At 67.8% G+C, this 56600-nt stretch carries 51 protein-coding genes (1 of these 51 running past the window's edge); 26 read left to right on the top strand and 25 right to left on the bottom strand.

Annotated features, from left to right (window positions below; translation table 11 throughout):
- Positions 1–159: the 3' end of a glucose-1-phosphate cytidylyltransferase gene (gene rfbF, locus HV742_RS25500; protein ID WP_068953008.1), read on the top strand. 612 nt of this gene lie to the left of the window's left edge; 159 of the gene's 771 nt are visible here — the last part of the coding sequence; its start codon lies off the left edge, out of view; its stop codon occupies positions 157–159.
- Positions 160–178: 19 nt separating this feature from the next.
- On the opposite strand, the gene HV742_RS25495 is transcribed toward rfbF, so the two are convergent.
- Positions 179–928 (bottom strand): class I SAM-dependent methyltransferase, encoded by a 750-nt coding sequence (locus tag HV742_RS25495; protein ID WP_175146682.1) that lies wholly within the window; start codon positions 926–928, stop codon positions 179–181.
- 253 nt (positions 929–1181) lie between these two features.
- Here HV742_RS25495 and rfbG point away from each other — a divergent pair, with 253 nt between their 5' ends.
- From rfbG to HV742_RS25445, 10 genes are all read left to right on the top strand, one after another.
- A complete protein-coding gene (gene rfbG / locus HV742_RS25490) occupies positions 1182–2252 on the top strand; it encodes a CDP-glucose 4,6-dehydratase (protein ID WP_175146681.1) in 1071 nt (356 codons plus the stop codon).
- Positions 2249–2806 carry a dTDP-4-dehydrorhamnose 3,5-epimerase family protein gene (locus HV742_RS25485; protein WP_175146680.1) on the top strand — a complete coding sequence of 186 codons (558 nt, stop codon included), beginning with the start codon at positions 2249–2251 and terminating at the stop codon, positions 2804–2806. Before rfbG ends, HV742_RS25485 begins: the two co-directional genes overlap by 4 nt.
- On the top strand, positions 2803–4047 hold the full coding sequence (locus HV742_RS25480; RefSeq protein WP_068953016.1) for a class I SAM-dependent methyltransferase: 1245 nt from the start codon (positions 2803–2805) through the stop codon (positions 4045–4047). Before HV742_RS25485 ends, HV742_RS25480 begins: the two co-directional genes overlap by 4 nt.
- Entirely contained in the window at positions 4044–4868 is an 825-nt protein-coding gene (locus HV742_RS25475; protein WP_175146679.1) for an NAD-dependent epimerase/dehydratase family protein, read from the top strand. The genes HV742_RS25480 and HV742_RS25475 overlap by 4 nt, the downstream gene beginning before the upstream one ends.
- Positions 4869–5624, top strand: coding sequence for a cephalosporin hydroxylase family protein (locus HV742_RS25470; protein ID WP_054431990.1), 756 nt, complete (start codon positions 4869–4871; stop codon positions 5622–5624).
- Positions 5625–5643: 19 nt separating this feature from the next.
- Entirely contained in the window at positions 5644–6144 is a 501-nt protein-coding gene (locus tag HV742_RS25465; RefSeq protein ID WP_068953020.1) for an acyltransferase, read from the top strand.
- A 61-nt stretch (positions 6145–6205) separates the two neighbouring features.
- Positions 6206–7006, top strand: coding sequence for a phytanoyl-CoA dioxygenase family protein (locus HV742_RS25460; RefSeq protein WP_175146678.1), 801 nt, complete (start codon positions 6206–6208; stop codon positions 7004–7006).
- The gene (locus HV742_RS25455; RefSeq protein ID WP_081330489.1) at positions 7003–7779 is read left to right on the top strand and encodes a TylF/MycF/NovP-related O-methyltransferase; all 777 of its coding nucleotides are present in this window, start codon (positions 7003–7005) and stop codon (positions 7777–7779) included. The genes HV742_RS25460 and HV742_RS25455 overlap by 4 nt, the downstream gene beginning before the upstream one ends.
- Positions 7780–7916: 137 nt before the next feature.
- Positions 7917–8783, top strand: coding sequence for a hypothetical protein (locus HV742_RS25450; RefSeq protein ID WP_175146677.1), 867 nt, complete (start codon positions 7917–7919; stop codon positions 8781–8783).
- 113 nt (positions 8784–8896) lie between these two features.
- Positions 8897–9091, top strand: a complete 195-nt coding sequence (locus HV742_RS25445) for a putative motility protein (RefSeq protein ID WP_006387491.1) — start codon at positions 8897–8899, stop codon at positions 9089–9091.
- A gap of 129 nt (positions 9092–9220) precedes the next feature.
- On the opposite strand, the gene HV742_RS25440 is transcribed toward HV742_RS25445, so the two are convergent.
- From HV742_RS25440 to aceE, 5 genes are all read right to left on the bottom strand, one after another.
- Positions 9221–10129, bottom strand: a complete 909-nt coding sequence (locus HV742_RS25440; RefSeq protein WP_175146676.1) for a LysR family transcriptional regulator — start codon at positions 10127–10129, stop codon at positions 9221–9223.
- A gap of 170 nt (positions 10130–10299) precedes the next feature.
- On the bottom strand, positions 10300–11073 hold the full coding sequence (locus HV742_RS25435) for an SDR family oxidoreductase (protein WP_175146675.1): 774 nt from the start codon (positions 11071–11073) through the stop codon (positions 10300–10302).
- A gap of 265 nt (positions 11074–11338) precedes the next feature.
- Positions 11339–13111, bottom strand: coding sequence for a dihydrolipoyl dehydrogenase (lpdA, locus tag HV742_RS25430; RefSeq protein ID WP_175146674.1), 1773 nt, complete (start codon positions 13109–13111; stop codon positions 11339–11341).
- 12 nt (positions 13112–13123) lie between these two features.
- Positions 13124–14782, bottom strand: a complete 1659-nt coding sequence (gene aceF / locus HV742_RS25425; protein WP_175146673.1) for a dihydrolipoyllysine-residue acetyltransferase — start codon at positions 14780–14782, stop codon at positions 13124–13126.
- A gap of 12 nt (positions 14783–14794) precedes the next feature.
- Entirely contained in the window at positions 14795–17503 is a 2709-nt protein-coding gene (gene aceE, locus HV742_RS25420) for a pyruvate dehydrogenase (acetyl-transferring), homodimeric type (RefSeq protein ID WP_054504143.1), read from the bottom strand.
- Between the two features lie 433 nt (positions 17504–17936).
- Between aceE and HV742_RS25415 the strand changes: the two genes are divergently transcribed.
- The 4 genes from HV742_RS25415 (at position 17937) to HV742_RS25400 (ending at position 23505) form a co-directional block, all read left to right on the top strand.
- On the top strand, positions 17937–19691 hold the full coding sequence (locus tag HV742_RS25415) for a PAS domain-containing sensor histidine kinase (RefSeq protein WP_020927319.1): 1755 nt from the start codon (positions 17937–17939) through the stop codon (positions 19689–19691).
- Positions 19688–20314: a response regulator transcription factor gene (locus HV742_RS25410; RefSeq protein ID WP_020927318.1), complete on the top strand. Its 627-nt coding sequence runs from the start codon at positions 19688–19690 to the stop codon at positions 20312–20314. Before HV742_RS25415 ends, HV742_RS25410 begins: the two co-directional genes overlap by 4 nt.
- 55 nt (positions 20315–20369) lie before the next feature.
- Positions 20370–21221 carry a bifunctional methylenetetrahydrofolate dehydrogenase/methenyltetrahydrofolate cyclohydrolase FolD gene (folD, locus tag HV742_RS25405; protein WP_020927317.1) on the top strand — a complete coding sequence of 284 codons (852 nt, stop codon included), beginning with the start codon at positions 20370–20372 and terminating at the stop codon, positions 21219–21221.
- A gap of 217 nt (positions 21222–21438) precedes the next feature.
- The gene (locus HV742_RS25400; RefSeq protein WP_063583434.1) at positions 21439–23505 is read left to right on the top strand and encodes a M3 family metallopeptidase; all 2067 of its coding nucleotides are present in this window, start codon (positions 21439–21441) and stop codon (positions 23503–23505) included.
- Between the two features lie 135 nt (positions 23506–23640).
- Here HV742_RS25400 and HV742_RS25395 read toward each other — a convergent pair whose 3' ends face one another.
- Entirely contained in the window at positions 23641–24375 is a 735-nt protein-coding gene (locus tag HV742_RS25395) for a class I SAM-dependent methyltransferase (RefSeq protein WP_175146672.1), read from the bottom strand.
- A 244-nt stretch (positions 24376–24619) separates the two neighbouring features.
- On the opposite strand from HV742_RS25395, the gene HV742_RS25390 reads away from it, so the two are divergent.
- Positions 24620–25234, top strand: a complete 615-nt coding sequence (locus HV742_RS25390) for an SCO family protein (RefSeq protein ID WP_020927313.1) — start codon at positions 24620–24622, stop codon at positions 25232–25234.
- A gap of 141 nt (positions 25235–25375) precedes the next feature.
- Positions 25376–25627 (top strand): GlsB/YeaQ/YmgE family stress response membrane protein, encoded by a 252-nt coding sequence (locus HV742_RS25385; RefSeq protein ID WP_049074432.1) that lies wholly within the window; start codon positions 25376–25378, stop codon positions 25625–25627.
- Positions 25628–25707: 80 nt separating this feature from the next.
- On the opposite strand, the gene adeC is transcribed toward HV742_RS25385, so the two are convergent.
- Genes adeC through HV742_RS25370 form a run of 3 tightly spaced genes read right to left on the bottom strand, consistent with a single transcriptional unit; the run spans position 25708 to position 31585 of the window.
- Positions 25708–27198 (bottom strand): AdeC/AdeK/OprM family multidrug efflux complex outer membrane factor, encoded by a 1491-nt coding sequence (gene adeC / locus HV742_RS25380; RefSeq protein ID WP_175146671.1) that lies wholly within the window; start codon positions 27196–27198, stop codon positions 25708–25710.
- On the bottom strand, positions 27195–30377 hold the full coding sequence (locus HV742_RS25375) for an efflux RND transporter permease subunit (protein ID WP_054504140.1): 3183 nt from the start codon (positions 30375–30377) through the stop codon (positions 27195–27197). Before HV742_RS25375 ends, adeC begins: the two co-directional genes overlap by 4 nt.
- A gap of 14 nt (positions 30378–30391) precedes the next feature.
- A complete protein-coding gene (locus HV742_RS25370) occupies positions 30392–31585 on the bottom strand; it encodes an efflux RND transporter periplasmic adaptor subunit (protein ID WP_049074437.1) in 1194 nt (397 codons plus the stop codon).
- 336 nt (positions 31586–31921) lie between these two features.
- Here HV742_RS25370 and HV742_RS25365 point away from each other — a divergent pair, with 336 nt between their 5' ends.
- Positions 31922–32827 (top strand): LysR family transcriptional regulator, encoded by a 906-nt coding sequence (locus HV742_RS25365; protein ID WP_006394388.1) that lies wholly within the window; start codon positions 31922–31924, stop codon positions 32825–32827.
- A gap of 86 nt (positions 32828–32913) precedes the next feature.
- Here the strand turns inward: HV742_RS25365 and HV742_RS25360 are convergent, their stop codons facing one another.
- Complete coding sequence (locus HV742_RS25360; RefSeq protein WP_049074441.1) at positions 32914–33645, bottom strand: pseudouridine synthase; 732 nt, start codon at positions 33643–33645, stop codon at positions 32914–32916.
- A 126-nt stretch (positions 33646–33771) separates the two neighbouring features.
- Between HV742_RS25360 and HV742_RS25355 the strand changes: the two genes are divergently transcribed.
- Positions 33772–34392, top strand: a complete 621-nt coding sequence (locus tag HV742_RS25355) for a chorismate--pyruvate lyase family protein (RefSeq protein WP_049077900.1) — start codon at positions 33772–33774, stop codon at positions 34390–34392.
- 76 nt (positions 34393–34468) lie between these two features.
- Here HV742_RS25355 and HV742_RS25350 read toward each other — a convergent pair whose 3' ends face one another.
- From HV742_RS25350 to ggt, 10 genes are all read right to left on the bottom strand, one after another.
- Positions 34469–35887 (bottom strand): DHA2 family efflux MFS transporter permease subunit, encoded by a 1419-nt coding sequence (locus HV742_RS25350; protein ID WP_054504138.1) that lies wholly within the window; start codon positions 35885–35887, stop codon positions 34469–34471.
- 56 nt (positions 35888–35943) lie between these two features.
- Entirely contained in the window at positions 35944–36642 is a 699-nt protein-coding gene (locus HV742_RS25345; protein WP_175146670.1) for an SDR family oxidoreductase, read from the bottom strand.
- Between the two features lie 124 nt (positions 36643–36766).
- Positions 36767–37366, bottom strand: coding sequence for a TetR/AcrR family transcriptional regulator (locus HV742_RS25340; RefSeq protein WP_049074448.1), 600 nt, complete (start codon positions 37364–37366; stop codon positions 36767–36769).
- Between the two features lie 121 nt (positions 37367–37487).
- Complete coding sequence (locus HV742_RS25335) at positions 37488–38069, bottom strand: hypothetical protein (protein WP_175146669.1); 582 nt, start codon at positions 38067–38069, stop codon at positions 37488–37490.
- 31 nt (positions 38070–38100) lie between these two features.
- Positions 38101–38637 (bottom strand): YaeQ family protein, encoded by a 537-nt coding sequence (locus HV742_RS25330; RefSeq protein ID WP_049074453.1) that lies wholly within the window; start codon positions 38635–38637, stop codon positions 38101–38103.
- A 125-nt stretch (positions 38638–38762) separates the two neighbouring features.
- On the bottom strand, positions 38763–40622 hold the full coding sequence (locus HV742_RS25325; protein ID WP_104010920.1) for a dipeptide ABC transporter ATP-binding protein: 1860 nt from the start codon (positions 40620–40622) through the stop codon (positions 38763–38765).
- A 14-nt stretch (positions 40623–40636) separates the two neighbouring features.
- Positions 40637–41515 (bottom strand): nickel transporter permease, encoded by an 879-nt coding sequence (gene nikC / locus HV742_RS25320; protein WP_049074457.1) that lies wholly within the window; start codon positions 41513–41515, stop codon positions 40637–40639.
- Complete coding sequence (locus HV742_RS25315) at positions 41512–42456, bottom strand: ABC transporter permease (RefSeq protein WP_049074460.1); 945 nt, start codon at positions 42454–42456, stop codon at positions 41512–41514. Before HV742_RS25315 ends, nikC begins: the two co-directional genes overlap by 4 nt.
- A gap of 129 nt (positions 42457–42585) precedes the next feature.
- On the bottom strand, positions 42586–44100 hold the full coding sequence (locus HV742_RS25310) for an ABC transporter substrate-binding protein (protein WP_063583428.1): 1515 nt from the start codon (positions 44098–44100) through the stop codon (positions 42586–42588).
- Positions 44101–44160: 60 nt separating this feature from the next.
- On the bottom strand, positions 44161–45789 hold the full coding sequence (gene ggt, locus HV742_RS25305; RefSeq protein ID WP_049074464.1) for a gamma-glutamyltransferase: 1629 nt from the start codon (positions 45787–45789) through the stop codon (positions 44161–44163).
- Positions 45790–45896: 107 nt separating this feature from the next.
- Here ggt and HV742_RS25300 point away from each other — a divergent pair, with 107 nt between their 5' ends.
- A complete protein-coding gene (locus tag HV742_RS25300) occupies positions 45897–46799 on the top strand; it encodes a LysR family transcriptional regulator (RefSeq protein WP_068951979.1) in 903 nt (300 codons plus the stop codon).
- 104 nt (positions 46800–46903) lie between these two features.
- Here HV742_RS25300 and HV742_RS25295 read toward each other — a convergent pair whose 3' ends face one another.
- From HV742_RS25295 to HV742_RS25280, 4 genes are all read right to left on the bottom strand, one after another.
- A complete protein-coding gene (locus tag HV742_RS25295) occupies positions 46904–49081 on the bottom strand; it encodes a phosphocholine-specific phospholipase C (protein ID WP_175146668.1) in 2178 nt (725 codons plus the stop codon).
- Positions 49082–49117: 36 nt separating this feature from the next.
- Entirely contained in the window at positions 49118–49297 is a 180-nt protein-coding gene (locus HV742_RS25290) for a hypothetical protein (RefSeq protein WP_049074472.1), read from the bottom strand.
- Positions 49298–49317: 20 nt separating this feature from the next.
- Positions 49318–51315 (bottom strand): alkaline phosphatase family protein, encoded by a 1998-nt coding sequence (locus HV742_RS25285; RefSeq protein WP_156430311.1) that lies wholly within the window; start codon positions 51313–51315, stop codon positions 49318–49320.
- Between the two features lie 192 nt (positions 51316–51507).
- Positions 51508–53466, bottom strand: a complete 1959-nt coding sequence (locus HV742_RS25280) for a PhoX family protein (protein ID WP_175146667.1) — start codon at positions 53464–53466, stop codon at positions 51508–51510.
- A gap of 198 nt (positions 53467–53664) precedes the next feature.
- Between HV742_RS25280 and HV742_RS25275 the strand changes: the two genes are divergently transcribed.
- From HV742_RS25275 to gspK, 6 genes are all read left to right on the top strand, one after another.
- The gene (locus tag HV742_RS25275) at positions 53665–54111 is read left to right on the top strand and encodes a hypothetical protein (RefSeq protein WP_059270035.1); all 447 of its coding nucleotides are present in this window, start codon (positions 53665–53667) and stop codon (positions 54109–54111) included.
- Between the two features lie 75 nt (positions 54112–54186).
- Complete coding sequence (gene gspG / locus HV742_RS25270; protein ID WP_020927290.1) at positions 54187–54615, top strand: type II secretion system major pseudopilin GspG; 429 nt, start codon at positions 54187–54189, stop codon at positions 54613–54615.
- Positions 54587–55075 (top strand): type II secretion system minor pseudopilin GspH, encoded by a 489-nt coding sequence (gspH, locus tag HV742_RS25265; RefSeq protein WP_175146666.1) that lies wholly within the window; start codon positions 54587–54589, stop codon positions 55073–55075. The genes gspG and gspH overlap by 29 nt, the downstream gene beginning before the upstream one ends.
- Positions 55062–55466: a type II secretion system minor pseudopilin GspI gene (gene gspI, locus HV742_RS25260; RefSeq protein WP_049074482.1), complete on the top strand. Its 405-nt coding sequence runs from the start codon at positions 55062–55064 to the stop codon at positions 55464–55466. Before gspH ends, gspI begins: the two co-directional genes overlap by 14 nt.
- The gene (locus HV742_RS25255) at positions 55463–56077 is read left to right on the top strand and encodes a type II secretion system protein GspJ (protein WP_175146665.1); all 615 of its coding nucleotides are present in this window, start codon (positions 55463–55465) and stop codon (positions 56075–56077) included. Before gspI ends, HV742_RS25255 begins: the two co-directional genes overlap by 4 nt.
- Positions 56078–56087: 10 nt before the next feature.
- A partial coding sequence (gene gspK / locus HV742_RS25250; protein ID WP_175146664.1) for a type II secretion system minor pseudopilin GspK occupies positions 56088–56600 on the top strand: 513 nt, incomplete at its 3' end.

Raw genomic sequence — 56600 nt, 5'->3', positions numbered from 1 at the left:
ACCAGCTGGGAAGCGGCGCCGCTCGAAGCCCTGAGCCGCGACGGCCAGTTGCACGCCTACGAACACCTGGGCTTCTGGCAGCCGATGGACACGCTGCGCGAAAAGAACCTGCTGGAATCGCTGTGGAGCACGGGCAAGGCGCCCTGGAAGGTCTGGTGAAAAGGCGGATTCCCGCCTTTTACTTGATCACCATGCCCTGCCCGGTGGGCAGTTCCAACACCCGGTAACCGCGCCGCGCAAACCAGGGGTCCTCGGCGTCCTTCTGCGCCCGGTAGTACAGCCAGCCATAGTCGTCCAGGATCAGGACCGCCCCCGGGACCATGCGGTCGAACAGCATGTCCAGCGCGCCGATTTCGGCCTCGGCATTGTTCAAGTCCAGATGCATGAAGGCGATCTGCCGGGGGGCCGCCTCGTGCAGCACTTGCGGGACCTTGCCCTGGCTGACCGTGACGTTGGGCAGATCCGAAAACCGCTGCCGCACCCAGCCATACAACTGCTTGCTGTGCTCGGGCATGGCGTGATGCGGCAGGGACGGATCGTGATCGAACAGGTCGTAGAGGTAATAGCGCCGATCGGCCTGGGCCCCGAAATCGACCGCGTCGCAGACTATCCGCGCCGTCGTCCCCTTGTAGCAGGCGCATTCGACGAAATCTCCGGCCAGGCGCAGGCCGTTGCGCACGCCCCAGAGCACGACGGCGATCCGCCACAGCACCGCCTGTTCGACGTCGGTGGCCGCGTGGCGGCGGAACGCCTGCATCAGGGCCTCGTCCTCCAGGAACCCGAGGTTGCGATGGTAGGTAAAGATATTGTCCCCGGCATAGGCGCCCGCGCCCGACCCGATGGCATCCAGCGCCGACTGGATCCCCCGGTAAAACAATGGCTGGTCCCTCAGCCCGAAGAAAACCGATTTGATGTGATTGTTGGCCATGACGGAAATGTTCAAAGTGAGTCATTGATGCTGATATCCAACCTTACGAAGAATTGCATGGTCCCGCGCCTGAAAGTGCCCCGACTCATGTGGCAACTGGCCCATCGCGAAACTGGAAGTAAAACTAAGGGGCGATTTCTCGCCTGATCTTTCTATTGCTGCGCGCACACGTCTCTAGAATGGACAGCATCCCGAAAAACGCCTCTGGCCCCCATCGTCACCGCTACCGGCATTTGATCTTCCATTGGTATCCATGAGCGGCTCTGCCCTGCCTTCACCCGCCTTTTGGCGCCAAAAGCGCGTCCTCCTGACCGGCCACACCGGCTTCAAGGGCGGCTGGCTGGCGCTGTGGCTGCAGCGCCTGGGCGCCCAGGTCACCGGCGTGTCGTTGCCGCCGGCCACCTCCCCCAGCCTGTTCGAGGCCGCCCGTCTCAAGCTGGCGGTCGACCATCATGAAATCGACATCCGCGACGCCGCCACGCTGCGGGCCCGGGTGCGCGATGCGCGACCTGAAATCGTGCTGCACCTGGCGGCCCAGGCGCTGGTGCGGCCCAGCTACGCCGCACCGGTGGACACGTTCGCCACCAACGTGATGGGCACTGCGCACCTGCTGGACGCGCTGCGATCCGCGCCGGACGCCAGGGTGGCCGTCATGGTCACCACCGACAAGGTGTACCGCAACAACGAATGGCCCTACCCGTACCGCGAACACGACACGCTGGGCGGCCACGATCCCTATAGCGCCAGCAAGGCGGCCAGCGAACTGGTCATCGCCTCGTACCGCGACGCCTTCCTGAAACAACAAGGCCTGGCAGTCGCCAGCGCGCGCGCCGGCAACGTGATCGGCGGCGGCGACTGGTCGGTCGACCGCCTGCTGCCCGACGCCGTGCGCGCCTGGCGCGATGGCGGCGAGCTGCTGGTGCGTCGGCCCCAATCGGTGCGGCCGTGGCAACACGTGCTGGAACCCTTGGCCGGCTACCTGACCCTGGCGGAGACGCTATGGCGGGATCCGGCGCTGGCCGACGCCTACAACTTCGGACCGGATGCCGCCGAGGCCGCGCCGGTGCGCACGGTCATCGACCTGGCGCAGGCCGCCTATGGCCGCGGCCGCACGGTCTATGCCGAGCATCCGCAGGGTCCGCACGAAGCCGGCCTGCTGACGCTGGATACCTCGAAGGCCCGCGCCGTGCTTGGCGTGGCGCCGCGCTGGCCGCTGGCCACGGCGGTGACGCGCAGCATGGACTGGTACCGCCGCTTCGACGCGGGCGAGGACGCGCTGGCGCTGTGCCAGGCCGACATCGACCGCTACGCGGGGCCGCGATGAGCCTGGAGATCCACGACACGCCGCTGGCCGGCCTGAAGCGCGTGCGGCGCCACCCGCGCGGCGATACGCGCGGCTTCCTGGCGCGCCTGTTCGATGCCGAGGCCCTGCGGGCCGCCGGCTGGAACGGCGCCATCGCGCAGGTCAACCATACCCATACCGCCCAGGCCGGCACGGTGCGCGGCATGCACTACCAGTTGCCGCCGCATGCCGAGATGAAGCTGGTCAGTTGCATCCGCGGCGAAGTCTGGGACGTGGCGGTGGATCTGCGCCGCGGCTCGCCCACCTTCCTGCAATGGCACGCCGAACGCCTGTCCGCCGACAACGGCTGCGCGCTGCTGATCCCGCAGGGCTTCGCCCATGGCTTCCAGACGCTCGGCGATGACGTCGAAATGCTGTATTGCCATTCCGCGGCCTACGCCCCGCAGGCCGAGGCCGGCCTGCATTTCCAGGATGCCCGCCTGGGCATTGCCTGGCCCCTGCCCCCTACCCTGGTGTCCGACCGCGACCTGAATCATCCGCGCCTGGATGCCGCTTTCCCGGGAGTCGCACTGTGAAGTGCCGCCACTGCCAGGCCGAACTGAGCCTGCCCTTTCTCGACCTGGGCCACGCGCCGCCGTCCAATGCCTATCTGAGCGCCGATGCGCTGCGCGGCCCGGAAACCTGGTTTCCGCTGCGCCTGCTGGTGTGCGAATCGTGCTGGCTGGTCCAGACCGAGGACCACGCCGGCCGTGAGGCCCTGTTTACCGACGACTACGCCTACTTCAGCTCGTTCTCGTCGTCCTGGCTGGCGCATTCGCGCCGCTACGTCGACGCCATGGCCAGCCGCTTCGGGCTGGGCCCGCAGAGCATGGTGTGCGAGATCGCCGCCAATGACGGGTACCTGCTGCAGTACGTCAAGGCCGCCGGCATCCCCTGCTATGGCGTCGAACCCACCGCCAGCACGGCGCTGGCCGCGCGCGAACGCGGTATCGACATCGTGCAGCGCTTCTTCGGCGTCGAACTGGGCGACGAACTGGCCAGCACCGGCCGCGCGGCCGACCTGATCGCCGCCAACAACGTGCTGGCGCACGTGCCGGACATCAACGATTTCGTCTCGGGCTTCGCCGCGCTGCTCAAGCCCCAGGGCGTGGCCACCTTCGAATTCCCGCACCTGCTGCGCATGGTGCGCGAGAACCAGTTCGACACGGCCTATCACGAACACTATTCCTACCTGTCGCTGACCGCGGTCGCGCGCATCTTCCGCGCCAACGGCCTGGCGGTGTTCGACGTCGAGCACCTGCCCACCCACGGCGGCAGCCTGCGCGTGTATGCCCAGCGGCTCGACACCGGCAAGCACGAGGTGACCGTGGAGGTGGCGCGCACGCTGGACGAGGAGCAACAGGCCGGCATGACCGGCGCGGCCTTCTACGAGCGCTTCCAAGAGCAGGCCGAGCGCATCAAGAACGACCTGCTGGCGCTGCTGGTGGAGCTGCGCCGCAATGGCAAACGGGTGGCCGCCTATGGCGCCGCCGCCAAGGGCAACACGCTGCTGAACTTTGCCGGGGTGCGGCCCGACCTGCTGCCCTACGTGGTGGACCTGAACCCGGCCAAGCAGGGCAAGTACCTGCCGGGCAGCCATATCCCCATCGTCGCCGAGGAAACCCTGCGGCAGGACCAGCCTGAGTACATCGTGGTGCTGCCCTGGAACCTGAAGACGGAAGTCTCGCAGCAGCTGGCCTACGCGCGCGAGGGCTGGCACGCCAAGCTGGTCACGGCCGTGCCCGGCCTGGCAATCGACGGCGGCCACGACGCATGAATACCGCGCCGGTCACCGTCCTGGGGGCAACGGGCTTCATCGGCCGCCACCTGCTGGCGCGCCTGCGCGCGGACGGCGTCGCCTGCGAGGCGCCGGCGCGAAATGATGCCGGCCTGTTCGACCGCCCCCTGGGCCACGTGATCTACGCCATCGGCCTGACGTCGGATTTCCGCAGCCGGCCGCTGGACACGGTGCAAGCCCACGTCTGCCTGCTGCGTCGCCTGATCGAAGCAGACAACTTCGACAGCCTGACCTACCTTTCCAGCACCCGCGTATATGCCGGCGCCAGCGACACCCGCGAGCAGGCCGCGCTGACGGTCAATCCGAACCACGCCAGCGATCTCTACAACCTGTCCAAGCTGATGGGCGAATCCCTGTGCCTGCACGGCGGCCATCCGCGGGCCCGGGTGGCGCGCCTGTCCAATATCGTGGGCCTGCGCGACGCGCCCGACAGTTTCATCGACCAGCTGCTCGAGGAAGGCGCGCGCGACGGCCGGATCACGTTGCACACCACCCTGTCCTCGCGCAAGGACTACCTGTACATCGACGACGCCGTGGCCCAGATCCTCGCGCTGGCGCAATCGGACGCCGCCGGTATTTTCAACGTCGCCCACGGCCAGGGCGTCGACAACCGCGCCATCGCCGAGTGCCTTGAAGCCGCGCTGGGCTACCGCGTCACTGAAGCGGCCGACGCGCAGCCCTGGGCCTTCGCCGATATCGACACCCAACGCATGCGCACCCGCTTCGGCCTCGCGCCGCGCGCGTTCGCCGACTATTTCCCGCATTTTCTGGCGCAGTACCGCCAACGCAAAGGAATCTGAATGTCCTACCTTGAAACCACGCCCGACGCGCATCCCGAATACCGCCAGGAAAAAGCCGCCCGCATCGGCTCGTTCGCGACCGACCAGGAATTCCGAGAGCTGTCGATCGCCTGGCGCCAGATGGCGCTGGAGCGCAAGTACATGAACAATTTCTCCTGGGCTGGCCGGCCGCTGATCCAACTGCCCATGGACGCCATGGCCATGCAGGAACTGATCTGGGCGGTCAAGCCGGACCTCATCATCGAGACCGGCATCGCCCACGGCGGCTCGCTGATGCTGTCGGCCTCGATGCTGCAGTTGCTGGGCGCCGGCGAGGTGGTGGGCGTGGACATCGAGATCCGCGAGCACAACCGCCGCGCCATCGAGGCCCACCCGCTGGCCGGCCGCATCCACCTGATCGAGGGCTCCAGTATCGACCCCGCCACCATCGCCCAGGTGCGCGCGCACGCCGAAGGCAAGAAGAACATCATGGTGTGCCTGGATTCGAACCATACGCACGACCACGTGCTGGCCGAACTGAATGCCTATGCCGACCTGGTCAGCGTGGGCAGCTACTGCGTGGTGTTCGACACCTTCGTCGAGGACATGCCGGCCGACTACGAATGGCCGGGCCGCCATTGGGGCAAGGGCAACAACCCCAAGACCGCCGTCTGGGAATGGATCAAGAGTCACCCGGAATTCGAGATCGACCGCTCGGTCGAGGATCGGCTACTGGTAACCTCGGCGCCCGACGGCTTCCTGCGCCGCAAGGCCTGATCACGCCGCGCGCAGCACCATGATCGAAATCGCCCCAAGCGCCCGCGTTTCTCCGCTGGCCGACATCGAGGACTCCACCCGTGGCACGCGGATCGTGATCGGCCCCGGCGTCGTGGTGGACTCGTTCGTCAAGATCAAGCCGGCGGGCGGGGCCGGCGACGTCATCATCGGCCCCGACTGCGTCATCAATTCTGGTTGCGTGCTCTATACCGGCAACGGTATCCGGATGGGCGCGCGCGTGGCGGTCGCGGCCAATTGCACCTTCGCGCCCGCCAACCACGAGTTCCGCCGCCGGGACCTGCCGATTCGCCAGCAGGGCTTCCGCCCCAGCAAAGGCGGCATCCTCATCGAAGACGACGTCTGGATCGGCGCCAACTGCGTGTTGTTGGACGGCGCCGTCCTGCGGGAAGGCTGCGTCATCGCCGCGGGCAGCGTCGTGCGCGGCGAGGTGGCCGCGTTCTCGATACAGGGTGGTCACCCCATGCGCGTGCTGGGTTGGCGCGAAGACACTGGCGTCTGACATAAGCCGACCCTAGGCAATTCCTTCGTACACACTGCAATAAAAAAAGCAACGGACTCATATGCGCGAGAAATTTGAAGCCGACGGCTATCTGGTCCTGAAGGACTTCTGGAAGCATGGAGAACTGGACGAACTGGAAGCGCAGTTAAGCGAACTCGGACGGCGCATCGTCGGCCCCCAGTTCGATGTCCATGATCTCAGCCGCTACGAGCTAGAGCCCGCCACGCAGTCGCTGCTGTACGATCGGCTGAAGTATCTGCCGGCGCTGTCGCGCATGTCGGGCAGCGCGGCCGTCGATCGGCTATGCCGTGATCTTGGCCTGGCTCATCCCGGTTTGATGGGCTGCTGCAACATGCGCCTGGACAAGCCTGCCGATGCCCGCCACCTGTTCGCCTGGCACCAGGACACCCTGTACCTGCTCGGTTCTGAAAACGCGGTGACGCTGTGGATACCGTTCCAGGACGTCAACCTCGAAGCCGGCACCATCCAGGTCATTCCCGGCAGCCATAAAAAGGGCTTGTATCCGTTCAAACGCATCAGCGACAAGGTCATCGCACCGTATGTGCCGTTCCTGCAACGAGACCTGAGCCTGGACTACGACGTCGATGAGACCCCGACGACGATCACCGCCGAGCGTGGCGATGTGGTCGTGTTCAAGCAATTGCTGTTGCATCGCAGCACCCCAAACCTGGGCACGCAGATCCGCTGGACCACGCAATTGCGCGTCACCGATCTGGCGGACCCCGAATACCGACGCCAGCGCTATCCCACAGGGGATCGCAGCAACATTTTCTATGTCGACTATCCAGGCCACAACGCCCAACGCCGCCGTGAACAGGAAGCCGCAAGGACCGCAACATGAATGACACCATTGATCCCTCCCGCTTCCGCCAGGACGGTCGTAGCACCACGCGCGAAGTCGGCTACCGCGCCGAACTGGGCGAGTTCTTCGACACCGCCGGCGGCAGCACGGTGGAGAAACTGGAGAACTTCGCCAATTTCGTGCCGCGGCAAAGCCTGGCGCGCTTCCTGTGCCTGACCGAACTCTTCAAGATGGCATTGCATGTGCAGGGCGACATCATGGAATGCGGGGTCAACTGGGGAGGCGGCCTGATGACCTTCGCCCAACTCAGCGCCACATTGGAACCCGTGAACCTGCAACGCCGCATCGTCGGCTTCGACACGTTTTCGGGCTTCACTGGAATCGCCGAACAGGATCGCCACGCGGTGATCCAGACGTCCGAGCGCCGCGCGCACGGTTACGAGGCCGACAGCTACGCCGACCTGCAGCGCGCCATCGGGTTGTTCGATGCCAACCGCTTCATTGGCCACATTCAAAAAGTCGAACTGGTGAAGGGCGACGTGGCCCAAAGCGTGCCCGAGTATCTGGCGCGCGAGCCCCAGACTGTCGTATCGCTCCTGCACCTGGACCTGGATCTGTACGAACCCACGCGGATCTGCCTGGAGCACTTTCTCCCGCGCATGCCCAAAGGCGGAGTCATTGTCTTCGACGAACTGAACAACCGCACCTGGCCGGGCGAAACGCTTGCAGTGATGGAAAAGCTTGGCTTGAACAAGCTGAGAATCCAGCGCTTCACCTACGAACCCCACATCAGCTATGCAACTCTCGAATAGCCGCTCCAACGCAAGCTCCGCCTCGCCATCCTGATTGACTGGAAGCCGGCCTTTTTGCCGGCTTATTCCTTTTTTGGCTGGTCAGGTGGACGGTCATAATTGCGTTCGTACGCTTTTGTATCTATATTTTTCGCAACATGACCACCAAGCCTCCCGATCCACTCGCTACGCGGCATGACGGCACCACGGATCAAGATGACCAGGCGCCGGTGGATCCCCACACCCAGCGCCTGCGCGAAGAGAACCGCGCCTTGCGCGAACTGCTGGCCGCGCAGGTCCAGGCGTCGATTCCGCGCCCTCCCGGCCCGCTCAAGCGGCTGGGCTGGTGGCTGATCAGCGCGCCCGGCGCCGCGCTGGTCGGCTGGCGCAGCCTGCTGGGGCGCGAACACGCCGCGCCGATCACCGGCAAGCGGGTGGGTTACGCCACCTTGACCGTGCTCTATACCCTGGCGATCTATGGCGCCCTGGTGCTGCTGGTGGTGTCATGCAGCACGCCCAACGCGGGACGGTCGGGCGCATCCGCCGCCGGCCCGATGCGCGTGCCGCTGGCGCCGCTCGACGCGGGTCCGGCTCCCCTGCGGCAACCCGGCGCTACCACGCGGCCCGACGCCGCGCCGCCGCCCCCCGCCCCCACGCCGACCGTGCAAGAACATGCGTCCGGGCCCGCCTCGACACCGCAGGACGCCTCGACACCGCGGGATGACACGCCGGCGCCGGGCCGCACGGACGCCCCCAGCCCGGCGGCGACAACGCCCTCCGCCTCGGCTCGCGAAGCCGCGACGCCGCATGCGACCGCCCCGGCCTTACCCAAACCCACGTTGCGCATCACCGAAATCCCCGCCGAAAATCCACACGCATGGGTCGACAGCCTGAAGGCCGAACTGGCGCGCTGCGCCACGCTGGGCTTTTTCGAGCGGCCCGACTGCGCCTGGGCCGCCCGCAAGCAATACTGCGGCCCGAACCAGGGCTGGGGCGCCGTCAAGGAATGCCCGGCCCAACCCTGACGCCGCACAATTCTCGTCCGAGAATTCCACCGCGATGCGGTGAAGTACGCGATAATCACGCATAATCCGTTTGTTCCGGACACCGTCCGGCAAGCCTCACAGGACTCCCCGCCATGGATCTTTCCGTCAGCAACACCGTGAATACCGGCCTGGCCATGCGCGACGCGCAACTGATGCAGGAAGTCCAGGCGCGCGTCACCAAGAAGGCCATCAACGCCCAGGCCGACACCGTCGCCACGCTGATGCAGTCACTGCCGGTGGTCGCCATCGACGGCAAGATCGGCACCCGCATCAATACCCAGGCGTAAACCGCGCCGGCGCGCGCGGCAACGATTGCCGCGCCCAGCCCTCCTCGGCCCGCTTCTTCGGCCCGCTTCCTCGGCCCGCTTCTTCGCCCCGCCCTCTTCACGACTCCCTGCCCGCCCGGGCTCGCGCCGTCAGGCCTCCAGGTGCCTGCGCATCAGTTCCTCGAACCACTCCAGAAAAACCGCCAGCCGGCGTGAGCGTTGCCGCCGGTGCGGATACAGCAGCGCCACCGGCATGGAGGCGGCGCGGTGCGCTGGCATGACTTCCACCAGTTCGCCGGCGTCCAGCAGGTGCTGCACGTCGAAGCGCGGAATCTGGATCAATCCCAGGCCCGCCAGGCAGCAGGCGATATAGCTTTCGGCATTGTTGACCACCACCCGGCTGGGCACCGTGATGGCCTGGCGGTCGCCGTCGCCGGCCGCCACCTCCCAGGGCAATTCGCGGCCGGTGGTCGGCGAAGCGTATCCCACCATCCAGTGATCCGTCGGCAGCGCGTCCGGCGCCCGCGGCTCGCCCTGCTCGCGCAGGTAGGCGGGGCTGGCGCAGTTGACCAGGGCGATGTTGCCCAATGGCCGTGACACCAGGCTGCTGTCATGCAGCGCGCCGATGCGCACCGCGCAATCGACGCCTTCCTGGATCAGGTCGATGGCGCGGTCGCTGGACCCCAATGCCAGTTGCAGCCGGGGATGACGCCGCAGCAGGCCGGGCAACGCAGGCGCCACCAGGCGGCGCGCAATGCGGCTGGGCACGTCGACGTTGAGCCGCCCGGAAACCTGGCGCTGGCTCTGCTGGAACAGGTGGTCAATGTCCTCGACCTCGGCCAGCAACGGCCGGACCCGTTCCAGCAATTGGGCGCCGTCGGCGGTCAGGCGCACCTGGCGCGTGGTCCGGTGCAGCAGCCGCGCGCCCAACTGGGCCTCGAGCTGCTGCACGGCGGCCGAGACCGAGGCGCGCGGCAGCTCCAGCGCGTTGGCCGCCTTGATGAAGCTGCCCATCTCCGCCACCTGCGCGAAGACGCGGTACTGTTCGAATCTGTCCATGCTCCCCCGGGGGTCCCCCAGCGCCAGCGGCACGACGCCGCCCGTGACAGCATAGCCGGTTCGCGGGACATCGCAGGCACGGGAAATGGCGCCCCCGCCAGGCAGGCCGGGCCAGACCCACGCGACCTCGAATCGCGGGGGCCAGGCGGCCCCCCGGGCGGTCTGGCCGGTTACTTGGTGGTGTAGCCGCCGTTGATCAGGATGGTCTGGCCGGTGATCCACCAGCCATCGCTGACCAGGTGGCGGATGAACGGCACCACGTCCTCGATGTCGGTCAGGCCGGTCTTGGAGAACGGCGACAGCGCGGCGGCGGTCTTGTGGTACGCCACGGCATCGGCGCCTTCGGCCGGATAGAAGAACGGCGTGTCCATCGGGCCGGGGCCGACGGCCGTCACCGAGATGCCGCGCGCGCCGAATTCCTTGGCGGCCGCGCGCGTGTAGTGCTCGACCGGCGCCTTGGAGCCGGCATAGGCGGCGTAGAACGGCGTGAATGCGCCCAGCAGCGAGGTCACCAGGGTGCAGACCTTGCCATTGTCGTTGACGTGGCGGCCGGCCTCTTTCAGGAAGAAGAACGCCGACTTGGCGTTGACCGCGCTCATCTCGTCGTATTCGGCTTCGCTGATTTCGGTCAGCGGCTTCTTGAGCACCTTGCCGACGGTGTTGATGGCGATGTCGGGCCGGCCCACCGCCGCGACCGCGTCGGCGAACAGTTTCTCGACGGCGCCGGCCGTGGCCAGGTCGGCCTGGAATGCCACGCCCCGGGCGCCGGCGGCCTGGATCGCGGCCACGGTGGCGTCGGCATCGGCCTTGGACGCGGCGCTGTTGTAGTGGATGGCGACGGCCTTGGCGCCCTGTTGCGCCAGGTCACGCGCGATCAGGCCGCCCAGGTTCTTGGCCCCGCCGGCGATCAGGACGACTTTGCCCTTGATGGAATGGTCTGCCATGGAAAATCTCCCGCATGTGTGTCGATGGAGATTCGATTCTAGGCAGCGGCGGGGCCGGGATCAGCCGGGCATGGCCGGATGGATTATCCAGAAAATCGCCCCAATGCCAGCGCCTGTGCGGCGCCGGCGCCGCAAACGCCCCTGGCGGACCGGCAGGATCGGACGGCTGCCGATCCGCGCGAGCCGCAATGAAAAAGCCCGAAGGCCGGGAGGCGCTTCGGGCTGTGGTGCCTGCGTCCGGACGCAAGATCCGGCCAGCCAGGGTTTACTTCTTCTTCATCGGCGGCAGGTCGGTGCACACGCCTTCGGCCACTTCGGCCGCCATGCCCACCGATTCGCCCAGGGTCGGGTGCGGGTGGATGGTCTTGGCGATGTCGATGACGTCCGCGCCCATTTCCACGGCCAGCGCCACTTCGCTGATCAGGTCGCCGGCATGGGTGCCGACGATGCCGCCGCCCAGAATGCGGTGCGTCTCGGCGTCGAACAGCAACTTGGTGAAGCCTTCGTCGCGGCCGTTGGCGATGGCGCGGCCGGAAGCGGCCCACGGGAATACGCCTTTCTCGACCTTGATGCCCTGCTTCTTGGCTTCGTCTTCGGTCAGGCCGACCCACGCCACTTCCGGATCGGTGTAGGCCACCGACGGAATCACGCGGGCGTCGAAGAACGACTTCTGGCCGGCGGCGGCTTCGGCCGCCACGTGGCCTTCATGCACCGCCTTGTGCGCCAGCATCGGCTGGCCGACGATGTCGCCGATGGCGAAGATGTGCGGCACGTTGGTGCGCATCTGGCGATCGACCTCGATGAAACCGCGGTCGGTCACGGCCACGCCGGCCTTGTCGGCGCCGATCTTCTTGCCGTTGGGGCTGCGGCCCACGGCCTGGAGCACCAGGTCGTAGCGCTGCGGTTCCTTCGGCGCGCCCTCGCCCTCGAAGGTGACGTAGATGCCGTCTTTCCTGGCTTCCGCGCCGACCGTCTTGGTCTTGAGCATGATGTTGTCGAAGCGGCCGGCGTTCTTCTTCTGCCAGACCTTGACCAGGTCGCGGTCGGCGCCCTGCATCAGGCCGTCCAGCATTTCCACCACGTCCAGGCGCGCGCCCAGCGTGGAGTACACCGTGCCCATTTCCAGGCCGATGATGCCGCCGCCGATGATCAGCATCTTCTTGGGGATTTCACGCAGCAGCAAGGCGCCGGTGGAATCGACGATGCGCTCGTCCTGCGGCAGGAACGGCAGCTTCACCGACTGGCTGCCGGCGGCGATGATGGCCTGCTTGAAGCGGATGGTCTGCGACTTGCCGTCGGCGCCCTTGACCGCCAGGTGGTTGGCATCGGCGAATTCGCCCACGCCCGTCACCACGGTCACCTTGCGCGCCTTGGCCATGCCGGCCAGGCCGCCGGTCAGCTTGGCCACCACGCTGTCCTTGTAGCCGCGCAGCTTGTCCAGGTCGATCTTGGGTTCGCCGAAGCTGATGCCGTGGGCGGCCAGCTCGCGCGCCTCGTCGATGATGGCGGCGTTGTGCAGCAGCGCCTTGGACGGGATGCAGCCCACGTTCAGGCAGACGCCGCCCAGCGTGGCGTAGCGTTCGACCAGCACCACGGACAGGCCGAGGTCGGCGGCGCGGAAGGCGGCCGAATAACCGCCGGGGCCCGCGCCCAGCACCAGCATGTCGTACTCGGCGTCGGCCGAGCCCTTGAAGGTCGCGGCGGCGGGGGCCGCGGCGGCCGGCTTGGCTTCGGCCTTGGGGGCCTCGGCCTGCGGCGCGTCGGCCTTGGGCGCTTGCTTGGCGGCCGGGGCGGCCTCGGTCGCCTCGACTTCCAGCACCACCGAGCCTTCGGCGACCTTGTCGCCGACCTTGACGCTGATGGACTTGACCACGCCGCCCGTGGAGGCGGGGATTTCCATCGAGGCCTTGTCGGACTCGACCGTGATCAGGCTCTGCTCGGCCTTGATGGTATCGCCCACGGCGACCAGCACTTCGATGACTTCGACTTCCTTGAAGTCACCGATATCCGGCACTTTGATTTGAACGGTATTGCTCATAGGGCTCCCCGTTTACAGCGCGATGCGGCGGAAGTCGGCCAGCAAGGCGCCCAGATAGGCGTTGAAGCGGGCAGCGGCGGCGCCGTCGATGACGCGGTGATCATAGGACAGCGACAGCGGCACGATCAGGCGCGGCACGAACTGCTTGCCGTCCCAGACCGGCTTGTGCGACGAACGCGACACGCCCAGGATGGCCACTTCGGGCGCATTGATGATGGGCGTGAACGAGGTGCCGCCGATGCCGCCCAGCGACGAGATCGAGAAGCAGCCGCCCTGCATGTCGGCGGGCGAGATCTTGCCTTCGCGCGCCTTCTTGGACAGGTCGGTCATTTCCTGGGCGATCTGCAGGATGCCCTTCTTGTCGGCATCGCGGATCACCGGCACCACCAGCCCGTTGGGCGTATCGGCGGCAAAGCCGATGTGGTAGTACTGCTTGAGCACCAGGTTGTCGCCGTCCAGCGAGGCGTTGAACTCGGGGAACTTCTTCAGGGCCGCGACCACGGCCTTGATGAGGAAGGCCAGCATCGTGACCTTGATGCCCGACTTCTCGTTTTCCTTGTTCAGCGTGACGCGCAGCGCTTCCAGGTCGGTGATGTCCGCTTCGTCGTTGTTGGTGACGTGCGGGATCATGACCCAGTTGCGGTGCAGGTTTGCGCCGGAGATCTTCTTGATGCGCGACAGCGGCTTGGCTTCGACCGGGCCGAACTTGGTGAAGTCGACCTTGGGCCACGGCAGCAGGCCCAGCGCGGCGCCATCGGCCGAGCCACCGGCGGCGGCCACCGGGCCGGCGGCCAGCGCCTGCTTGACGAAACCGCGCACGTCGTCGGCGGTGATGCGGTCCTTGGGACCGGTGCCCTTGACCTTGCTCAGGTTCACGCCCAGTTCGCGGGCGAACTTGCGCACCGACGGCGAGGCGTGCGGCAGCTGGCCGGGCTTGAGGTTGGCGTCTTCCAGCGCGGCGGCGGGAGCCGGACGCGAGCCGGCGGCGGGCGTGGCCGGGGCGGCGGGCGCTTCCGCCTTGGCGGCCGGGGCTTCCGACTTGGCCGGCGCGGCCTCGGCCTTGGCGGCCGGCGCGGCGGCGGGCGCGCTGCCCTCCACCACGACCACGACCGAGCCCTTGGCGACCTTGTCGCCGACCTTGACCTTCACTTCCTTGACCACCCCGCCCTGCGAGGCCGGGATCTCCATCGAGGCCTTGTCGGACTCGACGGTGATCAGGCTCTGCTCGGCCTTGATGGTGTCGCCGACGGCGACCATGACTTCGATGACTTCCACTTCCTTGAAGTCGCCGATGTCCGGCACTTCGATCTCGACCGGACCGCTGCTGGCGGCCGGCGCGGCAGCCTCGGCCTTGGCGGCGGGCGCGGCGGCGGCGGCCTGCTTGGGGGCTTCGGCCTTGGGGGCTTCCTTGGCGGCCGGGGCGGCGGCATCGGCCGCTTCGACCTCCAGCACCACCGAGCCTTCAGCGACCTTGTCGCCGACCTTGACGCTGATGGACTTGACCACGCCCCCGGTGGAGGCGGGAATTTCCATCGAGGCCTTGTCGGACTCGACGGTAATCAGGCTCTGCTCGGCCTTGATCGTGTCGCCCACCGCCACCAGCACTTCAATGACTTCCACTTCCTTGAAGTCGCCGATGTCGGGAACCTTGATTTGCACGACGTTGCTCATGTCTCTTTACCCTCAGGCGTATTGCGGGTTGGCTTTGTTCGGGTTGATGCCGTACTTCTTGATGGCTTCGGCCACCTTGGCAACCGGCACCTTGCCTTCGTCGGCCAGCGCGCGCAGCGCGGCGACCACGACGAAGTGGCGGTCCACTTCGAAGTGCTCACGCAGCTTGGCGCGGAAATCCGAACGGCCGAAACCGTCGGTGCCCAGCACCTTGTATTCGCGGCCCTTGGGCACGAACGGGCGGATCTGGTCCGCAAACAGCTTCATGTAGTCGGTCGACGCGATGATCGGGCCTTCCGTCTTGGCCAGCTGTTCCGTGACGTAGGCCACCTGCGGCTTCTTCTCGTCGGGGTGCAGCATGTTGTGGCGCTCGGCGTCCAGGCCGTTGCGGCGCAGTTCGGTGAAGCTGGTGACGCTCCACAGGTCCGAGGCCACGCCCCAGTCGGCTTCCAGCAGTTCCTGGGCGGCCATGACTTCGCGCAGGATCGTGCCCGAGCCCATCAGCTGCACGCGGTTCTTGCCCTTGCCGTGCGACTTGAGCTTGTACATGCCCTTGATGATGCCTTCCTCGTCGCCGGCGGTCAGGCCAGGCTGCGGGTAGTTTTCGTTCATCACCGTCAGGTAGTAGTAGACGTTTTCCTGGTCTTCCACCATGCGCTTGAGGCCATGCTGGATGATCACGGCCAGTTCGTGGCCGAAGGTCGGGTCGTACGAGACGCAGTTGGGGATGGTCGAGGCCAGGATGTGGCTGTGGCCGTCTTCGTGCTGCAGGCCTTCGCCGTTGAGCGTGGTGCGCCCGGCGGTGCCGCCCAAGAGGAAGCCGCGCGCCTGCATGTCGCCGGCGGCCCAGGCCAGGTCGCCGATGCGCTGGAACCCGAACATCGAGTAGTAGATGAAGAACGGGATCATGATGCGGTTGTTCGAGGAGTACGACGTGGCCGCCGCGATCCACGAGCTCATCGCGCCCGCTTCGTTGATGCCTTCCTGCAGGAGCTGGCCGTCGGCCGCTTCCTTGTAGTACATGACCTGGTCCTTGTCGACCGGCACGTACTTCTGGCCTTCCGGCGCGTAGATGCCGATCTGGCGGAACAGGCCTTCCATGCCGAAGGTGCGCGATTCGTCGGCCAGGATCGGCACGACGCGCGGACCCAGTTCCTTGTCGCGCAGCACCTGGTTCAGGATGCGCACGAAGGCTTGCGTGGTGGAGATCTCACGGCCTTCGGCGGTGGGTTCCAGCACGGCCTTGAAGGCGTCCAGGGCCGGGGCCTTGAGCTGCTCGTCGGCCTTGGCGCGGCGGCGCGGCAGGTAGCCGCCCAGCGCGGCGCGGCGCTCGTGCAGGTACTTCATTTCGGGCGAGTCTTCCGCCGGCTTGAAGTACGGCAGGTCGGCCAGCTTGTCGTCCGGGATCGGGATGCCGAAGCGGTCGCGGAATTCGCGGATCGAGTCCAGTTCCAGCTTCTTCTGCTGGTGGGTCGGGTTCTTGGCCTGGCCCACGTGGCCCATGCCGTAGCCCTTGATGGTCTTGGCCAGGATGACGGTCGGCTGGCCTTCATGCTTGGAGGCGGCGTCGAACGCGGCGTAGACCTTGTGCGGATCGTGGCCGCCACGGTTCAGGCGCCAGATGTCTTCGTCGCTCATGCGCGACACGGCTTCCAGCAGCTTGGGGTGCTTGCCGAAGAAATGCTCGCGCACGAACTTGCCGTCGTTGGCCTTGTACGCCTGGTACTCACCGTCGACGGTTTCTTCCATGATCTTGCGCAGGATGCCTTCCTTGTCGTGCGCCAGCAGCGGATCCCAATAGCCGCCCCAGATCAGCTTGATCACGTTCCAGCCCGAACCGCGGAAGTCGCCTTCCAGTTCCTGGATGATCTTGCCGTTGCCGCGCACCGGGCCGTCCAGACGCTGCAGGTTGCAGTTGATGACGAAGATCAGGTTGTCGAGCTTTTCACGGGCCGCCAGGGCGATGGCGCCGAGCGACTCGGGTTCGTCCATTTCGCCGTCGCCGCAGAATACCCAGACCTTGCGCTTGCTCGTGTCGGCGATGCCGCGGGCGTGCAGGTACTTGAGGAAGCGGGCCTGGTAGATGGCCATCAGCGGGCCCAGGCCCATCGACACGGTGGGGAACTGCCAGAAGTCCGGCATCAGCTTCGGATGCGGGTACGAGGACAGGCCCTTGCCGTCCACTTCCTGGCGGAAGTGGTTCAGCTGGTCTTCGGTCAGGCGGCCTTCGAGGTAGGCGCGGCCGTACATGCCGGGCGAGGTGTGGCCCTGGAAGTAGACCAGGTCGCCGCCGTGGTTTTCGTTCTCGGCGTGCCAGAAGTGGTTCTGGCCGCAGCCGATCATGGTGGCCAGCGAGGCGAAGGAGGCGATGTGGCCGCCCAGGTCGCCGCCGTCCGGCGGGTTGTGCTTGTTGGCCTTGACCACCATGGCCATGGCGTTCCAGCGCACGTACGAGCGGATGCGCGATTCCAGTTCCAGGTTGCCCGGATGCGCCGGCTCCAGGCCGGGCGGGATCGTGTTGACGTAAGCGGTGTTGGGCGAGAACGGGATGTGGGCGCCGGAACGACGGGCTTCGTCGATCAGGCGTTCCAGCAGGTAGTGCGCGCGCTGCGGTCCTTCGCGATCAAGGACTGCCGCCAGGGCTTCGAGCCACTCCTGGGTTTCTAGGGTGTCTTCGTCGTTGGCAGCCTGCACGGCGCCAGCCTGGGCGAAAGAGGACATCGTGTGTCTCCTGTTGGGGTTCGTTCGTGACCGCACCCGCTTATTTATCTACTCGCGGACATGCCATGGTAGTCGGGATCATCCGGGCTACCATGCCATGCATGGGTCGGGGTGTTGTGCTAGAGACCAGCTACTCGGGAGCGGTTTCCCTATCAGCCGGCATTCTAAGAAAGAAGATTAACCGGTCGCAAGGAAAATTTCATGTTGCGGTACGGCATTTCATAATGCGAAAATATGAATGGAAGCTGAAAAGAATAGAAGGCACTTTTTTAGCCCATCTCCCTTCTGACGGGCTTGATTCCCGGCAATTCCCCGCCGACACGCACTAAAATGCCCCCCACGCCGCGCCTTCGGCTTGCTGCCCCAGCCGGGGCGTTTTCATCTTGAGGCGGCCCGGCGACGAAAAATGCCCGGCCTATCCGGCCCAAACTACATGTCCAGCGCGCCCAAGTCCAATATACCCACACCGTTCCACGACCACGCCCGCACGCGCCGCCGCGGGGTGTACTGGGTCACGCCCGCGATGGTGCTGATCCTCTATATCTGTGTGATGGGGGTGTTCTTCTGGCTGCAGCGCATCCATGACGACAGCGTCATGTTCGTGACCATCGACCAGGAAATGCGGCAGCAGCGCCTGATCTGGGTGGTGCTGGCGCTGTCGTGCGTGATCGTCATCAGCCTGCTGATGCTGTGGCGCTATACGCGCTTCCGTTCCGCCGCCGAGGCCGCCCTGATCGCCGAGACCGGTTTCCGCCGCGCCATGGAGAACTCCATGTCCACCGGCATGCGCGTGCTGGATATGGAGGGCCGCATCGCCTACGTCAATCCGGCCTTCTGCCGCATGATCGGCTGGAACGAGGCCGACCTGATCGGCCGCAGCCCGCCCTTCCCCTACTGGGTGCCGGGCCGCCATGAACAGCACCAGCACACCCTGGACGTGCTGATGTCCGGCAAGACGCCCAGCAGCGGCCTGGAAGTCGAGGCCCAGCGCCGCGACGGCTCGCGCTTCACGGCGCGCATGTACGTGTCGCCGCTGCTGGACCCCAACGGCAACCAGATCGGCTGGATGACGTCGATGACCGACATCACCGAGCCCAAGCGCATCCGCGAGGCCCTGACCGCCGCGCACGAGCGCTTCATGACGGTGCTGGAAGGCCTGGACGACGCCATCTCGGTCACCGCCGACACCCACGACGGCCTGGAGCTGCTGTTCGCCAACCGCACCTACCGCCGCGTGTTCGGCGCCCAGACCGGCGGCCACGACGAGCTGCTGGCCGGCCGCCGCGGCCGCTTCACGGATGAATCCGTGGAAGTCTTCGCGCCCTCGGTGCAGCGCTGGTTCGAAGTGCACCACCGCATGCTGGCCTGGACCGACGGCCGCCGCGTGCGCATGCAGGTGGCGCGCGACATCACCGAACGCCGCACCCACGAAGAAGCCTCGCGCGTGCAGCAGGAAAAGATCCAGCTCACCAGCCGCCTGACCACCATGGGCGAGATGGCCTCGTCGCTGGCGCACGAACTGAACCAGCCGCTGACCGCCATCGCCAACTACAGCATGGGCGCGGTGGCGCTGGTCAAGGCCGGCCACACCAGCCCCAATATGCTGCTGCCGGCGCTGGAGAAGGCCGCCTCGCAGGCCGAGCGCGCCGGCAAGATCATCAGCCGCATCCGCGAATTCGTGAAGCGCAGCGAGCCGCGCCGCCAGCGCGTGGCGATCGGCCGCATCGTCGACAACGCCATCGGTTTCGCCGAGATCGACGCCCGCAAGCGCCGCATCCGCATCGACAGCTTCGTGCCGTCGAACGCGCCTGACGTGCTGGCCGACCCGATCCTGATCGAACAGGTGCTGCTGAACCTGCTCAAGAACGGCCTGGAAGCCATGGAAAAGAGCGAGTCCGACGAGCTCAAGGTGGCCGTGATCCTGCACGAACAGCACATCGAGGTCGCGGTGGTCGACCGCGGCCATGGCCTGGCCGAGCCGGAGCGCCTGTTCGAGCCCTTCTTCAGCACCAAGACCCAGGGCCTGGGCATGGGACTGAATATCTGCCGTACCATTATCGAATCGCACCACGGCCGCCTGTGGGCGGACCCGAACCCCGCCGGCGGTACTATTTTCCGCTTTACCCTGCCCTGCGCTGCGTCCCAGACGCAGGCCCAGAATGATCAGTCCGAGGAGTTGCACGCATGAACACGCCCCACCTGTCGAGCACGGTATTCATTGTTGACGACGACGAAGCGGTCCGCGATTCGCTGCGCTGGCTGCTGGAGGCCAATGGCTACCGGGTTCGCGCCTACGCCAGCGGCGAGTCGTTCCTGGAAGACTATGACCCCAGCCAGATCGGCGTGCTGATCGCCGACGTGCGCATGCCCGGCATGAGCGGCCTGGAGCTGCAGGAACAACTGATCGCCCGCAACGCCCCCCTGCCTATCGTCTTCATCACCGGCCACGGCGACGTGCCGATGGCCGTGTCGACCATGAAGAAGGGCGCCGTCGACTTCCTCGAGAAGCCGTTCAACGAATCCGATCTGCGCGAAATCGTGGCGCGCATGCTGGAGCAGGCCACGCAGCGCGTGAGCAAGCACCAGGCCCAGAAAGACCACGAAGCCATGCTGGCGCGCCTGACCGCGCGCGAGCAGCAGGTGCTGGAGCGCATCGTCGCCGGCCGCTTGAACAAGCAGATCGCCGACGACCTGGGCATCAGCATCAAGACCGTCGAGGCGCACCGCGCCAACATCATGGAAAAACTTGAAGTGACCACCGTTGCCGACCTGATGAAAGTGGCCCTGGCCAAACCGGAGGCGCATGCATGAGCCGCCGGGCCGTTCCCAAGGCGAATACCGTAGCGCACCGCGCGGAGGTTGCCTAATGTCCGCCAGGATTATTGATGGCGCCGCCCTGTCGCAGCGCATTCGCGAAGAAGTCGCCCAACGCGTCGCCGCCCTGGCCGCCAAGGGCACCCGCCCCGGCCTGGCCGTGGTGCTGGTGGGCGAAGACCCCGCCTCCCAGGTGTACGTGCGCAACAAGGTCGCGGCGTGCGAGAAGGCCGGCCTGCATTCCGTCAAGGAACAGTACCCCGCCGACATGACCGAGGCCGAACTGCTGGCCCGCATCGACAAGCTGAACCGCGATCCGTCCATCCACGGCATCCTGGTGCAGCTGCCGCTGCCCAAGCACATGGACGCGCACAAGGTCATCGAAGCCATCGCCGCCGAGAAGGACGTGGATGGCTTTCACGTCAGCAACGCCGGCCTGCTGATGACCGGCCAGCCGCTGTTCCGCCCCTGCACGCCCTACGGCGTGATGAAGATGCTGGAATCGGAAGGCGTGGCCCTGCGCGGCGCCGAGGCCGTGATCGTCGGCGCCAGCAACATCGTCGGCAAGCCCATGGCCATGCTGCTGCTGGCCGCCGGCGCCACCATCACGATCTGCAACTCCAAGACCCGCGACCTGGCGGCCCAGACCCGCCGCGCCGACGTGCTGGTGGTAGCCACCGGCAAGCCCGGCATGATCGACGGCTCGATGATCAAGCCCGGCGCGGTCGTCATCGACGTGGGCATCAACCGCGGCGCCGACGGCAAGCTGTGCGGCGACGTCGACTTCGCCTCCGCCAGCCAGGTGGCCGGCGCCATCACCCCCGTGCCGGGCGGTGTCGGCCCCATGACCATCGCCATGCTGCTGGTCAACACCGTCGAAGCGGCGGAACGGGCCGCGGCCTGAAGACCGGTCCCGCGCCCCGCCGTGGCACCCCTGTGGGTTTGTCCCGCGCCCTCCCGGGGGCCGGGGGCAAACCCACAGTCGTCTCTGGGCCCGCCGCGCGGAACCGGGCGCGCCCAGGGCCGGCCCTTGCTTTTCGACCTGCCGCCCCAACCTGATCCTTATGCCTGCCGGCGCGCTCGCTTGCTGCCCGCCCTCCTCTCACGCTATTGGTAACACCATGACCCAGAATCCCTTGCTCGCCCCCGTCTCAGAACTGGTCGACTACCAGGCGGTCAAGCCCGCCCACGTGGTGCCCGCCATCGAGGAACTGCTGGGCATCGCCCGCCAGGCCGTGGACCGTGCCGCCGATCCGGCGCTGGCGCCCACCTGGGAAGCCGTGGTCGAGCCGCTGGATACCGCGTCCGAGCGGCTGTGGCGCGCGTGGTCGGTGGCCGGCCACCTGAACGCCGTGGTCAACACCCCTGAACTACGCGAGGCCTACAACGCCGCCCTGCCCCTGGTGACCGAGTTCTCGACCTGGGTCGGCCTGCACGAAGGCCTGTACCAGCAGTACCAGCGCCTGGCCGCCGCGCCCGATTTCGCCTCGTGGTCGCCGGTGCGCCGCCGCATCGTCGAGATGGCGCTGCGCGACTTCCGCCTGAGCGGCGTCGAACTGCGCGGCGCCGACCGCGAGCGCTACGCCGCGATTTCCGACCGCGAAGCGCAGGCCTCGCAGAAATTCTCCGAGAACGTGCTGGACGCCATCGACGCCTGGTCGCTGCTGATCGAGGACGAGGCCCGCCTGGCCGGCATTCCCGCCGACGTGCGGGCCGCCGCGCGCGCCGCCGCCGAGGAAGACGGCAAGCCGGGCTGGAAGCTGACGCTGAAGATGCCCTGCTACCTGCCCGTCATGCAGTACGCGCAGGACCGCTCGCTGCGCGAGGCGCTGTATCGCGGCTACGGCACGGTGGCGTCCGAACAGGGCGATGCCCGGTTCGACAACTCGCCCCTGATCGAGGAACTGTTGTCGCTGCGCGCCGAGGAATCCACCCTGCTGGGCCTGGGCACCTTCGCCGCGCTGCGCCTGCAGACGCGCATGGCGCGCGACGCCAAGGAGGTCACCACCTTCCTGCGCGACCTCGCCGCCCGCGCCAAGCCCTACGCCCAGCGCGACCTGGCCGAGCTGAAGGCCTACGCGGCCGCCGAGCTTGGCCTGGCCGAGTTGCAGCCGTGGGACGTGGCCTATGCCTCCGAGCGCCTGCGCGAGTCGCGCTACGCCTACTCCGAAGACGAGGTGAAGCAGTACTTCACCGAGCCGCGCGTGCTGGCCGGCCTGTTCGAGGTCATCGAGACCCTGTTCGACGTGCGCCTGGCCGAAACGCCGGTGTCGTCGTGGCATGCCGATGTGCGCGGCGTGCGCGTCGAAAGCCCCCAGGGCGACCTGATCGGCTACCTCTACCTGGACCTGTACGCCCGCGCCGGCAAGCAGAGCGGCGCCTGGGTCGACAGCGAGCGCACCCGCCGCGTGGTCGCCGGCCGCGTGCAGACGCCGATCGCCTACCTGACCTGCAATTTCTCGCGCCCCAACGGCGACCGCGCCGCCGTGCTGACGCACGATGACGTCATCACCCTGTTCCACGAAACCGGCCACGCCCTGCACGCGCTGCTATCGGAAGTGGACGAGCCCGGCGCCGCCGCCTTCGCCAGCGTCGAGTGGGATGCCATCGAACTGCCCTCGCAGTTCATGGAGAACTTCTGCTGGGAATGGGCGGTGGTGCAGAAGCTGTCGGCCCACGTCGACAGCGGCGAGCCGCTGCCGCGCGCGCTCTACGACCGCCTGGTCGCGGCCCGCAACTACCAGAGCGGCATGCAGACCGTGCGCCAGATCGAGTTCGCGCTGTTCGACATGCTGATGCACGACCGCGCCAAGGGCGCCAGCATCAGCGAAGTGCTGGCCCTGCTGCAGGAAGTGCGCGCCGAGGTCGCGGTGCTGTTTCCGCCGGCCTGGCATCGCCTGCCGCATGCTTTCTCGCACCTGTTCGCGGGCGGCTACGGCGCCGGCTACTACAGCTACAAGTGGGCCGAGGTGCTGTCGGCCGACGCCTACGAGGCGTTCGAGGAAGCCGCGGCCAGGCAGGCCGGCAACGCCCTGGGCACGCTCGATCCGGCCACCGGCGCGCGTTTCCGCCGCGAAGTGCTGGCCGTCGGCGGCTCGCGTCCCGCGGCCGAGTCGTTCGCCGCCTTCCGCGGCCGCGCCCCGCGCATCGATGCGCTGCTGCGCCACAGCGGCATGAGCGCGGCCTGATCCGTCCGCGCACCGCCCCGGCCCGCCTGATCAGCGGGCCTTTTTTGTCGCAGGGCCGCCCCAAGGCAAAAATGCCCCCTTGGGGGGCAGCGACCCGCGCCGCGGCGCAGCGTGGGGGTATTTTCTCCGGTCACGCTAGCCCGCCCCCGCACGGCGCGCCGACACCACCAGCCAGCGCCCGTGGACCGACGGGTCCGAGCCCGCCTGGCGCCAGAAGTGGCGGCTGTCCTCGTCCTGGGCGCGCTTGCGACGAGCCTCGCAGTAGCGCCGCGCCTGCCAGCCCAGCAGCCGGTCGAGCCAGCGCCGCTGTCCGCCCTCGACAACCGCATGCAAGGTGATGTCGCGGAAACCATGACGCGCCAGCAACCGGTGCAACTGCGCAAAGCCCCAGGGAAACAACGCGGCGTTGTCGCCCCGCTCCGTCTCGTTCCCGGAATCGGCCGGCACGCCGCGCACCAGCGCCTGCAAGCGCGCCCGCACGTGGCCGGCATTGGGCGTGGTCAGCACCAGAGTGCCGCCCGGGCGCAGCGCGTCATGGAAGCCGCGCATCAACACGCCTGGATTGGCCGCCACGTGGATCGCCTCGCTGCAGACCACCGCGTCATACGGCATGGCGGCGGGCAACGGCGTGTCCAGGTCATGCACGGTCAGGCGACGGTAGCCACTGGCCGACGCCGACGGCGTGGCCGGGCCGATGCCATCGACCTCGACCTCGCGCCCGGTCGCGCGGCGCGCCATGTCGCCCAGCCAGCCGCGGGCGCACGGCGCGTCCAGCACGCGGTCCGCCAGGCGGCTGCGCAGGATGTCGAGCACCACCGGGTAGTACGGAAAATAGGGATAGCCCAGCGCATGATTGGCCGTGGAGCGCATGAGGGAGACCTCGCCATTACTGACACGGACCTGAATTTAGCGGGCGGCGACGGACCACGTGAGCCGTTTTGCCAGATCTCCAACAATATTCCGACAAAGCTTCACAATTGCCGCGCGACGCGGGCCGGCCCGCCGAGCCGGCGCGTCCTTGCGCCAGGACAAACCTGGCCGCGCACCGCCGCCGGGCCGGCCCGCGCCTGCGGGTAGAATCGACGGGTTTATCCCCCAACCGGCGATGGAACCCATGCGACACCTGCTTACCGGACGCGCCTGGCGCGGTCTTTTCCTGGCCCTGTGCATGCTGCTTGCCGCTTGCGGCGACCGCAATGTCGATTGGACGCTCTACAACGTCAAGGGCCACCTGCCCGATCTGAAGTTCTCGCTGCCGGGCGCCGGCGGCAAGACCGTCAGCAGCGACGACCTCAAGGGCAAGACCGTGCTGCTGTTCTTCGGCTACGCCAGTTGCCCGGACATCTGCCCCACCACCATGGCGCAGTTAACGGCGGTGCTGCAGAACCTGGGCGACAAGGCGCGCGACGTGCGCATCGTGTTCGTCAGCGTCGATCCGCACCGCGACACGCCGGATATCCTGCAGGCCTACGTCAATGCATTCAACAACCAGGCCATCGGCGTCACCGGCAACGAAAAGCAGGTGGCCGACCTGGCGCGCCGCTACCGCGTGGCCTACCAGATCGAAAAGCCCCGCCCCGGCGACGACGCCGACCAGTACGAAGTGACGCACAGCCGTGGCGTGTACATTTTCGACAATCAGGGCCGCGCCCGCCTGCTGGCCTCGGACACCGACAGCATCGAAGCGATGACCAAGGACCTGCGCCAGTTGATCGACCTGACTTCGTAAGGCCGCATGCAACATTGCTGCATGGCGACAGGCCGCGGCATGTTGCGCGCCAGCGCCAAACACCAGTTGTTACAGCCCGCAAGCCGCGCGCGTGAGTAATATCAGGGCACATCGCCCTTCACCCTCGCAAGGAGTACGCGCATGAGCATCATCATCATGATCATCGTCGGCTTCATCGTCGGGCTGCTCGCCCGCGCGATCATGCCCGGAGACCAGAACATGGGGATCATCATGACCACCATACTGGGCATCGTGGGCGCCGTCGTGGCCGGCTTCCTCGGCCAGAAGCTGGGCTGGTACGCCCCGGGCGAACCGGCCGGCTGGATCGGTTCGGTGGTCGGCGCGATCATCGTCCTGTTCGTGGTCGGCCTGATCGCCAAGAAACGCACCTGACGCGCCGCGCGCGCACCACGCAAAGCGGGCCGATCTTTCGATCGGCCCGCTTTTTTCATGCTGTCGGACTGCCCCGGGGATCAGCTCCGCTGGCCGTCGGCAGCAGGCGCGGCGTCCGGCGCGGGCTGCGCCGCCGTGACCGTGCGCTCGGTCCAGCCGCCGCCCAGCACCTTGTACAAGGTGACCAGGTTGGACAGGCGCGCCAGGCGCGTATCGACCAGCGACTGCTGCGCGGTGTAGAGCGAACGCTGCGAATCGAGCACCGTCAGGTAGTCGTCGATGCCCTGGCGGAAGCGCTGCTCGGACAGGTCATAGGCGCGCTGGTTGGCGGCCACCAGCAGTTGCTGCGCCTGGATCTGCTCGTCCAGCGTGCCGCGGCCGGCCAGCGCGTCGGCCACTTCGCGGAATCCCGTCTGGATCGTTTTCTCGTACTGCGCGATCTGGATGTTCTTCTGCACCTTGGCCAGGTCCAAGCCCGCCAGCAGCGAGCCGCCGGCGAAGATCGGCACCGTGATCTGCGGCACGAAGCTCCAGGCGCCCGAACCCGCGTTGAACAAGCCGCCCAGGCTGGCGCTGGCGGTGCCGGCGTTGCCCGTCAGGCTGATGGTCGGGAAGAATGCGGCGCGGGCCGCGCCGATGTTGGCATTGGCGCCCTTGAGCTGGTGCTCGGCGGCGCGGATGTCCGGACGGCGCGCCAGCAGCTCGGATGGCAGGCCGGCCGGCAGCGCGGTCGGCAGCATGCCGTCGTCAAGCTTGACGGCGTTGTCCAGCGCCGCCGAGATTTCCGGCGACAGCGGCTGGCCCACCAGCAGCACCAGCGCGTTGCGGTCCTGCGCGGCCTGGCGCGTGTACTGCGACAGGTTGCGCTGGGCGGTGCGCAGTGACACTTCGGCCTGGCTCAGGTCGAGCGCGGTGGACAGGCCCTGGTCGTAGCTCTGCCTGGTGAGCTTGTAGGAATCATCCTGGCTCTTGAGCGTGTCGCGCGTCAGGCTCAGCAACTCCTGGTCGGCGCGCAGCGTCAGGTAGGCGTTGGCCACTTCGGCGATCAGCGTCAGCTGGGTCGCGGTGCGGGTTTCGTCCAGCGCCAGGTACGATTCCAGCGCCTTGTCGCTCAGGCTGCGGATGCGGCCGAACAGGTCCAGCTCCCACGAGGACAGCGCGGCGCCGACCTGGTAGTTGTGGCTGGTGGTGGCCTGGCCGCTGGGCGACAGGTCGGCCGGCGTGCGCTGGGCGGTTTCCTTGCCGGCGATGCCGACGCTGGGCAGCAGGTCGGCGCGCTGGATGCGGTACTGGGCCCGCGCGGCCTCGACATTCAAGGCCGCCACGCGCAGGTCGCGGTTGTTGGCCAGCGACTGCTCGATCAGTTGCTGGAGCAAGGGATCGGCGAAGAAGTCGCGCCAGCCGATGTCGGCGGTGGCCACCGGACCGGCGGCATCGGCCTTGTAGGCCGGGCCGGCCGGATAGGCCGCCGAGATCGGCGCGTCGGGCCGTTCGTAGGTCGGGGCCAGCGAGCAGCCCGCCAGGGCCGCCGCCAGGGAAAGGGAAACCAGGGTTCTCATCTGCAGCTTCATTGCGGTTTTCCTTCGACGGACACGTCCTGCGCGTCGTTGGCGCTGGGGTCGTGCGGATCGCGTCGCGCGCTCATGCGTTCCACCTTGAACAGGCGCAGCATGATCACGAAGAACGCGGGGACGAAGAAGATGGCCAGGAAGGTCGCGGTCAGCATGCCGCCGATCACGCCCGTGCCGATGGCGTTCTGGCTGCCCGAACCGGCGCCCGAGGAGATCGCGAGCGGCACCACGCCCAGGATGAACGCCAGCGACGTCATCAGGATCGGGCGCAGGCGCTGGCGGGCGGCGTGGATCGCCGATTCCGTCAGGCTCGCCCCGGCCTCGTAGTGCTCCTTGGCGAACTCCACGATCAGGATGGCGTTCTTGGCCGCCAGCCCGATCGTTGTCAGCAGGCCCACCTGGAAGTACACGTCGTTGGACAGGCCGCGCAGCAGCGTCGCGCCCAGCGCCCCGATGATGCCCAGGGGCACCACCAGCATGACCGCGGACGGAATCGTCCAGCTTTCATACAGCGCCGCCAGGCACAGGAACACCACGATCAGCGAGATCGCGTACAGCGCCGGCGCCTGGGCGCCCGACAGGCGTTCTTCGTACGACATGCCGGTCCACTCGAAGCCCACGCCGGTGGGCAGCTTGCTGGCGATGCGTTCCATCTCGTCCATGGCCGCGCCCGAGCTGTAGCCCGGCGCCGCGCCGCCCTGGATGTTGTACGAAGGCACGCCGTTGTAGCGGTTCAGCTTCTGCGGGCCGAAGCTCCAGGTGGCCTTGGCGAACGCCGAGAACGGCACCATGTCGCCATCCTTGTTGCGCACGTACCATTTGTCCAGGTCTTCGGGCAGCATGCGGGCCGAGGCCTCGCCCTGCGCGAACACCTTCTTGACGCGGCCGCGGTCGATGAAGTCGTTGACGTACGACGAACCCCAGGCGGTGGACAGCGTGCTGTTGATGTCCGACACGGCCACGCCGAGCGCCCGCGCCTTTTCGCGGTCGATGTCGAGCTGGTACTGCGGCGCATCCTCGATGCCGTTGGGGCGCACGCCCTGCAGGATCTTGCTCTGCGCCGCCTCGCCCAGCAGCTGGTTGCGCGCGGCCAGCAGTTTTTCATGGCCCACGCCGGCGCGGTCCATCAGCTGGAAGTCGAAACCGTCGACGTTGCCCAGTTCCATCACCGAAGGCGGCGGCACCACGAACAGCTGGGCGTCGCGCTCGGTCTTGCGGAAGTGCGCATTGGCGCGCGCCGCCACCGCGGCCGCCTTGAGATTGGCCGCGCCGCGGTCTTCCCAGTCGCGCAGCTTGATGAACAGGATCGAGGCGTTCTGGCCGCGGCCGCCGAAGTTGAAGCCGTTGACCGCGAACACCGAGGTGACGGCATCCTTCTCTTCGGTCAGCAGGTAGTTGGTGGCCTCGTCGATGACGGCCTTGGTGCGCTCGGCGGTGGCGCCGGCGGGCGTCTGGATCTGGGCGAACAGGATGCCCTGGTCCTCGGCCGGCAGGAACGCGGTCGGGATGCGGGTGAACAGCCAGCCCATGGCGATGACGATGGCCAGGTACACCACCATCAGGCGCTTGGTGCGGCCCAGGCCGCGCGCCACGGTATTGGCGTAGGCGTGGCTGCTGCGGTCGAAACTGCGGTTGAACCAGCCGAAGAAGCCGCGCTTGGTGCCATGGTGGCCCTTCGGGATGGGCTTGAGCAGCGTGGCGCACAGCGCCGGCGTGAAGACGATGGCGACGATCACCGACAGCACCATCGAGGACACGATGGTGATGGAGAACTGGCGATAGATCACGCCGGTGGAGCCGCCGAAGAAGGCCATCGGGATGAACACCGCGGCCAGCACCATGGCGATGCCGATCAGCGCGCCGGTGATCTGGGTCATGGACTTGCGCGTGGCCTGCTTGGGCGTGAGGCCCTCCTCGGCCATCACCCGCTCGACGTTTTCCACCACCACGATGGCGTCGTCCACCAGCAGGCCGATGGCCAGCACCATGCCGAACATGGTCAGGGTGTTGATGGAATAGCCGAACGCGGCCAGCACGCCGAAGGTGCCCAACAGCACCACCGGCACCGCCAGCGTCGGGATCAGCGTGGCGCGGAAGTTCTGCAGGAACAGGTACATCACCAGGAACACCAGGATGATGGCTTCCACCAGCGTCTTGAACACTTCCTCGATCGACAGGCTGACGAACGGGGTGGTGTCGTACGGGTAGACCACGTCCATGCCCGGCGGGAAGTACGGCTTCAGGTTGTTGATGGTGTCACGCACCGCCTGCGCCGTATCCAGCGCGTTGGCGCCGGGGGCCAGCTTGATCGCCAGGCCCGAGGCGGGCTTGCCGTTGTAGTAGCTGTCGATGGCGTAGGTCTGGCCGCCCAGTTCGATGCGGGCGACGTTGGCCAGGCGCACCTGGGAACCGTCGGCATTGACCTTGAGCAGGATGCGGCCGAAGTCTTCCGGCTTTTCCAGGCGCGAGGGGCCGATGATGGTGGCGTTGAGCTGCTGGCCGCGCACCGCGGGCAGGCCGCCCAACTGGCCGGACGACACCTGGACGTTCTGTTCCTTGATGGCGTTGACCACGTCGACCGTGGTCAGGCCGTAGTTCACCAGCTTGGCCGGATCCAGCCAGATGCGCATGGCGTACTGCGAGCCGAACAGCTGGAAGTCACCCACGCCCTGCGTACGGCTGATGGGATCCTGGACGTACGAGGCGACGTAGTCGGCCAGGTCGTCCTTGGTCATCGTGCCGTCGGTGGACACGAAGCCCGCCACGATCAGGAAGTTCTTGGTGGCCTTGGTGACGCGGATGCCCTGCTGCTGCACTTCCTGCGGCAAGAGCGGCTGCGCCAGCGACAGCTTGTTCTGCACCTGCACCTGCGCGGTGTCGGGGTTGGTGCCCTGACGGAACGTCAGCGTGATGGACATGCTGCCGTCGGCGTTGCTTTCCGAGGAGATGTACTCCAGGCCGTCGAGGCCGTTCATCTGCTGCTCGATCACCTGCACCACGGTGTCCTGCACCGTCTGCGCCGAGGCGCCCGGGTAGGTCACCGCGATGCCGATGGCCGGCGGCGCGATGTTCGGATACTGCGAAACCGGCAGCTTCAGGATGGACAACGCGCCGGCCATCATCAGCACGATCGCGATCACCCATGCGAAAACCGGTCTATCGATAAAAAACTTTGCCATGCAAGGCTCCCTGACTACTGCTTGGCCGCCGCGGCGCCCGCCTGCGGTTGCTGCGCCGGCTTGGCGCTGGCTTCAGAGGCAACCACCTCGACGCCCGGGCGCACCATCTGCACGCCTTCCACGATGACCTTGTCACCGGCCTTCAGGCCGTCGGTGACCAGCCACTGGTCGCCGATGGCGCGGTCGGTCTTGATTTCACGCAGTTCCACTTTGTTCTCGGCATTGACCACCAGCGCCGTCGGCAGGCCGCGCTGGTTGCGCGTCACGCCGCGTTGCGGCACCAGCAGGCCGTCGGCGGCAACGCCGTCGACCAGGCGGGCGCGCACGAACATGCCCGGCAACAGGCGGCGGTCCGGGTTGGGGAACACCGCGCGCAGCGTGACCGAGCCGGTGCCGGGGTCGACGGTGACTTCGGAGAACTGCAGCTTGCCCTGCTGGGTGTATTGCGAGCCGTCTTCCAGCGTCAGCGTGACCAGCGCGGCCTGCTCGCCCTCGGCCTTCTTCAGTTGACCGCTGGAGAGCGCGTTCTGCAGGCGCAGCAATTGCACGCTGGACTGGGTCACGTCGACGTAGATCGGGTCGATCTGCTGCACGGCGGCCAGGGCCGTGGCCTGGTTGGCCGTGACCAGCGCGCCCTCGGTGACCGAGGAACGGCCGATGATGCCGCTGATCGGCGACAGCACCTTGGTGTAGACCAGGTTGATGCGCGCGGTGTCGAGCGCGGCCTTGGCCGACAGCACGTCGGCGACGGCCTGGTCGCGCGCCGCCACGGCGTTGTCGTAGGTCTGCTGGCTGACGGCGCGGGTGGCCACCAGGGGCTTGTAGCGTTCGGCCAGCAGCGCGGCGGTCTTCTGCTGCGCCTGGGCGCGCGCCAGGGCGGCCTTCTGGCTGTCGAAGCTGGCCTGGTAGAGCGCGGGGTCGATCTGATAGAGCTGGTCGCCGGCCTTGACCTCGCCGCCCTCGGTGAACAGGCGCTTCTGCACGATGCCGTTGACCTGCGGCCGCACTTCGGCGACGCGGAACGGCGAGGTGCGGCCGGGCAATTCAGTGGTCAGGGAAACCGGCTTGGTGGTGAGCGTGACGACCGTCACCTGCGGCTTGCCCGCCTGGGGTGCTTCCTGTTTCTTGCCGCAAGCGGCCAACGTCAGGGCCGATGCCGTCAGCGTAAGCACCGCCGCACCGCGCCACATCGCGCTTTTCTTGTTCATAGATTGCATTCCCGATTTCCAACTAAAAAGGTAGCGTCATACCCGCCCGCCGTGGCCTGCGCCCGCGGGACGACCGCGGTGTCCGCCGGACAACCGGCGACAGCAACGGCGCAACCCGAACCGCGCATCGTTGCGGCTCGTGAGGATTGACTGGGGTGTGGTTTCGCCTCAGACATTCAGGCAGGGCTTCGACACTTTGCTGCATTGCAGAATCGGCATTTTGCGTTATCCCGCCCGAGAAACAAAGAGGCATATTGAGAAAACATCATTCCAGATATGGGACAATAAACCACCCCATCCTGTGACAGAATCCCTTCCATGAAACGTCTACAAGGCATGGAACTCTTCGTGGAAGTCGCCAAGACGCACAGTTTTAGCCGTGCGGCGGCCGCCCTGGGGGTGCCCAAATCGACATTGTCTCGCCAGGTGGCCGAACTGGAACGGTCGGTGGGCCTGCGCCTGCTCAGCCGCACCACCCGCAAGGTGGAGCTGACCGACGCCGGCCGGCTGTATTTCGAGCGCTGCCAGCGCATCGTCGCCGAGGCCCAGATCGCCCACGAGGAACTGCAGAAGCTGGTCGACACGCCGTCCGGCCCCCTGCGGGTGAACATGCCGGCCGATTTCGGCACCGATTTCCTGGCTGAATCGTTCATGGAATTCTCGCGCCGTTATCCCGACGTCACGTTTTTCCTGGACCTTGCCAATCCCGATCACGCGCAACGCGTGTTCCAGACCTGCGATATTTCCATCGAGATCGGCGAACTGCCCGATTCGACGCAGATTGCGAGGCTGCTGGGCATGCTGCCGGCCCATCTGTACGCCTCGCGCGAATACCTGGAGAAGCACGGGGAACCGAAGCACCCCAGTGACCTGACCCGCCACGAGTGCATCGAGTTCCGCGCCGAAGGCGCCGGCCGCGTGACCCGCTGGCCGCTCAACAGCGGCGACCAGCACATCCAGTTCACCCCCGGCAACCGCTTTTCCGTGAACGGCGTGGCAATGGCGCGGCGCCTGGCGATGCTGGGCGCGGGCATCACCGTGCTGGTCGGCGGCCAGACCGCCGAGCAGAAATCCGGCCAGTTGCGGCGCGTGCTGCCGGACTGGCAACTTGGCCCATTCCCCGTGTATGCCGTCACGGAAACCCGGCTGCTGCCCGCCAAGACCCGGATCTTCATCGAGTTCCTGATGGAGCGCCTGGGCGGCGACGGGCAGGCGAAGGATACCGCGCCCTTCATGAAATGAAAGGCGGCCGGAAACAGACTGAAAAATCTGTGCGCGGCCGGCGAGCGCCGGCCCCCTTGGCGGGCGGCATGTCGCGCCCGCCGCGTTCAGAAGCGTTCGTCGTCGCGCAGGTAGCGCCACTGGCCCAGCGGCAGGTCGCCCAGGGCCACGCGGCCGATGCGCACGCGTTTCAGGCCCACCACCTTCAGCCCGACCAGTTCGCACATGCGGCGAATCTGGCGTTTCTTGCCCTCGCGCAGCACGAAGCGCAACTGGTCGTGGTTCTGCCAGCGCACCTGGGCCGGCTTGAGCGCCTTGCCGTCCAGCGACAGGCCGTGGTTCAGCAGCGCCAGGCCGTTCTCGGACAGTTCGCCCTGCACCCGCACCAGGTATTCCTTGTCGATGCTGGAGTCTTCGCCGATCAGCAGCTTGGCCACGCGCCCGTCCTGCGTGAGCACCAGGAGGCCCTGCGAATCGATGTCCAGCCGCCCGGCCACGGCCAGGCCGTCCAGGTGGCCGCGCTCGAAGCGCTGCGGGCTGCGGTCGCCGGCAAAGCGCGAGCGCGCGTCGATCAGCGCCACCGCGGGCGTGTAGCCCTTTTCGGCCTGGCCCGAGACGTAGCCCACCGGCTTGTTGATGAGGATGGTGACGCGCGACGTCTGGCGCGCCTGCGCGGCGCGTTCCAGCGTGATGACCTGGTTCGGGAAGGCGCGCGCGCCCAGCTCGGACACCACTTCGCCGTCGACCCGCACCCAGCCGCGCTCGATATAGCTGTCGGCCTCGCGGCGCGAACAGAGTCCACGCTCGGACATGAGCTTGGAGATTCGTACTTTTTCCATGGCCGGTATTGTATGCGCAGGCCCCGCCCGCGCCGCCGCCGAGCGGCCGCCAGCGCCCCTGCGGCAATTGGCCACAGGGCGCGGGGGCCAGGCCGCGCGCCGGCCTTGGCATAATACGCAGCCATGATGACCTCAGCAGCAGCACATCGCCCTCCCCTGGCCGCCGGCTGGCTGGCCAGCGCCCCGCCTGTCCTGACCCTTGCCCAGCGCCATTGGCTGTTCCGCCCCGGCGCCCTGACCGCCGGCCTGCGCCAGGTCGGCCAGGTGCGCCTGCGGGTGCTGGCCGAGTACGCCGACGGCGCGCCCGCCGACGAAGCGCACGCCATGCGCATCGCGCCCGGCGCGCCCGTCTGGGTGCGCGAGGTGCTGATGTCGGTGGACGGCATCGACAGCGTGCCGGCGCGCAGCCTGACGCCGCTGCGCGCCTCGCACGGCGCCTGGCAGGGCATGCGGCGGCTGCTGACGCGGCCGTTGGCGGACATGCTGTATCACGACAGCACCGTGATCCGCTCGCCGTTCGCTTGCCGCCGGCTGGCCTCGCCGGTGCCGTTTCACGCCACCGCTGCTGGCGCGCTGGCCGCCAATGGCCGCCGGTGCGACGCCGAGCGGGTCTGGGCGCGACGCTCGGTGTTCTGGCGCCAGGGCCAGCCGCTGCTTGTGGCGGAATGCTTCCTGCCGGATTTCTGGCGCCTGGTGGCCGGGCGCGCGGCGCCGCCGCTGGTGCCGCACCAGCGCACGCCGCGCTAGCCGCGAGGCGCCGCCGGGCGCCGCGCCGCACGCCTGCGCCCAGCACACCCCCGCCTCGTTCCCGCCACGCAGGCGCTTACGCATGCGCGGGGCGCGGCCGGGTGTCCACCGCCAGGCAGAGCAGGCCCGTCAACAGCGCCAGCCCCACATGGCCGATATACAGCGGATCAAAGTCCGCGTGGCTCAGCGCCCCCTTGCCAAGCAACAGCACCGTCAACGCCACCCCCAGCACCGCGCCGATCTGGCGCGTGGCCTGGTTGACGGCGCTGCCCACCGCGTAGTGCTGCGGCGGCAGGCGGTTGACGGCGGCGCCGGCCAGCGACGGCAGCACCAGGCCCACGCCCAACCCGCTCAGGATCAAGCCGGGCAGCCAATGCGCCAGGTAGGCGGGCTCGGCGCCCGGCACCAGCAGGAACCACAGTCCGCTGGCGGCGTACACCAGCGAGCCGCCCACCAGGAACGGGCGATGGCCCAGGCGCGCCGCCAGCTTGCCGGTGATGATCGCGGTGGGCATCACCAGCAGCGGGCCCGGCGTCACGGCCAGGCCCGCGCGCGGCAGACTGTAGTGCCAGACGCCGGTCATGTAGAAGAAGAAGGCGAAGAACATCATCGCGAAGGCGATGCCGAAGCTGAGCGTGGCCAGGTTCACGTAGCGATAGGTGCGATGCTTGAACAGCGCGAGATCGACCAGCGGGTGCGGCGTGCTGCGGGCCCAGCCCACGAAGGCCGCCAGCGACACCAGCCCCATGGCCGCCACCATCCACAATTCGCCACGGCTCCAGTGCGGCGATTCCGACTGCACGATGGCCAGCGCCACCGCGCCCACGCCCACCATCAGCAGCGCCATGCCGACGCCGTCGACGCGCCGCCGCGCTTCGGGCCGCACCGATTCCTTGAGGCGGCTGGCGCCGAACCAGAGCGACAACGCCCCCAGGGGCAGGTTGATGTAGAAGGCCCACGGCCAGCCGGCGGCATCGACCACGAACGCGCCCAGGCTGGGACCGACCGCCGCCGCCAGCGCGGCCACCGCGCCCCACAGGCTCACCGCCACGGAGCGCTGCGAGGCCGGAAATGCGGCAAGCACGATGGACAGCGAGGCCGGCGTCAGCAGCGCCGCGCCGACCGCCTGCGCCACGCGCGCCGCGATCAGCCAACCGACGCTGCCCGCCAGGCCGCAGGCAGCCGAGGCCGCCAGGAACAGCAGCACCCCGACCATGAACATGCGCTTGCGTCCATGCGTGTCGGCCAGACCGCCGGACGGGATCAGCATGGCGGCGTAGACCACCGTATAAGCGTTCAGCACCCAGGACATGTCGGCGGCCGAGGCCTGCGGAAAGCCGGCGCGCATGGCGCCGAACGCGGCGTAGAGCATGGTCGCGTCCAGGGAAACCAGGAACACGGCCACGCTGGCGATCCAGAAGATCGGCCAGGGAGATTGGGCCGCGAGCGGCGCGGCGGCGGCATGGGGAGCCGCGGAGGTGGCATTCGAATGCATGTCGATCGGACTCGGAAATGGCGTCGGAAAGGTCGCGAAAGCGTGGCGTGCGCGGTTCATGCCTGCAGGTAGACGGGCGGCTGGGCCGACAGGCCCTGCTTGACCTGGCGCGTGGCGTCGTCGGCCAGCACTTCCTCGGCGCCGGCCTCGAGCGCGTCGAAGGCCTGACGCACCACCGAGTCAGGAGTGCTCTTGGGCGCGTCCAGTCCCCGCGTCAGGTCGGTATCGACAAACCCCATGTGCAGGCCCAGCACCTGCGTGCCCTGCTCGCGCAGTTCGTGGCGCAGCCCGTTGGTCAGGGCCCAGGCGGCCGACTTGCTCATGCCGTACACGCCCAGCATCGGCCGGTTGATCCAGCTGGCGATCGACAGCACGTTCAGCAGCGCGCCGCCGCCGTTGGCCGCGAGCACCGGCGCAAAGCCCTGCGCCACGCGCAGCGAGCCCAGCAGATTGGTTTCCAGGTGGCGGCGCGCCGATTCGATGCTGTCGTCGGCCAGGAAGCCGCCCATGGCGGCGATGCCGGCGTTGTTGATGACCAGTGTCACGTCCCTGGCCAGCGCGGCGGCGGCGGCCACGTCCCGGTCGCTGGTGACGTCGAGCTGGATGGCCTGTACGCCCGGCAGCGTGACGCTGGCCGGATCGCGCGCGCCAGCGTAGACCTTGCGGGCGCCGCGCGCCAGCGCCTCGCGGGCGAAGGCCAGGCCGATGCCGCGATTGGCGCCGGTGATGAGGACGTTGGCGTTCTTCAGTTGCATGATGTCTTTCCTTGGATGCTGCGTTCTGGCGGAGGTCGGAAACACCGGCCGGTTATATAAATATGATGATCATCATATTTATAGGGTGAAGAAAGGCCGCGCGCGGCGGCCCGGAAAAAGGGGTTCAGTGGGCGGCTTGACGGCCCTCGCTGTCGTACTGGTCCAGAATGGACTGGCGCGCGGCCGCCAGCATGGCCCGGCCCTGCTCGTTGTCGCCGAGCGCACGGGCCAGTTGCATGGCGCCGACCAGGTTGCTGGTGATCGCCATCGCCGCGTGCGGGCCGGCGTCGGCCGGCAGCGCCTGCCGCACCACGCCGACCAGGCCGGTCACCCGACTGGCCGAGATGTCGCGGACCTCGGGCGACTGGCGCGGCATTTCCGACGCCAGCGCCGAAATCGGGCACCCGCTTTCGCAAGCCAGCAGATGGTTCTCGGACAGATAGCTCTCGACCAGGGCGCGCAGGGGGCTGGCCCCTTCGGCGCGGCGCCGCGCCATGCCCTGCGCCATGCGCGCCGCGCCATCCCGGCCGGCGCGTTCCATCGCCGCCACCAGCATGGCATCGCGAGACGGAAAATGCGCGTAGAAGCCGCCGTGCGTGAGCCCGGCCTCTTTCATGACGTCGGCCACGCCGACGCCGGCGTAACCGACCCGCCGGATCGCGCGCGCGGCCGCTTCCACGATGCGGTCGTGGGACATTTCTTTACGGGAAGCGGGGCCGGCCATGATCAGGCACTCCTGAATATGATGACCATAATATAAATCCGCCCCGCGCACTTTGCACGCTTTTTTTGTTGCGGCGCACGATTCCTCACGGAACGCGCGCCGGCGCGGCGGAAAAGCCCCCTCAGGGCGCGCTGAAGCTGTCCAGCACCTTGCGGAACGTCCCGGCCGTGCGGTCGAAGCCCTCCCGGGCGACGCCCGGGTGATAGGCTCCAGACGAGCACATGAGGGACCAGGTGTAGCCGTCCGCCAACCGCAGCCGCACCAGCGCCACCTGGCGGTCGTCCCCCTGGGTGAGGGCCAGCAGGGCCTGGTGCGCCGGCAGCCCGGCCAGGGTCGACACCCCGTTCTCGAGCACCTTCACCTGCTGGTCGGAATACATCATGCTCCAGGCGACTTCGGGCAGGACGGCATCCTGCTCGCCCAGCGGCGCCGGGGGGTCGATGGTGCGCAGCGAGACCGAACACGTCTGGTTGTCGGCCGCGGTGGCGCCAGGCTTGGCGATCATGATCATTTCCTGGCCAGCCTGCGCCGGCCCCTGCAGCAGTTCCCACCCCGCCGGGACCAGCACCTTCTGTCCGCCGGCGAACACGTGCATGCGGTCCGTGGCGGCCGTGGCCGGCTCCTCGGCGGGCGCCGCGACCGCCCGCAGCGAAAATACCATCAGCGGCAATGCCGCCCATGCCAATGCTCGGGTCTTCCTCATCCCTACGCCTCCAGGAAAGGGCCTGGCGGTATCAGCGCCAGACTTCGGGTTCGATGCTGACTTCGCCCTTGTCGGCCGAGAAATACACCACGCCGTCCGAGATGTTGGCGTTCAGCTGCATGGTGCGTTCGGCCAGATTGGCGAGCGCGCGTGTCTGCTCGGACGGCAGATTGATGACCTTCAGGTTGCGGGTGCGTTCCAGCTTGTTGCGCACGCCGTCCCACCAGATCCTGCTGGCGGAGCCGCCATAGCAGTAGACGATGACCTGCTCGGCGCGGCCGCAGGCGCGCAGGATGCGGCGCTCCTCGGGCTGCCCGACCTCGATCCACAGGGTGATGGCGCCAGTCAGGTCCTTGACCCACAGGTCCGGTTCGTCGGTGTCGCTCAGCCCCTTGGTGAAGGACAGCTCTTCCTGGGCCTGCAGCGCGTAGGCCACCAGGCGCACCATCATGCGCTCGTCGGTTTCGGAGGGATGGCGGGCGACCGTCAGCGCGTGGCTGCCGTAGTAGTGCCGATCGGTGTCGGCCACGTTGAGGTCGGCCTTGTAGATAGTGGCGCGCAGGGCCATGGCGAGAAAATCCGTTGAATGGGGCGAATGACTGAAGGCCGCCATGATACCGCCTGTGGCGCGGCCGGCCCGCGCGGGCCGCGGCGAGGGCCCGCCGCTTTGCCGGCGGGCGCCCGCGCCACGGCTCAGTACACGCCGACGGAATGGCGCGCGACGTAGTGCCCTTCCCCGACCCGCACCAGCGGCTCCACGAGGGGATCGTCGCCCAGCTTGCGCATCGGGCTGGGGATTTCGTCGACCAGCAGCGAGCGCTCGCGATGGCGGCGCTGCGGATCGGCGATCGGAACCGCCGCCATCAGCTTCTTGGTGTAGGGATGCTGCGGATTCTCGAAGATGGCGCGGCGCGGGCCGATCTCGACGATCTGCCCCAGGTACATCACCGCCACGCGGTGGCTGACGCGCTCGACCACCGCCATGTCGTGCGAAATGAACAGGAACGAGACGCCCAGCTCGCGCTGCAGGTCCAGCAGCAGGTTGACGATCTGCGCCTGGATCGACACGTCCAGGGCCGAGACCGATTCGTCGGCGATCACCACCTTGGGGTTCAGCGCCAGGGCGCGCGCGATGCAGATGCGTTGGCGCTGGCCGCCCGAGAATTCATGCGGATAGCGGTCGATCATCTCTGGCGCGAGGCCGCACTTGTCCATCAGCCAGCGCACCCGCTCCTGCGCCGCCGCGCCGCTGGCCACGCGGTGGATCAGCAGCGGTTCCATGATGGAATAGCCGACCGTCATGCGCGGGTCGAGCGAGGCGAACGGATCCTGGAAGATGAACTGGATGTGGCGGCGCAGCGTCTGCATGGCGCTGCCGCGCAGCGCGCCGATGTTCTGGCCGTCGAACTCGATCGTGCCGCTCTTGCTCTTGACCAGTTGCAGCAGCGAACGGCCGGTGGTGGTCTTGCCGCAGCCGGATTCGCCCACCAGCGACAGGGTCTCGCCGGGATACAGGTCGAAGCTGACCTTCTCGACGGCGTGCACGCGCTTTTGCACCCGGCCGAAGATGCCGCCGGTGATGTCGAAGCTGGTGGTCAGGTCGCGCACCTTCAGCACCGGGCCGTTGTCGCGGCGCACGGTGGACGGCTGCGCCACCGGGGCGGCCGCCGGCTCGGCCTGGCGCGCGGCTTCCTCGACCTTGAGCAGCGGGAACGGCGCCGGCTCGTCGGTGCCATGCATGGCGCCCAGGCGCGGCACGGCCGACAGCAAGGCGCGGGTGTAGGCATGTTGCGGCCGCGCAAAGACGTCGTCGGAACCGCCCTCCTCGACCTTGTCGCCGCGATACATCACCAGCACCCGGTCGGCCACTTCGGCCACCACGCCCATGTCATGGGTGATGAAGATCACGCCCATGTCCATTTCTTCCTGCAACTGGCGGATCAGTTGCAGGATCTGGGCCTGGATCGTGACGTCCAGCGCCGTGGTGGGTTCGTCGGCGATCAGCAGTTGCGGCTTGCAGGACAGCGCCATGGCGATCATGACGCGCTGGCGCATGCCGCCGGACAGCTGGTGCGGATAGCGGTCGAGGATGGCGCGGGCCTCGGGGATGCGCACTCGCTCCAGCATGCGCAGCGTTTCCGCGCGCGCCGCGGCCGCGTCCAGCCCCTGGTGCAGTTGCAGCGCCTCGGCGATCTGGTTGCCGGCCGTGAAGCTGGGGTTGAGCGAGGTCATCGGCTCCTGGAAGATCATGGCCACGTCGGCGCCGCGCACGCGCTGCAGCGTGCTGTCGGGCGCATTGACCAGGTCCAGCACGTCGCCGTTGCGCCGGCGCAGCAGCATGCCGCCGTTGACGATGCGGCCGCCGCCGTACTCCACCAGGCGCATCAGCGCCAGCGAGGTGACCGATTTACCCGAGCCGGACTCGCCCACGATCGCCAGGGTTTCGCCGCGGTCGACGTGGAATGACACGTTGCGCACCGCTTCGACGACGCGCTCGGGGGTTTTGAAGCGCACGGTCAGGTCGTTGACCTGGACGACGCGTTTGGGATCCATGGTTGCCATGATGATTACTTGTCCTGACGGGGATCCAGCGCGTCGCGCAGCCCGTCGCCCAGCAGATTGAAGCCCAGCACCACCAGGAAAATGGCCGATCCGGGGAAGATCGACATCCAGGGCGCCTGGGTCATGAAGTTCTTGGCGGTGTTCAGCATCGAGCCCCACGATGGGTTCGGCGGCTGCAGGCCCAGGCCCAGGAACGACAGGCTGGCCTCCGCGATGATGGCCGTGGCGATGGTGATCGTGGCCTGCACGATCAGCGGCGGCATGACGTTAGGGAACACGTGGCGGCAGATGATGCGCAGGTCCGAGGCGCCCAGCGCGCGGGCGCTCTGCACGTAGTCCTCGTTCTTGACGGCCAGCACCTGCCCGCGCGTGAGCCGGATGAACTTGGGCGCGGCCGACACGCCGATGGCGATCATGGCGTTGGTCAGGCTGGGCCCGAGGAAGGCGGCCAGCGCGATGGCCAGGATCAGGAACGGGATCGCCAGCAGCGCCTCGGTGGCGCGCGAGATGCAGCTATCGGTCCAGCCGCCGAAGTAGCCGGCGGCCAGGCCGAACGGCACGCCCACCACCAGCGCGATCAGCACCGACACCAGGCCGGCCATGAGCGAGGCGCGGGCGCCATAGACCATGCGGCTGAAGATGTCGCGACCGAGTTCATCGGTGCCCAGCCAGTAGGACGCCGACGGCGCCTTGCGGATGGTGGTGAAGCTGGTCTGGAACGGGTCGTGGTTGGCGATCAGCGGCGCCACCAGGGCCACCAGCACGAAGAACAGCACGATGCCCAGGCCCAGCATGGCGACGTGGTTGCGTTTGAACTTGGCCCAGGCGCGGTTGCGGGCGCGGGGCGGCGTGACGGCGGCGGCCGTTGCGGGAAGTGCGCTCATGCGTGCCTCAGACGGGGATTGACCAGGATGTACAGGATGTCAGCCAGCAGGTTCATCAGAATGAAGCCCACCGCCACGCAGAGCACCACGCCCTGCACCACCGCGTAGTCACGCGTGAAAACGGCATCGACCACCAGCTTGCCGAAGCCGGGGATGGTGAAGACCTGCTCGGTCAGCACCGCGCCGGCCATCAGTTCGCCGAACAGCAGCGTCACCAGCGTGACGATCGGCATCAGGGCGTTGCGCAGCGCGTGGCGCAGCACCACGCGGCGCGGCGACACGCCCTTGGCGCGCGCGGTGCGCACGTAATCGGCGGACAATGCCTCCAGCATGGCCGAGCGGGTGTGGCGCATCAGGTAGGCGGCGATGGCGGTGGACAGCACCAGCGCCGGCATCAGCATGGTCTTGATCGACAGCCAGAAGTCCTCGCTGGGCGACACGTAGCCCGAGGCCGGCAGCAGCTTCCACTGCACCGACACCACCATGATCAGGATGATGCCGAGCCAGAAATTGGGGATCGACATGCCGGACAGCGCCGCGATGTTGGCGCCCATCTCGACCGGCTTGCCCTTGCGCACCGCCGCGACGATGCCCATGGGGATGCCGATCAGCAGCGCGAAGAACATCGCCATGGCGGCCAGCTGCAAGGTCACGGGCAGCTTCTGCCCGATCAGGGTGGTCACCGGCACGTCGGTACGCAGCGACTTGCCCAGGTCGCCCTGCACCACCTGGGTGGCCCAGGCGACGTACTGCACCGGCAGCGGGTCGTTGAGGCGGTATTTTTCGCGCAGATAGTCCAGCACGGCCGGGTCGCGCTCTTCGCCGGCCATGGTCAGCACCGCGTCACCGGGCAGGATTTTCTGCAGCATGAAGACGATCATCGACACCAGTATCAGGGTCGGTATCGCGACGATCACGCGGCGCAAGATGAGTTTGAGCATGAGGGAAAACCGTAGAACGAAAGCGGCGGACGGAGCCGGCCCGTCAGGGCACGGCGCGCGGCCGCCGCGGGAAACGACCGGCCGCGTTCAAGCGGCCGGCGGACGCGGCGGCGAACCGCCGCGCCCGGATCACTTCTGCGCGAACGTCACGCCCTTCAGGCGGATCATGCCGTCCGGGTACGGCACGAAGCCCTTGACCTTCTTGGCCAGCGCGAACGGCCACGGCTGGTAGTAGTTGTACACGCCGGGCAGTTCGTCCTGGATGATCGTCTGCGCCTGGTCGTAGATGGCGCGGCGCTTGGTTTCATCGGGCACCGTGCGGGCCTCGTTGAGCAGCTTGTCGACGTCCGGGTTGCAATAGTGGCCGTCGTTCAGCGCGCCCTTGCAGGTCACGAAGCTATGGATGTTGCCGTCCGGATCGACCCGTCCCGACCAGCCCAGCATCACCACCTGGAAATTGCCGCCGGCCGATTCTTTCTGCAGCGCGGCGTACTCGGTGGGCCGCAGCGACAGGTCGAAGCCGGCCTCGGAGGCCATGGCCTGCACCATCTCGGCCACCGACGAGGTGGTGGTGTTGTTGCCGAACATGACCTCGGCCTTGACGCGGTCGAAGCCGGCCTGTTTGAGCAGCGCGCGGGCCTTGGCCACGTCGCGCTTGGTCACGGGGAACTTGTCGCTGTGGTAGGGGCTGGCGGGCGGGAACGGCTGCTGCGCCGGTTCGAAGATGCCGCCGCCGGCCACTTCGTTGATGGCGTTGCGGTCGATGGCCAGCTGGAATGCCTGGCGCACCAGCTTGTTCTTGAAGGGGTTGTCCTCGGCGCGCTTGCCGTTGGCCACGTTGAACATGAACTGCTGGAAGCCCAGGCCCGCCACTGGCGCGAAGGTCAGGCTGGCGTCGCCCTTGACCTGCGCCGCGTCCGACGGGTTCAGACGCTCGAGCAGGTCCAGGTCGCCGGCGCGCAGGTTCGACAGGCGCACGGTGGTGTCCGGAATCGGCAGGAAGGTGATGCGCTTGAAGGCGTAGTCCTTGGCGTCGTAGTACTGGTCGAATTTCTCCAGCACGACGCGGTCGTTCTGGATGCGCTCGACGAACTTGTACGGACCCGAGCAGATCGGCTTGCGGCCGACCGCGGCCACGTCGGCATCGGCGAACGACTTGGGCGACAGCATCATGCCGGCGCGGTCGGACAGTTGCGCCAGCAGCGTGGCGTCGGGCTGCTTGAGGGTCAGCACCAGGGTGCTGGCGTCGGGCGCCTCGACTTTCTCGACCGAGGCCAGTTCGCCCTTGCGCAGGCTGTCGGGCAGCGTCATGGCGCGTTCCAGGTTGGCCTTGGCGGCGGCGGCGTCGAACTTGCTGCCGTCATGGAACAGCGCGTCTTCGCGCAGCTTGAAGGTCAGCACCTTGTTGTCCGGGCTGAACGACCACGAGGTGGCCAGTTGCGGCACGAAGTGCAGCTTGGGATCGATGTCCACCAGCTTGTCGCACAGCGAGGTGAAGACGATGCGGCCGACGTAGGTGCGGGCGCGGTGCGGGTCCAGCACGTCCGGATCTTCCTGCAGGCCGATGCGAATATTCTGCGCGCAGGCGGCGCCGGCGGCCAGCGCCAACACGCTGGCGCCGAAGGTCATGGTAAAGCGTTTCATTGTGTTTGTTCCCCTTGTGGCTGCAATGCCGGGTTGCGATGCCCGGCGGCAAGGCGCGTGTCAGAAGCCCACGGCCTGGCCGTCACGGCGGCTGTCGCTGGCGGCGACGTAGCCGAGCTCGTTGTCGCTTTCGGACATGCGCCAGATGAATTGGCCGGCGCCGAAATCCATGTACGGATCGTCCACGGATTTCAAAGCATGCCCGAGGTCTTTCAGGCCCGCAATAGTGGAAGCCTTCATATTGGTCTCGATATCCAGCGTGAAATCGCGGTTGACCTTCCAGCGCGGGGCGCAGCAGGCGGCTTGCGGGTTCTGGTGGTAGTCGACCATGCGGATCACGGTCTGCAGGTGGCCCTGCGGCTGCATGTCGCCGCCCATCACGCCGAAGCTCATGACCGGCTTGCCGCCGCGCGTCAGGAAACCCGGGATGATGGTGTGGAACGGCCGCTTGCCGCCCTCGACCACGTTGGCCGACTTGGGATCCATCGAGAAGCCGACGCCGCGGTTCTGCAGGCTGATGCCGGTGCCCGGCACGACCACGCCCGAGCCGAAGCCCATGTAGTTGGACTGGATGAACGAGATCATCATGCCGTTCTCGTCGGCGGCGGTCAGGTAGATGGTGCCGCCGGCGGCCGGACGGCCGGCGCTGAAATGGGTGGCGCCGTCCAGGCGGATCAGCTTGGCGCGGCTGTCCAGGTAATCGTCCGACAGCATCTGCTCGGGCGTGACTTCCATCGAGCGCGGGTCGGCCACGTACTTGTAGAGGTCGGCGAAGGCCAGCTTCATGGCCTCGATCTGCACGTGCTGCGACTGCACCGAGTCGACCGGCAGGTCGGCGATGTTGAAGCGCTCGACGATGCCCAGCGCGATCAGCGCGGCGATGCCCTGCCCGTTCGGCGGGATCTCGTGCAGCTCGTAGCCGCGATAGGACCGCGAGATCGGCTTGACCCACTCCGGCCGGTAGCCGCGCAGGTCTTCCAGCGTCATGGCGGCGCCGCATTCCTGGCTGAAGGCGGCGATGCGCTCGGCCAGCTCGCCTTCGTAGAAATCGCGGCCCTTGGAGGCGGCGATGCGGCGCAGCGTGTGGGCCGCGTCCGGAAAGCGGAAGTGCTCGCCGACCTTGGGCGCGCGGCCCTCGGGCATGAAGGCCTGGGCATAGCCCGGCTGGCTGCTCAGTTCATTGGCGGCGGCGGCCCACTTGTGCGCCACCACCGGCGGCACGGCGTAGCCGCGCTCGGCGATCTCGATGGCCGGTTCGAACAGTTGCTCGAACGGCAGCTTGCCGAGCTTTTCGTGCAGCGCGGACCAGCCGGCCACCACGCCCGGCACCGTGACCGCGTCCCAGCCGCGCTTGGGCTGGATCGCCAGGCCGTCAGCGCCGACGCCGTACTTGCGCTTGAAATACTCGACATTCCAGGCGGCCGGGGCCACGCCGGAGGAATTCAGGCCATGCAGTTCCTTGCCGTCCCAGACGATGGCGAAGCAGTCGCCGCCCAGGCCGCAGGAGACCGGCTCGACCAGCACGATGGTGGCGGCCGCGGCGATGGCGGCGTCAACCGCGTTGCCGCCCTTGAGCAGCATGCGCAGGCCGGCCTGGGCCGCGAGCGGGTGCGAGGTGGACACCACGTTGCGCGCGAACAGCGGGATGCGGATGGAGGGATACGGATTGACCCAGTCAAAGGATTTCATGGCGCCTGTCTCACATATAGGTAAGCAGGCGAAGGTACTCCCGTGATCTAATTAAATCAATTTGATTTTTTGTTCGGTCATGAAAGAAATTTTTGTGAATTGACCCCATGAGCACGATCCGTTTCCTGCGCACTTTCCTGGCCGTCGCCCACCATGGCTCGTTTTCCGAGGCGGCCGAGCAGGTGGCCCTGACACAGGCCGCCGTCAGCTTCCAGATGCGCTCGCTGGAGGCGGAATTGGGGCGCGAGCTGTTCGACCGCAGCGGCCGGCTGGCCATCCTGAATGCGGCGGGCCGGGAATTGCTGCCGGAAATCAAGCACTTGCTGGATTTATACGACCGCATGCGACTGCCGCGCACCGTGCCGGGCGAACTGGCGGGGTCGGTCTCGGTGGGCAGCATCGTGTCCTGCATGGGCACTCTGTCCAAGGTGGTGTCGGGCATGAAGAAGTCGCACCCCAGGCTGGACGTGCGCATCCTGTCGGGCAAGGCCAGCGAACTGGCCGGCAAGGTCGAGGACGGCGAACTGGATGCGGCCTTCCTGGTGGAGGCCGGCCGCAAGATGGCCAGCACCCGCTGGACCCCGCTCTATGAAGAACCGCTGGTGGTGATCGCCCCGCCCTCGGCCGCCGGGCGCGACGCGCGCCAGGTGCTGGCCGGCAACCCCTTCCTGCGCTTTGACCGCACCCAGCGCACCGGCCTGCAGATCGACCGCCTGCTGCGGCGCCTGGCGGTGCCGCTGGACGAATTCCTGGAACTGAACGCGATCGAGACTCTGATCGAACTGGTGCGCCAGGAGGTTGGCGTGACGCTGCTGCCGCTCATCAACGGCTCGAACTGGCGCGACAGCCCACAGCTGCGCATCCTGCCCCTGCCCGACGACCTGGGGCCGGCGGCGCGCGCCATCGGCATGCTGGAGCGGCGCGAACACGCCCGCCAGGGCATCACCGCGGCCATCTGCGAAGCCTGCGCCGCGGCCTTCCGGGCGCGCGACGCGCAGGCGGCGGCGTAGACCCGCCACGAATGGCAATGCCCCGCGCCGTCTCCCGGAGGCGGGAGCGGCACGGGGCGTCGCATCGGGCCCGTCCGTGGCCGGCCGCGCCCGCGCAGCGGGCCTTACTGGCCCATCGCCGGATCGGTGATCGACGCCTTGCCCGTCTCAACCCGGCCGGCGAAGCGGCGGAGGTAGGCCGGGTCCTCGTTCAGGCGCGCCGTGAAGTCGTACCAGCTGCCGCTGGCCTTGAGCGACCACGACTGCTCGACCTGGCCGCCGGCCGGCACCGTGATCGTCCACTTCTCGTTATTGGTGTAGTAGGCGTTTGGCGTGATGACGAAGGTGCAGGGCTTGGCGCCGCTGTTGATGAAGCTGGTGTAGACGTCGCCGTTGGCGATGTCGTAGCAGACGCGGATTTCCGCGCCCAGGCCTTCGGCGCGGGCCAGCGCCAGATCGCCGGCAAAATGGCGCAGATAGCCGTTCGGGCCCATCACCCACAGGTCGTACTTGCCGCCATCGGCGGCCACGTCCCAGCTGCCTTCGAGCTGCTTCTCGGGCTCGACCGCGTAGCGGCGCGGCAGGCGGTCCAGGTGCAGGCGGTCGTACACGTGGAACACGCCGGCGGCGCTGCCGGTGTTGGCGAACACCAGCCACATGGCGCTGCTGCCGGGCTGGGCGCGGCCGCTGGTGTGCATCTCGTAGGGCAAGGCGCGCGACGGACGCACGCCGGTTTCCTGCCTGGGCCTGGCCTGGGTGGTGGTGTCGGGCAGCGGCACCTGGGCCAGCGCCTGCTGGTCGGCGCGGGTCTGGTCCGCCGTGGCCTTGGTCCACATGGTCAGGTCGGGCAACTGCTCGCTGTTGGGCGTGGCGAAGTTGAAGGCCGAGGTCAGGTCGCCCAGCACCGCGCGGCGGTAGTCGCTGATGTTGGTTTCCTTGACGCCGAAGCGCGCTTCCAGGAAGCGCAGCACCGAGGTGTGGTCGAAGGCCTGCGAGTTGACCCAGCCGCCGCGGCTCCAGGGCGAGACGACGTACATCGGCACGCGCGGGCCGGGGCCGTACACGCGCTTGTCGGCCGCGTCCTGCAGCGACGGCTTGATGTGGCGCTCCAGGTCGGTGTTGATGGTGGACGCGCCCGCCATCGAGCCGTCGGGATTGAGCGACGGCGCGGCCGGCGACGGCACGTGATCGAAGAAACCGTCGTTCTCGTCGAAGTTGATGAGCAGCACGGTCTTGCTCCAGACGTCCGGGTTGGCCGTCAGCGCGTTGAGCGTCTCCTGGATGTACCAGGCGCCCTGCACCGGGCTCGACGGGCCGGGGTGCTCCGAGTAGTTGGCCGGCGCCACGATCCACGACACCTGCGGCAACGCGCCGTTCAACACGTCGTCGCGGAAGGCTTGCAACAAGCCCCCGTCGGGCATGGTGTTGGCCACGCCCTTGTAGAGCGGGTTGCCACTGTCCGCCGCGGCCGTCCAGGCCGGCGGGCTGGGATTACTGGCGGCCGGATCATTGCCGGACAGTTCGTAAGCCTTGCGGAACTGGCGGAAACCCGCCAACGGATTGTCGGTGAAGTTGTCCGGCAGGTTCTGGTAGACCTTCCAGCTGACGCCGTTCTTCTGCAGTTTCTCGGGATAGGTTTCCCAGGTCCAGCCCGTGGTGGACACGCCCAGCCCGTCCCATTGGTTGCGGGTCGAGGGGCCATTGCCCTGCGCCAGCGGATCGTTGGTGCCGGTCCAGTGGAACAGGCGGTTGGTGTTGGTGCCGCCGTGCGAAGAACAGTGATAGGCGTCGCACAGCGTGAAGGCCTCGGCCAGCGCGAACTGGAACGGCAGCTCCTGGCGCGTGTAGTAACCCATCGACTGGTTCTGCTTGTAGCGCGGCCATTGGTACAGGCGGCCGCCGTCCCAGGCGTTCTGCGCGTCCGGGTAGTCGTGCGGCGTGCCGGACACGCGCTGGGCGTTGCCCTTGGTGCTGTCCAGATGGTACGGCAGCACCACGCGGGTGCCGTTGGTCTGTTCCCAGACCGAGCGGTTCTGCGGCAGCGGCACGGTAATGCGGTCGCCGAAGCCGCGCACGCCCTTGAACGTGCCGAAGTACATGTCGAACGAGCGGTTTTCCTGCATCAGGATGACCACGTGCTCGACGTCGTTGATGGTGCCAGTGCGGTTGTTGGCGGGAATCGCCAGGGCGCGGCGGATGGCCGGCGGAAACATCGACAAGGCGGTCAGGCCGGCGGTCGAGGCGGCGGCGTTGCGCAGGAAGCGGCGCTTGCCGGCGTGGATCGGGTCTTTAGCGGACGTCACGGATGCTGTTCCTTGGATTCTGAAAAAAGCGCGGCTTCAGGGCGCGCAACGCAGTTGGGGCTTGACCGGCTGGGTCGGCGTCTCGGGCTGGGTCCCGGGGTTGGTGCCGGCGTCGTCGTCATCCTTGTCGCCGCCGCAGGCGGTCAGGACGGCGGCCACCATCAGGGCGGCGCCCGCGCGCAGGCAGGCGCGCAAGATCGGGGAGGCAGTGTTCATGTCGTATCTATCCTTGGACATCAGGGAAGCAGTTCGGAAACGGATTTGCCGGACATGGCCAGCGACTTGACCTCGGTTTCGGTCAGGGCGCGCGACCAGAAAGCCAGGTCGTCGAAGTACATCGTGTAGGGCCCCTTGGTGCCGGCGCAGCACACGCCGTAGGTGCCCTTGCCGTCTTCATTCAGGCCCAGGTGCGGACCGAACACGCCGGCGATCTGGGCGAAATTGACGCTGCCGGTGGAGATCGAGCGGCTGAACCAGCCCATTTCGGTGTCGTAGACATAGGCGGCCATGGTCTTGGCGGTCTTGTTGATGACCATCGCCACGTAGACCGGCTTGTTGGCTGTGAACTTGACCCCGTTGATGTCCACGCGGCTGCCGCCCGCCAGGTTGAAGCGCAGCTCGGGGCCGGCCCACTGGGCGATGGTGATGCCGGGGTTGCCGCCGGAGTTGTAGTCCTTGTTGCCCAGGATGGAGCGGTCGTTGGCGGTGCCATCGGACTGATACCAGAAGCCGATGGTGAAGGCCTGGACGCTGTCGAGCAGGCCCGCCGGATAGTCCAGCTTGAAGGCGCCGGTGGGGTCGCCGCTGCGCTCGTTCTGGAACATCTTGCCGAACACGCCCTTGTCGGCGAACACCGGCGCCTGCACGCCGTCATAAGGGGTGATGGCTCCGCCGCCGGCGGCCTTGTCCGTCAGGTTGCCTTCGAACGGGAACAGCATCGTCAGGCCGTTGCTCAACGACGGCAGCAGCGGCACCGGCGCGGTGTAGACCACGGTGGCGCGCACCGCCGTCACGGCGTTGCCCACCGCGATGCCATAGTTCAGCTCATGCACGCCCTCGGTGGTGAAGACGAAGCCGGTGTCGACATAGTCCGAGGCCGTGCCCGGCAGGCGCGCAATCTCCTTGCCGTCGCGGCTGATGACGATGTCGCCGGTGGGCGTGCCCACGCGGCTCCAGCTCAACGTCACACTCTTGTTATCCATCGAGGTGCGGCTGGCCCCGCGGCGCAACGCCACGGCCTCGGACAAGGCGGTGCCGGCCAGGTCGTACTGCCCCGCCGCCGGCAGCGCGCCCAGGTGCGCCAGCAGCGTTGGCGCGGCATCGGCCGCGCTGGGCAGGCCGTACCAGGCGTTGTCCCAGGCGCCGTCGACCGCCGCATCATCGGCGCTGCCGCCGAGCAGCGGCGAGCGGTTCATCGCCAGCAGCGTGGTTTTGTTCAGCGACAGCGGCAGGCCGTCGCTGCCGCCGGTGCGGTCCAGGCCGTGGCTGGAAGCCACCACCACCAGCCAGTTTTCGTCCGGATGGGCGGCGCGGCGATCCGCGACCTGCTTGAGCAACGCGCCAATGGCGCTGTCGGTCTGGCGCAAGGTGGCGCGGTAGCCGTCGCCGAAGCCGCCGGTCGCGGCCGCACGCTCGGCGGCGCCGAACTGCGCCACCACCACGTCATAACCTTCAGTGATGCGATCGCGCGCCTGGCTGGCGACGCAATCGTCGACGCCGGCGCAGTCCGTCAGGCTTTGCAGATAACCGGCGTCGCGGTCACCGCCGACCAGGCCGGCCAGCAACGACGAGTTGAAGGCCGCCGCGGCGCGCGCGGCCGGCTTGGCGGCATTGACGCGCTTGAACAGGGTCGCCGTCTTGGGCGCCTGACCCGGGGCGTTGCTGCGCACGCCGTGCTGATCCGCCCATTGGCCGGTCAGCAGCGTGGCCCAGCCAGGCGCCAACAGGGTGGGCTGCTGCGTCACCCCGCCGGTGACGCCGCCGGTCCAGGAACGGGTCGCCGTCAACTGCGCCAGGTTGGGCAGCGACTTGTCCGCCATGCTCTGGCGGTAGGCGTCATAGGTGAGGCCGTCCACGCCGATGAACAGCACCTTGGCGGCCGCGCCCGGCTGCGGCTGCACGGCCGGCGGCGCCGTCGTGCCGTCGTCGTTGTTGTCATCGCCGCCACCGCAGCCGGCCAGCGCGCCCAGCGCCGCCAGCGCCGCGCACCAGCGCTTCCATTTCAATACCTGCATGTTCTTTCCCTTTCGAAACCCGCTTTATGGGTGGCCCACATAGTGGCGTCGCAAGGTGAAAGACCCATTAAGGGAAGAAAGGAATCATTGATCGATGGATCAGGATTTTTTTCCGCAGCGCTACAGACCGCAACAACGACATGGGACCGGCAAGCCGGTCCCATGCTGGTCGGAGGGCCGGCGGCCGCGGAATCAGGCGCCGATCCGCACGCCGGTCAGGTAGCCGACCGACGCGCCGAAACCGTCCTTGTAGTTGGCCTTGACCAGCGGTTCCAGGATCGGACGCACCGTGTTGAACAGTGCGCTCTGCGGCGTGCCCCAATCGGCGGCGTGCTGGAAATTGCTGGTGATGTAGGTCCAGCCGTTGATCTCGTCGACCGCCTGCAGGCCGGTCGATTCAGCCGCCACCGGGCACGACAACAGGCGCGACAGCTGCTTGGTGTCGACGTTATAGGCCCACAGGAAGTTGTTGACATGGCCGCCGCTATCCTCGCCCACGAACAGCGTGCGCAGCTTCTCCGAGAACTTGAGGTTGTCGGGATTGGAGATCTTGTCGGCATTGTGGGTGTTGCCCAGCGCGTCGACCGGCGAGATCGGCGCGCCGACCAGCTCGGCCACCGCCGCCATGTCGACCGGCACCCATTCGCTGTCGATGGCCTGGCCGGTGCTGTCGACCTGACCGGCCTTCATGTGCAGCTGGTACACCGCGCCGGCCGCGTTGGCCTGCACCTTCATGCCGTCCACGGTGCCGTCGATCATCGACTTCTCGATGCGCGACATGGCGCTGTAGGCGATCTTGTCCTTGACGTTGACGGTGGTGCCTTCCATCTTGGTAAAGCCCAGCGAGCCGCCGACCAGCGCGGCATAGCGGTGGGTTTCCAGGAACGCCGCGGCCTGGCGGCGGCCCGGCAGCAGCTTGACCCAGTTGTTGGCGCCGTTGAAGCGGATCTTGGTGAAACTGCTGTCGGCCGGATCGGCAGTGCGCACGTCCATGATGTCGGCGGCGGTCAGCTGGTCGGCCAGTTCCTTCACTTCGGCGCTGGTGGCGTGGCCCAGCTTGATCCAGGTCAGCGTGGCCGCGCCCGGCCCCGTGCCCGAGGTCTGCGTCCACTTGGCCACGTAGAGCGTGCCGGACGACAGGTCGGCCTTGCGATCGGCCACGAACATGAACAGGCCGCCGTTGGTGGCGTCGTCGCCCATCAGCGCGGTGCGCTGGTCGGGCATGATCTGCACCAGCTCGTGCGAGATGCGGCCCATGCAGTAGTGTTTCTTGATGCTGCCGGTACCGTCGGGGTTGACCGTCACCTCCGGCATGTGGCCGTAATGGTAAGGGTTGGCCTTGTTGGGATCGCCGAACAGGTTCTGGCTGTAGGCCTGGAACTGCGCGTCCGAGCGGGCGATGGTGGCGTCCGGTTCGTACTCTTCGCTGGACAGGTGCGTGTTCCACGGCGACAGGCTGGCGCCACAGGTGATCCACAGGCCGTTGACCGACGAGGTGTCCACGTTGCTGTACTTGACCAGGCTGAGCTTGCCGGTGGCCGGGTCCTGCGCCAGCGTCAGCACCGCGATCGGCGACGGCAGGCGGCCATACATGTCGGCGCCGGACTGGTCCATCGACTGGTATTCGAACTGCACCACGGCGAACACGGTATTGCCGTTGACGCCGGGCACGGCGGGCGCGTCCAGCTTCAGCAGCGACATGCCGTCCGGACAGTTCGAGAAGAACTGGCGGGCCTTGGCCGGCACCGAGTTGTCCATGATGGGCGCGCCGCTGTTGTTGAAATACGCGCCGGCGATGATGCTGCCGCCCTTGCCGTCCGGCACCGCGTCGCCGGTCATGAAGAACGGTTCGTAGCCCAGCTCGATCTTGCGGGTGGAGCCGTCGCTGAAGGTCAGCACCATCGCCGACCCCACGGTGGTGCGCGCCATCAGCTCGGGCGTGGCCAGCGTGGGCGCGGCCATCGAGGTGAACGCGGCGGACGTGAAGGTCACGTTCGGCGGCGGCGTGACGACGGGGCTGTCGTCATCGTCGTCGCTCGAATTACAGCCCGTCAGCAGCGCGGCCATGCCGACGCCGCCCAGCGGCAGCATCGGCGCGCCCCCGAGCATCTTCAGAAGGCGGCGGCGATTGGCGTGTGTCGTGTCTTGCATCGTGGTTTCCTGTGGGAAGGGATCGGTGCCGCGGCGCCCGGCCGCAACGTGCACGCATGCTAGAGAGACGCGATGTAAGCTTGATGACAGTGCGGTGTTGGTTGTTTGAAAGAACCCGCGCCGCCGTATCGCGCAATTGTCATGATCGGCTGCTAGAGTCGGGCGCATTTCCGCCGTAACGTTGCCCGCGTCACCGCCATGCCCCTGTCCCTGCGCCTGTCCCCGCCCGCGGCCCCCGCCGCGCTCCGAGTCCTTGCCATCCTGGCGCTGGCTGCCGGCCTGGGCGTGTGGGGCGCGGTGCTGTTCGCGCCCGCGCCGCCCGCCCTGCCCGCCCCCGTCGCCGCGCCCGCGCCGCGAGCGGCCGACAACGGCCCGGTGGCCCTGTGGTTCGGCCGCGATGAGGTGTTGCGCACGCAGATCAGCGTGCTTGGGGTGATCGCGGCCGGCCCCGACGGCGCCGCCGTCTTCAGCGTCGACGGCGGCCCGCCGCTGGCCTGGCGCGTCGGCGACGAGGTCGCCCCGGGCATCGTGCTCAAGGCCGTCGGCGCCGACGCCGTCACGGTCGAGCAAGGCGGCCGCGCCAGCCGCATCGCCGCGCCGGCCGCCCCCGCCCCCGAGGGCGGCATCGCGCGCGCCGCGCCGTGAGCCGCGCGCCTCATATTGCTGTCATATTTCATGTCCACAATCGCACGCTTCTCACTGAAATACCGGAGTCGTGAAGTGCGCCAGTCATCGCGTGGGCTCGCCCGCCAGCAAGGTTTCACCCTGATCGAGATCATGGTGGTCATCGTGATCATGGGGATTCTGGCGGCCCTGATCGTGCCGCGCGTGCTGGACCGCCCCGACCAGGCGCGCCAGGTCGCCGCGCGCCAGGACATCGGCGGCATCATGCAGGCGCTCAAGCTCTACCGCCTCGACAACGGCCGCTACCCGACCACCGCCCAGGGCCTGCGCGCGCTGGTGGAAAAGCCCGAAGGCGCGTCCAACTGGCGCGGCTATCTGGACAAGCTGCCCAACGATCCCTGGGGCCATCCCTACCAATACCTGAGCCCTGGCGTCAAAGGCGAAATCGATGTGTTCTCGTTCGGCGCCGACAACAAGCCCGGGGGAGAAGGCGGCGATGCCGACATCGGTTCGTGGGAACTCTGAGCGCGGCTTCACGCTAGTCGAAGTCCTGGTGGTGCTGGTGATCGTCGCCATCGCCGCCAGCATGGTCAGCCTGTCCATCGGCAAGGGCGCCGATCCATTGCGCGAGGATGCGCGGCGCCTGGCCGACGCCTTCACCGTGGCCGAGGGCGAGGCGCGCAGCGATGGCCGTTCGATCCGCTGGCTGCCCACCAGCGGCGGCTGGTCGTTCGAGCGCCAGGGCCGCTCCGCCGCGCCGACCGCCCAGGATGACTCGCCCCTGCCCGCGGACAAGCTGGAACGCGACGAGGTGCTGCGGCCGCAAGCCTGGCGAGCCGGCCCGGTGCAATGGCATCTGTCGCCCGAACGCCCGCTGCGCTTCAACACCGAATGGGTGGCCGACCCGTTCAGCGTGCAGCTGCGCGCGGGCGACTCGCGCGTGACGTTGACGCGCGACGCCGCCGGACATTATGAGATTCACTGATTCCCCCCTTCCGCTTAGCCGCCGGCGGCAACGCCAGCGCGGCTTCACCCTGATCGAGGTGCTGGTGGCCCTGGCCATCATCGCCGTGGCGATGGGCGCGGCATTGCGCGCCACTGGCGTCATGGCCGCCAACAACCGCGCGCTGCAGGACAAGACCCTGGCGCTGCTGGCGGCGCAGAACGCGCTGACCCAGTTGCGGCTGGAACAGACCCTGCCGCGCGCCGGCTCGCAGACCGTGCCCTGCCCGCAAGGCGGCCTGGCGCTGCAATGCGAACTGGTCTTCACCAATTCGCTGAACCGCAGCTTCCGCCAGGTCTCGGTCAAGGTGCGCGATGGCGCCAACGGCGCGTCCCTGCTGCAGCTGGACGGCCTCCTGTCGAGCCTGCGATGAATTCCCGCCGCGCCGTCGCCCGCGCCCAGGCGGGCTTCACCCTGATCGAAGTGCTGGTGGCGCTGGCCCTGATGGCGCTCGTCAGCCTGATGGCCTGGCGCGGCCTGGACAGCGTCTCCAGCGCGCGCGACTGGATCGCGCGGCAGGCCGACGACACCGACGCCGTCGTCCGCACCCTCGGGCAGATGGGACGCGATGTGGAAATGGCCTACAACGGGCCGTCGTTCGCCGCGCCCGGCGTCGACGCCCAGGTCTTCACCTCGGGCGTGCGGCTGCTGCGCGGCGCCGCCGGCGCGCAGACGCTGGAAATCCTGCGCCCCGCCCCCGATGACGACGGCCGCTGGCAGCGGGTGCAATGGTCGGTGCGCAAGGACGGTCTGTGGCGCGCCAGCGGCCTGCCGGCCGAACAGGGACCGCTGCCGCCGGTCAACGACGGCGTGCTGCTGCTGCCCGGCGTGCGCGCGCTGGCGCTGCGCGGCTGGGTGACGGGCATGGGCTGGGTCGACACCCGCGCGCCCTTCTCCGCCACGCCCGCCGGCATCGAGATCACGCTCGACCGCGGCCCGGCCGGCGACGCGCGGCGCTACAGCCGCATCCTGGAACTGCCATGAGGGGGCCGCCATGAACCCGTGCCTGCCGCGCGAACGCGGCGCCGCGGTGGTCAGCGCGCTGATCATTGTCGCCATCGTCGCGGCCCTGACCACCAGCCTGTTCCAGCGCCAGACGGCCAGCACCCGCCGCATCGAGAACGAGATGGCCCGGGTGCAGGCGCGCATGCTGCTGGCCGGCGGCATCGACTGGGCGCGCCTGGTGATACGCGACCACGGCCGGCGCGAATCGACCACCCGCGGCGACCAGATCTGGGCCACGCCGGTGCTCGACACCCGCATCGAACGGCCCGGCGACGATCGCGTGGCGGTGTTCTCCGGCCAGGTGCAGGACGAACAGGGCAAGTACAACCTGGGCAACCTGGCCAGCCATGGCGTGCCCCAGCCCGAACAGGAACAGGTGCTGCGGCGCCTGCTGGGCGCGCAGCGCCTGCCGGACACGCTGGCCGCGCGCATCGTCGGAATCATCGCCGCCAGCCAGCCGCCGGCGCCGGCGGCCGGCGCGCCCACGCCGGCGCAGGGCGGG

It is taken from the genome of Achromobacter ruhlandii (genome assembly GCF_902859695.1).
Taxonomy (GTDB): domain Bacteria; phylum Pseudomonadota; class Gammaproteobacteria; order Burkholderiales; family Burkholderiaceae_B; genus Achromobacter; species Achromobacter ruhlandii.
The sequence above is the reverse complement of the archived record's forward strand: the minus strand, read 5'-3'. Positions and strand labels throughout refer to the sequence as shown.

What these genes read in the sequence shown, in the direction of transcription:
- HV742_RS25495 (WP_175146682.1), bottom strand. Translation starts at nt 928, where the DNA reads ATGGCCAACAATCACATCAAATCGGTTTTCTTCGGGCTGAGGGACCAG.
- rfbG (WP_175146681.1), top strand. Translation starts at nt 1,182, where the DNA reads ATGAGCGGCTCTGCCCTGCCTTCACCCGCCTTTTGGCGCCAAAAGCGC.
- HV742_RS25485 (WP_175146680.1), top strand. Translation starts at nt 2,249, where the DNA reads ATGAGCCTGGAGATCCACGACACGCCGCTGGCCGGCCTGAAGCGCGTG.
- HV742_RS25475 (WP_175146679.1), top strand. Translation starts at nt 4,044, where the DNA reads ATGAATACCGCGCCGGTCACCGTCCTGGGGGCAACGGGCTTCATCGGC.
- HV742_RS25470 (WP_054431990.1), top strand. Translation starts at nt 4,869, where the DNA reads ATGTCCTACCTTGAAACCACGCCCGACGCGCATCCCGAATACCGCCAG.
- HV742_RS25465 (WP_068953020.1), top strand. Translation starts at nt 5,644, where the DNA reads ATGATCGAAATCGCCCCAAGCGCCCGCGTTTCTCCGCTGGCCGACATC.
- HV742_RS25460 (WP_175146678.1), top strand. Translation starts at nt 6,206, where the DNA reads ATGCGCGAGAAATTTGAAGCCGACGGCTATCTGGTCCTGAAGGACTTC.
- HV742_RS25455 (WP_081330489.1), top strand. Translation starts at nt 7,003, where the DNA reads ATGAATGACACCATTGATCCCTCCCGCTTCCGCCAGGACGGTCGTAGC.
- HV742_RS25450 (WP_175146677.1), top strand. Translation starts at nt 7,917, where the DNA reads ATGACCACCAAGCCTCCCGATCCACTCGCTACGCGGCATGACGGCACC.
- HV742_RS25445 (WP_006387491.1), top strand. Translation starts at nt 8,897, where the DNA reads ATGGATCTTTCCGTCAGCAACACCGTGAATACCGGCCTGGCCATGCGC.
- HV742_RS25440 (WP_175146676.1), bottom strand. Translation starts at nt 10,129, where the DNA reads ATGGACAGATTCGAACAGTACCGCGTCTTCGCGCAGGTGGCGGAGATG.
- HV742_RS25435 (WP_175146675.1), bottom strand. Translation starts at nt 11,073, where the DNA reads ATGGCAGACCATTCCATCAAGGGCAAAGTCGTCCTGATCGCCGGCGGG.
- lpdA (WP_175146674.1), bottom strand. Translation starts at nt 13,111, where the DNA reads ATGAGCAATACCGTTCAAATCAAAGTGCCGGATATCGGTGACTTCAAG.
- aceF (WP_175146673.1), bottom strand. Translation starts at nt 14,782, where the DNA reads ATGAGCAACGTCGTGCAAATCAAGGTTCCCGACATCGGCGACTTCAAG.
- aceE (WP_054504143.1), bottom strand. Translation starts at nt 17,503, where the DNA reads ATGTCCTCTTTCGCCCAGGCTGGCGCCGTGCAGGCTGCCAACGACGAA.
- HV742_RS25415 (WP_020927319.1), top strand. Translation starts at nt 17,937, where the DNA reads ATGTCCAGCGCGCCCAAGTCCAATATACCCACACCGTTCCACGACCAC.
- HV742_RS25410 (WP_020927318.1), top strand. Translation starts at nt 19,688, where the DNA reads ATGAACACGCCCCACCTGTCGAGCACGGTATTCATTGTTGACGACGAC.
- folD (WP_020927317.1), top strand. Translation starts at nt 20,370, where the DNA reads ATGTCCGCCAGGATTATTGATGGCGCCGCCCTGTCGCAGCGCATTCGC.
- HV742_RS25400 (WP_063583434.1), top strand. Translation starts at nt 21,439, where the DNA reads ATGACCCAGAATCCCTTGCTCGCCCCCGTCTCAGAACTGGTCGACTAC.
- HV742_RS25395 (WP_175146672.1), bottom strand. Translation starts at nt 24,375, where the DNA reads ATGCGCTCCACGGCCAATCATGCGCTGGGCTATCCCTATTTTCCGTAC.
- HV742_RS25390 (WP_020927313.1), top strand. Translation starts at nt 24,620, where the DNA reads ATGCGACACCTGCTTACCGGACGCGCCTGGCGCGGTCTTTTCCTGGCC.
- HV742_RS25385 (WP_049074432.1), top strand. Translation starts at nt 25,376, where the DNA reads ATGAGCATCATCATCATGATCATCGTCGGCTTCATCGTCGGGCTGCTC.
- adeC (WP_175146671.1), bottom strand. Translation starts at nt 27,198, where the DNA reads ATGAAGCTGCAGATGAGAACCCTGGTTTCCCTTTCCCTGGCGGCGGCC.
- HV742_RS25375 (WP_054504140.1), bottom strand. Translation starts at nt 30,377, where the DNA reads ATGGCAAAGTTTTTTATCGATAGACCGGTTTTCGCATGGGTGATCGCG.
- HV742_RS25370 (WP_049074437.1), bottom strand. Translation starts at nt 31,585, where the DNA reads ATGAACAAGAAAAGCGCGATGTGGCGCGGTGCGGCGGTGCTTACGCTG.
- HV742_RS25365 (WP_006394388.1), top strand. Translation starts at nt 31,922, where the DNA reads ATGGAACTCTTCGTGGAAGTCGCCAAGACGCACAGTTTTAGCCGTGCG.
- HV742_RS25360 (WP_049074441.1), bottom strand. Translation starts at nt 33,645, where the DNA reads ATGGAAAAAGTACGAATCTCCAAGCTCATGTCCGAGCGTGGACTCTGT.
- HV742_RS25355 (WP_049077900.1), top strand. Translation starts at nt 33,772, where the DNA reads ATGACCTCAGCAGCAGCACATCGCCCTCCCCTGGCCGCCGGCTGGCTG.
- HV742_RS25350 (WP_054504138.1), bottom strand. Translation starts at nt 35,887, where the DNA reads ATGCATTCGAATGCCACCTCCGCGGCTCCCCATGCCGCCGCCGCGCCG.
- HV742_RS25345 (WP_175146670.1), bottom strand. Translation starts at nt 36,642, where the DNA reads ATGCAACTGAAGAACGCCAACGTCCTCATCACCGGCGCCAATCGCGGC.
- HV742_RS25340 (WP_049074448.1), bottom strand. Translation starts at nt 37,366, where the DNA reads ATGGCCGGCCCCGCTTCCCGTAAAGAAATGTCCCACGACCGCATCGTG.
- HV742_RS25335 (WP_175146669.1), bottom strand. Translation starts at nt 38,069, where the DNA reads ATGAGGAAGACCCGAGCATTGGCATGGGCGGCATTGCCGCTGATGGTA.
- HV742_RS25330 (WP_049074453.1), bottom strand. Translation starts at nt 38,637, where the DNA reads ATGGCCCTGCGCGCCACTATCTACAAGGCCGACCTCAACGTGGCCGAC.
- HV742_RS25325 (WP_104010920.1), bottom strand. Translation starts at nt 40,622, where the DNA reads ATGGATCCCAAACGCGTCGTCCAGGTCAACGACCTGACCGTGCGCTTC.
- nikC (WP_049074457.1), bottom strand. Translation starts at nt 41,515, where the DNA reads ATGAGCGCACTTCCCGCAACGGCCGCCGCCGTCACGCCGCCCCGCGCC.
- HV742_RS25315 (WP_049074460.1), bottom strand. Translation starts at nt 42,456, where the DNA reads ATGCTCAAACTCATCTTGCGCCGCGTGATCGTCGCGATACCGACCCTG.
- HV742_RS25310 (WP_063583428.1), bottom strand. Translation starts at nt 44,100, where the DNA reads ATGAAACGCTTTACCATGACCTTCGGCGCCAGCGTGTTGGCGCTGGCC.
- ggt (WP_049074464.1), bottom strand. Translation starts at nt 45,789, where the DNA reads ATGAAATCCTTTGACTGGGTCAATCCGTATCCCTCCATCCGCATCCCG.
- HV742_RS25300 (WP_068951979.1), top strand. Translation starts at nt 45,897, where the DNA reads ATGAGCACGATCCGTTTCCTGCGCACTTTCCTGGCCGTCGCCCACCAT.
- HV742_RS25290 (WP_049074472.1), bottom strand. Translation starts at nt 49,297, where the DNA reads ATGAACACTGCCTCCCCGATCTTGCGCGCCTGCCTGCGCGCGGGCGCC.
- HV742_RS25285 (WP_156430311.1), bottom strand. Translation starts at nt 51,315, where the DNA reads ATGCAGGTATTGAAATGGAAGCGCTGGTGCGCGGCGCTGGCGGCGCTG.
- HV742_RS25280 (WP_175146667.1), bottom strand. Translation starts at nt 53,466, where the DNA reads ATGCAAGACACGACACACGCCAATCGCCGCCGCCTTCTGAAGATGCTC.
- HV742_RS25275 (WP_059270035.1), top strand. Translation starts at nt 53,665, where the DNA reads ATGCCCCTGTCCCTGCGCCTGTCCCCGCCCGCGGCCCCCGCCGCGCTC.
- gspH (WP_175146666.1), top strand. Translation starts at nt 54,587, where the DNA reads ATGCCGACATCGGTTCGTGGGAACTCTGAGCGCGGCTTCACGCTAGTC.
- gspI (WP_049074482.1), top strand. Translation starts at nt 55,062, where the DNA reads ATGAGATTCACTGATTCCCCCCTTCCGCTTAGCCGCCGGCGGCAACGC.
- HV742_RS25255 (WP_175146665.1), top strand. Translation starts at nt 55,463, where the DNA reads ATGAATTCCCGCCGCGCCGTCGCCCGCGCCCAGGCGGGCTTCACCCTG.